50 protein-coding genes and 2 pseudogenes (2 of these 52 running past the window's edge) are annotated in these 57,671 nt (G+C 59.5%); 20 read left to right on the forward strand and 32 right to left on the reverse strand.

All coding sequences use genetic code 11. The features are described 5' to 3' along the window. A protein-coding gene (locus GR198_RS25835) for a phosphatidate cytidylyltransferase (RefSeq protein WP_012760084.1) crosses the window boundary here: on the forward strand, window positions 1-2 show a 2-nt sliver of it. 928 nt of this gene lie to the left of the window's left edge; a 2-nt sliver of its 930-nt coding sequence is all that appears in the window; the start codon falls outside the window, past its left edge; only part of the stop codon is in view: it crosses the left edge, with 2 bases visible at window positions 1-2. 16 nt (window positions 3-18) lie between these two features. Here the strand turns inward: GR198_RS25835 and GR198_RS25840 are convergent, their stop codons facing one another. From GR198_RS25840 to GR198_RS25850, 3 genes are all read right to left on the reverse strand, one after another. Further along, window positions 19-342 carry a chaperone modulator CbpM gene (locus GR198_RS25840; RefSeq protein ID WP_012760085.1) on the reverse strand — a complete coding sequence of 108 codons (324 nt, stop codon included), beginning with the start codon at window positions 340-342 and terminating at the stop codon, window positions 19-21. Window positions 343-344: 2 nt separating this feature from the next. Further along, a complete protein-coding gene (locus GR198_RS25845) occupies window positions 345-1,259 on the reverse strand; it encodes a DnaJ C-terminal domain-containing protein (RefSeq protein ID WP_029875373.1) in 915 nt (304 codons plus the stop codon). A 125-nt stretch (window positions 1,260-1,384) separates the two neighbouring features. Then, a complete protein-coding gene (locus tag GR198_RS25850; protein ID WP_029875374.1) occupies window positions 1,385-1,852 on the reverse strand; it encodes a universal stress protein in 468 nt (155 codons plus the stop codon). Between the two features lie 159 nt (window positions 1,853-2,011). Here GR198_RS25850 and GR198_RS25855 point away from each other — a divergent pair, with 159 nt between their 5' ends. Further along, window positions 2,012-2,911: an NAD(P)-dependent oxidoreductase gene (locus tag GR198_RS25855; RefSeq protein ID WP_029875375.1), complete on the forward strand. Its 900-nt coding sequence runs from the start codon at window positions 2,012-2,014 to the stop codon at window positions 2,909-2,911. A gap of 6 nt (window positions 2,912-2,917) precedes the next feature. Here GR198_RS25855 and GR198_RS25860 read toward each other — a convergent pair whose 3' ends face one another. Beyond that, window positions 2,918-3,166: a type II toxin-antitoxin system ParD family antitoxin gene (locus tag GR198_RS25860; protein ID WP_017997165.1), complete on the reverse strand. Its 249-nt coding sequence runs from the start codon at window positions 3,164-3,166 to the stop codon at window positions 2,918-2,920. Between the two features lie 217 nt (window positions 3,167-3,383). Here GR198_RS25860 and yghU point away from each other — a divergent pair, with 217 nt between their 5' ends. Beyond that, the gene (gene yghU, locus GR198_RS25865) at window positions 3,384-4,259 is read left to right on the forward strand and encodes a glutathione-dependent disulfide-bond oxidoreductase (RefSeq protein WP_029875376.1); all 876 of its coding nucleotides are present in this window, start codon (window positions 3,384-3,386) and stop codon (window positions 4,257-4,259) included. Window positions 4,260-4,343: 84 nt separating this feature from the next. On the opposite strand, the gene GR198_RS25870 is transcribed toward yghU, so the two are convergent. From GR198_RS25870 to GR198_RS25890, 5 genes are read right to left on the reverse strand one after another with little or no spacing between them, the layout of a single operon-like run. Beyond that, on the reverse strand, window positions 4,344-5,858 hold the full coding sequence (locus GR198_RS25870; RefSeq protein WP_018484126.1) for an ABC transporter substrate-binding protein: 1,515 nt from the start codon (window positions 5,856-5,858) through the stop codon (window positions 4,344-4,346). Window positions 5,859-5,877: 19 nt separating this feature from the next. Continuing rightward, entirely contained in the window at window positions 5,878-7,590 is a 1,713-nt protein-coding gene (locus tag GR198_RS25875) for a dipeptide ABC transporter ATP-binding protein (RefSeq protein ID WP_029875377.1), read from the reverse strand. After that, entirely contained in the window at window positions 7,587-8,438 is an 852-nt protein-coding gene (locus GR198_RS25880) for an ABC transporter permease (RefSeq protein WP_029875378.1), read from the reverse strand. Before GR198_RS25880 ends, GR198_RS25875 begins: the two co-directional genes overlap by 4 nt. Further along, window positions 8,435-9,373, reverse strand: coding sequence for an ABC transporter permease (locus tag GR198_RS25885; protein WP_029875379.1), 939 nt, complete (start codon window positions 9,371-9,373; stop codon window positions 8,435-8,437). The genes GR198_RS25880 and GR198_RS25885 overlap by 4 nt, the downstream gene beginning before the upstream one ends. Window positions 9,374-9,424: 51 nt before the next feature. Next, the gene (locus tag GR198_RS25890; RefSeq protein WP_029875380.1) at window positions 9,425-10,315 is read right to left on the reverse strand and encodes a proline iminopeptidase-family hydrolase; all 891 of its coding nucleotides are present in this window, start codon (window positions 10,313-10,315) and stop codon (window positions 9,425-9,427) included. A 130-nt stretch (window positions 10,316-10,445) separates the two neighbouring features. Between GR198_RS25890 and GR198_RS25895 the strand changes: the two genes are divergently transcribed. Together GR198_RS25895 and GR198_RS25900 are read left to right on the forward strand one after the other, a co-directional pair. Continuing rightward, window positions 10,446-11,258: a helix-turn-helix transcriptional regulator gene (locus GR198_RS25895; protein ID WP_204337228.1), complete on the forward strand. Its 813-nt coding sequence runs from the start codon at window positions 10,446-10,448 to the stop codon at window positions 11,256-11,258. Window positions 11,259-11,322: 64 nt separating this feature from the next. After that, window positions 11,323-12,225: a proline iminopeptidase-family hydrolase gene (locus GR198_RS25900; protein ID WP_029875382.1), complete on the forward strand. Its 903-nt coding sequence runs from the start codon at window positions 11,323-11,325 to the stop codon at window positions 12,223-12,225. Window positions 12,226-12,237: 12 nt separating this feature from the next. Here the strand turns inward: GR198_RS25900 and GR198_RS25905 are convergent, their stop codons facing one another. The 6 genes from GR198_RS25905 to GR198_RS25930 all read right to left on the reverse strand — a co-directional run bounded on the left by GR198_RS25905 (window position 12,238) and on the right by GR198_RS25930 (window position 19,825). Beyond that, the gene (locus GR198_RS25905) at window positions 12,238-13,149 is read right to left on the reverse strand and encodes an acetamidase/formamidase family protein (RefSeq protein WP_029875383.1); all 912 of its coding nucleotides are present in this window, start codon (window positions 13,147-13,149) and stop codon (window positions 12,238-12,240) included. Between the two features lie 249 nt (window positions 13,150-13,398). Beyond that, window positions 13,399-14,667, reverse strand: coding sequence for a serine hydroxymethyltransferase (gene glyA / locus GR198_RS25910; protein WP_029875384.1), 1,269 nt, complete (start codon window positions 14,665-14,667; stop codon window positions 13,399-13,401). A gap of 11 nt (window positions 14,668-14,678) precedes the next feature. Continuing rightward, on the reverse strand, window positions 14,679-15,239 hold the full coding sequence (soxG, locus tag GR198_RS25915) for a sarcosine oxidase subunit gamma family protein (RefSeq protein ID WP_029875385.1): 561 nt from the start codon (window positions 15,237-15,239) through the stop codon (window positions 14,679-14,681). A 13-nt stretch (window positions 15,240-15,252) separates the two neighbouring features. Continuing rightward, window positions 15,253-18,243: a sarcosine oxidase subunit alpha gene (locus GR198_RS25920; protein ID WP_029875386.1), complete on the reverse strand. Its 2,991-nt coding sequence runs from the start codon at window positions 18,241-18,243 to the stop codon at window positions 15,253-15,255. Next, window positions 18,240-18,560: a sarcosine oxidase subunit delta gene (locus tag GR198_RS25925; protein ID WP_029875387.1), complete on the reverse strand. Its 321-nt coding sequence runs from the start codon at window positions 18,558-18,560 to the stop codon at window positions 18,240-18,242. Before GR198_RS25925 ends, GR198_RS25920 begins: the two co-directional genes overlap by 4 nt. 11 nt (window positions 18,561-18,571) lie before the next feature. After that, window positions 18,572-19,825, reverse strand: a complete 1,254-nt coding sequence (locus GR198_RS25930; RefSeq protein WP_029875388.1) for a sarcosine oxidase subunit beta family protein — start codon at window positions 19,823-19,825, stop codon at window positions 18,572-18,574. A gap of 97 nt (window positions 19,826-19,922) precedes the next feature. On the opposite strand from GR198_RS25930, the gene GR198_RS25935 reads away from it, so the two are divergent. The 11 genes from GR198_RS25935 (at window position 19,923) to GR198_RS25985 (ending at window position 33,738) form a co-directional block, all read left to right on the forward strand. Then, window positions 19,923-20,954 carry a GlxA family transcriptional regulator gene (locus GR198_RS25935; RefSeq protein WP_029875389.1) on the forward strand — a complete coding sequence of 344 codons (1,032 nt, stop codon included), beginning with the start codon at window positions 19,923-19,925 and terminating at the stop codon, window positions 20,952-20,954. Window positions 20,955-21,254: 300 nt separating this feature from the next. Next, entirely contained in the window at window positions 21,255-21,965 is a 711-nt protein-coding gene (locus tag GR198_RS25940; protein ID WP_029875390.1) for a GntR family transcriptional regulator, read from the forward strand. Continuing rightward, entirely contained in the window at window positions 21,962-22,873 is a 912-nt protein-coding gene (locus tag GR198_RS25945; RefSeq protein WP_029875391.1) for a dihydrodipicolinate synthase family protein, read from the forward strand. The genes GR198_RS25940 and GR198_RS25945 overlap by 4 nt, the downstream gene beginning before the upstream one ends. Continuing rightward, window positions 22,866-24,383, forward strand: coding sequence for an aldehyde dehydrogenase (locus GR198_RS25950; RefSeq protein ID WP_164069759.1), 1,518 nt, complete (start codon window positions 22,866-22,868; stop codon window positions 24,381-24,383). The genes GR198_RS25945 and GR198_RS25950 overlap by 8 nt, the downstream gene beginning before the upstream one ends. After that, window positions 24,380-25,726, forward strand: coding sequence for an NAD(P)/FAD-dependent oxidoreductase (locus tag GR198_RS25955; protein WP_029875393.1), 1,347 nt, complete (start codon window positions 24,380-24,382; stop codon window positions 25,724-25,726). Before GR198_RS25950 ends, GR198_RS25955 begins: the two co-directional genes overlap by 4 nt. 80 nt (window positions 25,727-25,806) lie before the next feature. Next, entirely contained in the window at window positions 25,807-26,658 is an 852-nt protein-coding gene (locus tag GR198_RS25960) for a glycine betaine ABC transporter substrate-binding protein (RefSeq protein ID WP_029875394.1), read from the forward strand. A gap of 90 nt (window positions 26,659-26,748) precedes the next feature. Then, on the forward strand, window positions 26,749-27,837 hold the full coding sequence (locus GR198_RS25965; RefSeq protein ID WP_029875395.1) for a quaternary amine ABC transporter ATP-binding protein: 1,089 nt from the start codon (window positions 26,749-26,751) through the stop codon (window positions 27,835-27,837). A 12-nt stretch (window positions 27,838-27,849) separates the two neighbouring features. Further along, complete coding sequence (locus tag GR198_RS25970) at window positions 27,850-28,698, forward strand: ABC transporter permease (protein ID WP_029875396.1); 849 nt, start codon at window positions 27,850-27,852, stop codon at window positions 28,696-28,698. Then, window positions 28,695-29,543 (forward strand): ABC transporter permease, encoded by an 849-nt coding sequence (locus GR198_RS25975; protein ID WP_029875397.1) that lies wholly within the window; start codon window positions 28,695-28,697, stop codon window positions 29,541-29,543. The genes GR198_RS25970 and GR198_RS25975 overlap by 4 nt, the downstream gene beginning before the upstream one ends. A 23-nt stretch (window positions 29,544-29,566) precedes the next feature. Next, a complete protein-coding gene (locus GR198_RS25980; protein ID WP_029875398.1) occupies window positions 29,567-30,565 on the forward strand; it encodes a 4-hydroxyproline epimerase in 999 nt (332 codons plus the stop codon). Window positions 30,566-30,762: 197 nt separating this feature from the next. After that, complete coding sequence (locus GR198_RS25985) at window positions 30,763-33,738, forward strand: NAD(P)-dependent oxidoreductase (RefSeq protein ID WP_029875399.1); 2,976 nt, start codon at window positions 30,763-30,765, stop codon at window positions 33,736-33,738. Window positions 33,739-33,841: 103 nt separating this feature from the next. Here the strand turns inward: GR198_RS25985 and GR198_RS25990 are convergent, their stop codons facing one another. The 7 genes from GR198_RS25990 to GR198_RS26020 all read right to left on the reverse strand — a co-directional run bounded on the left by GR198_RS25990 (window position 33,842) and on the right by GR198_RS26020 (window position 42,850). Further along, window positions 33,842-34,624: a 3-hydroxybutyrate dehydrogenase gene (locus GR198_RS25990; protein ID WP_029875400.1), complete on the reverse strand. Its 783-nt coding sequence runs from the start codon at window positions 34,622-34,624 to the stop codon at window positions 33,842-33,844. A gap of 11 nt (window positions 34,625-34,635) precedes the next feature. Beyond that, window positions 34,636-35,376, reverse strand: coding sequence for an acetoacetate decarboxylase (locus GR198_RS25995; protein ID WP_011649696.1), 741 nt, complete (start codon window positions 35,374-35,376; stop codon window positions 34,636-34,638). Beyond that, entirely contained in the window at window positions 35,373-36,503 is a 1,131-nt protein-coding gene (locus GR198_RS26000) for a DUF3734 domain-containing protein (protein ID WP_029875401.1), read from the reverse strand. The genes GR198_RS25995 and GR198_RS26000 overlap by 4 nt, the downstream gene beginning before the upstream one ends. Before the next feature lie 435 nt (window positions 36,504-36,938). After that, window positions 36,939-38,417, reverse strand: coding sequence for a lipopolysaccharide biosynthesis protein (locus tag GR198_RS26005; RefSeq protein ID WP_029875827.1), 1,479 nt, complete (start codon window positions 38,415-38,417; stop codon window positions 36,939-36,941). 277 nt (window positions 38,418-38,694) lie between these two features. Then, window positions 38,695-39,723: a polysaccharide pyruvyl transferase family protein gene (locus GR198_RS26010; protein ID WP_029875828.1), complete on the reverse strand. Its 1,029-nt coding sequence runs from the start codon at window positions 39,721-39,723 to the stop codon at window positions 38,695-38,697. Window positions 39,724-40,004: 281 nt separating this feature from the next. Continuing rightward, window positions 40,005-40,751: a TylF/MycF/NovP-related O-methyltransferase gene (locus tag GR198_RS26015; RefSeq protein WP_080658258.1), complete on the reverse strand. Its 747-nt coding sequence runs from the start codon at window positions 40,749-40,751 to the stop codon at window positions 40,005-40,007. A 212-nt stretch (window positions 40,752-40,963) separates the two neighbouring features. Next, window positions 40,964-42,850, reverse strand: coding sequence for a N,N-dimethylformamidase beta subunit family domain-containing protein (locus GR198_RS26020; RefSeq protein ID WP_155248981.1), 1,887 nt, complete (start codon window positions 42,848-42,850; stop codon window positions 40,964-40,966). Window positions 42,851-43,216: 366 nt separating this feature from the next. Here GR198_RS26020 and GR198_RS26025 point away from each other — a divergent pair. The 3 genes and pseudogenes from GR198_RS26025 to GR198_RS26035 all read left to right on the forward strand — a co-directional run. Further along, window positions 43,217-43,354 (forward strand): annotated as a pseudogene (locus GR198_RS26025) (IS3-like element IS426 family transposase); the annotation flags it as partial. An 860-nt stretch (window positions 43,355-44,214) separates the two neighbouring features. Beyond that, window positions 44,215-45,528 carry a polysaccharide biosynthesis/export family protein gene (locus GR198_RS26030; RefSeq protein ID WP_029875042.1) on the forward strand — a complete coding sequence of 438 codons (1,314 nt, stop codon included), beginning with the start codon at window positions 44,215-44,217 and terminating at the stop codon, window positions 45,526-45,528. 70 nt (window positions 45,529-45,598) lie between these two features. Beyond that, window positions 45,599-45,993, forward strand: a pseudogene (locus tag GR198_RS26035) (O-antigen translocase); the annotation flags it as partial. 73 nt (window positions 45,994-46,066) lie between these two features. Here the strand turns inward: GR198_RS26035 and GR198_RS26040 are convergent. From GR198_RS26040 to GR198_RS26065, 6 genes are read right to left on the reverse strand one after another with little or no spacing between them, the layout of a single operon-like run. Beyond that, entirely contained in the window at window positions 46,067-47,281 is a 1,215-nt protein-coding gene (locus tag GR198_RS26040; RefSeq protein ID WP_029875039.1) for a DegT/DnrJ/EryC1/StrS family aminotransferase, read from the reverse strand. After that, on the reverse strand, window positions 47,278-48,252 hold the full coding sequence (locus tag GR198_RS26045) for an NAD-dependent epimerase/dehydratase family protein (RefSeq protein WP_029875038.1): 975 nt from the start codon (window positions 48,250-48,252) through the stop codon (window positions 47,278-47,280). The genes GR198_RS26040 and GR198_RS26045 overlap by 4 nt, the downstream gene beginning before the upstream one ends. Then, window positions 48,249-48,968 (reverse strand): acyltransferase, encoded by a 720-nt coding sequence (locus tag GR198_RS26050; protein ID WP_029875037.1) that lies wholly within the window; start codon window positions 48,966-48,968, stop codon window positions 48,249-48,251. Before GR198_RS26050 ends, GR198_RS26045 begins: the two co-directional genes overlap by 4 nt. Then, the gene (locus tag GR198_RS26055; RefSeq protein WP_029875036.1) at window positions 48,958-50,061 is read right to left on the reverse strand and encodes a DegT/DnrJ/EryC1/StrS family aminotransferase; all 1,104 of its coding nucleotides are present in this window, start codon (window positions 50,059-50,061) and stop codon (window positions 48,958-48,960) included. The genes GR198_RS26050 and GR198_RS26055 overlap by 11 nt, the downstream gene beginning before the upstream one ends. Continuing rightward, the gene (locus GR198_RS26060; RefSeq protein WP_017957535.1) at window positions 50,058-51,095 is read right to left on the reverse strand and encodes a Gfo/Idh/MocA family protein; all 1,038 of its coding nucleotides are present in this window, start codon (window positions 51,093-51,095) and stop codon (window positions 50,058-50,060) included. Before GR198_RS26060 ends, GR198_RS26055 begins: the two co-directional genes overlap by 4 nt. After that, complete coding sequence (locus GR198_RS26065) at window positions 51,095-51,598, reverse strand: acyltransferase (RefSeq protein WP_003549405.1); 504 nt, start codon at window positions 51,596-51,598, stop codon at window positions 51,095-51,097. The genes GR198_RS26060 and GR198_RS26065 overlap by 1 nt, the downstream gene beginning before the upstream one ends. A gap of 552 nt (window positions 51,599-52,150) precedes the next feature. Between GR198_RS26065 and GR198_RS26070 the strand changes: the two genes are divergently transcribed. Beyond that, the gene (locus GR198_RS26070) at window positions 52,151-52,927 is read left to right on the forward strand and encodes a response regulator transcription factor (protein WP_011649675.1); all 777 of its coding nucleotides are present in this window, start codon (window positions 52,151-52,153) and stop codon (window positions 52,925-52,927) included. Between the two features lie 281 nt (window positions 52,928-53,208). Here GR198_RS26070 and GR198_RS26075 read toward each other — a convergent pair whose 3' ends face one another. The 4 genes in view from GR198_RS26075 to GR198_RS26090 are tightly spaced (at most 45 nt apart) and all read right to left on the reverse strand, a layout consistent with a single transcriptional unit that may run on beyond the window. Then, entirely contained in the window at window positions 53,209-55,050 is a 1,842-nt protein-coding gene (locus GR198_RS26075) for a glycosyltransferase family protein (RefSeq protein ID WP_164069760.1), read from the reverse strand. Window positions 55,051-55,054: 4 nt separating this feature from the next. Further along, on the reverse strand, window positions 55,055-56,098 hold the full coding sequence (locus GR198_RS26080; protein ID WP_138390057.1) for a UDP-glucuronic acid decarboxylase family protein: 1,044 nt from the start codon (window positions 56,096-56,098) through the stop codon (window positions 55,055-55,057). A 45-nt stretch (window positions 56,099-56,143) separates the two neighbouring features. Further along, on the reverse strand, window positions 56,144-57,637 hold the full coding sequence (locus tag GR198_RS26085) for a sugar transferase (protein WP_029875033.1): 1,494 nt from the start codon (window positions 57,635-57,637) through the stop codon (window positions 56,144-56,146). A 7-nt stretch (window positions 57,638-57,644) separates the two neighbouring features. Beyond that, window positions 57,645-57,671 carry the 3' portion of a WecB/TagA/CpsF family glycosyltransferase gene (locus GR198_RS26090; protein ID WP_029875032.1) on the reverse strand. The gene runs 840 nt beyond the window's last position, so only the last 27 of its 867 coding nucleotides appear in the window; its start codon lies off the right edge, out of view; it ends in the stop codon at window positions 57,645-57,647.

A 57,671-nucleotide genomic window follows, 5' to 3' on the forward strand; every position in this document is an offset into this window, starting at 1 on the left:
GAGAATTCGGCCGATCGTTTAAAGCCGGTCGGCCTCCTCGAGGCTCTCGAACAGCCGGCGCTGAACATCCCGCTCCTGCTTGCCGATAGCGGTCATCAGCTTGCCCATCGTTCCCCGCAGGCCGTGCAACTCGTCGATCAGCTCCATGACGATATCGACGCCGGCTTCGTTGACACCCATGTTTCCCATGAGGTCCAGGATCAGCCGGGCGCGTGCGACGTCGGCGTCGCGAAATTGCCTCTGGCCGCCTGATGTCTCCGGGATCAGCCAACCCTGTTCGATCCAGAGGTCGAGCTGGACGATGTCAATTTTCAAGTAAAGACGGAATTCGAGATCATCCATGATCAAGCCTCCATGTTCTTTCTCGGATCGTAGGAGTTTGCGGTCGCCCATTCCTTCATCAAGGCCGTCAGCCGCTCATCCGGGGCGTCGGGCAGCACGATCTTCAGCGAGATGTAGACGTCGCCGTGTCCGCCGCCGCGTTTTGAAACACCTTTGCTCTTGAGACGCAGGACCTTGCCCGTGTTCGAATGAGGCGGCAGCGTCAGATTGACCGGTCCCGACGGCGTCGGCACGCGAACCTTGCCACCAAGCACGGCCTCACTGAGGGAGATCGGCAGTTCCAGGCGGATATCGTCGCCGTCTCGCGTAAAGAAGCGGTGCGGGCGCACACGGATTTCGATCAGGGCATCGCCCACCGGCCCACCGCCGGTGCCCGGCTCGCCCTTGCCGCGCAGCCGCAAGGTCTGGCCGTCGCGCGTCCCTGGCGGGATCTGTACGTCGAGCGCCGGACCATTCGGCATCTTGACCTCCGTCCTGGTGCCGTTGACGGCCTCGAGAAAGTCGACCTCCATGGAAAATTGCCGGTCACGGCCACGACCACGGGTCTGGCCGCCGCCGGCACGACGTGAAAAGAAACTGGCGAAGATATCGTCGGCATCGCTGAAATCGGCAAAGCCGGCGCTGTTGTGGTAGGGATCGCCAGGCCCGCTCTTCGACGCGTAGTCGCGGTAATAATTGCGCTGCGCCCGCTCGGCGCCCGTTATATCGATCTCGCCGCGGTCGAAGCGTCCGCGTTTTTGCTCGTCACTCAAGATCTCGTAGGCCGTTGAAATTTGCTTGAACCGTTCCTCAGCTTTTTTGTCGCCGGGGTTAAGGTCGGGGTGAAGTTTCTTGGCGAGCTTGCGGAACGCGCTTTGAATATCCTTTTGCGTCGCATCGCGTTTCACGCCCAGAAGCTCGTAGGGATCCTGGCTCATACATGTCTCCGGTCGGGCAGCGAATAATGCTGGTTGGCTTGGCAATGATATAGGTTGTCGGGCCGCCGCCGGGGAGGGGAGGGGAGGCCGGCCGCTCTGATCGACTTCATCAATCCGCAGCGGAACTAGAACAACGCTGCGTCTTCCACTTGAGGCGCCGAGCCTTCATGCGCGGGATCGGGTCGTCGATCGATCAGAACCGAGCACCCGGCATGGCGCACGACCTTGTCGACGATCGAGGAGAAGACGTAGTCGGTGATATCGGTCACATGGGATGAAACCAGGATAAGATCGGCCGATTTCTCCCTTGCGACGGAGACGAGCAGGGAGGCGGCAACGCCGATACGAACCTCGATCATCGCCGGAATTCCCAGCTCCTTGCAGAGCGATGCAAGTTTCTTTTCGGCGTCGACGATGGCGGTCGTTTCGAATTCCTCGGGAAGCTCCGTCAGGTGACGGCGGGGGATATGCTCGATGACGTGCATGACGACGATGCTTCCGCCTTCGTCCATCAGCGCAGCAGCCCGGCGCAGAAGGCGGCTTGCCGTTTGGCGGGGACCCATGCCGATGCCGCAGATGATCGTCCGATACATTTGAAATCCATATCCTCGAATGCGAATGATAGCACCGATCATACCGGTGTCGACCGTCCCGGCATTGACGAATATCAAGAAAAAGTGCCGCAACGGCAGCGCGCACGAAGCGGCCGGCTCTTCGGAAGGGGTTTCGGCTGAATCGTCGCAGTTGACGATATGGCCATCGGCAACAGTTCTAATCTGATGACGTCATTGATTGAGGTTCACATGCCGAATTTTGCGATTATCGGATCGGGCGCGATGGGAAGTGCCGTCGCCAAACGGCTGATCGACCACGGCGCCACGGTGCTCACCTATCTCGAAGGCAGGAGCGAGCAGACGATTGCGCGGGCAAAGGCAGCCGGCATGGTGCCGGTCGGCCGCCAGGAGCTGACGAAGGCCGAGCTGATCCTGTCGATCGTTCCGCCGGCGGAGGCGATCAAGGTCGCCGAACTCGTCGCGGACATATCGTCGGCGATGCAGGCGCCGCCGCCCTTCATCGACCTCAACGCGATTGCGCCGAAAACCATGCAGGCTTTGGCGGCACGCTTCGAAAGCAGCCGCGTCGAGGTGCTTGACGGTGCGATCATCGGCGGGCCGCCGAGCCCCGGCAAACCAGGTCCGACCATTTATATCAGCGGCGATATTGCGGAGCGAAGCAAGCTGCTCGAGGATTGCGGCCTGCGGATCCGCAGACTCGACGGACCGCTCGGCGCCGCCTCGGCACTGAAGATGTGTTATGCCGGCATCAACAAGGGATTTGTCGGCCTTGGCACCGCCATGCTGCTTGCCGCATCGCGTTCCGGTGCGGCCGAAAGCCTGAAAGCCGAGCTCTCCGAAAGCCTTCCCGACATCGATCGCAAGCTGTCGGGATCCATACCCGACATGTATCCGAAAGCCTATCGGTGGGTTGCCGAAATGCAGGAGATTGCCGATTTCCTTGGAGAAGATGATCCGGCCGCGACCATCTTCCGCGGCATGGCGGATGTCTTCTCCAGGATGGCGAGCGACGTCGAGGGCGATCGCGTGCTCGTGGGGCAGCTGGACGAGATCATCGCGCGGCGGGAGAAAATATGACGCCTGTCATTTCGCCTCGAACGCCGCCCGTTTGCGAGCGTTGAACGCATCGAAATCGAAGGGCGTGGCAGGGCCGGATTCTTCGCCTTCAATCAAGGCGTCCTGCAATGCCTTCACTTTGGCTTCGTGTTCTTCAAGTAGGCGAAGGCCCGCCCGGATAACGTCGCTGGCTGAACCATAGCGGCCAGCCTGAACCTGCGTATCAATGAAGCTGGTGAAATGGTCACTGAGCGATATGGACGTATTTCTAGCCATCCTGAATCTCCTTTAAGCCAATGTACCAATTTTTGGTACATAACAAAACCCAGTCTTCACAGCGTGAATCTGATCCCTGGCCAAGGCTCTGACGATTGCGTGAAACCGCGCCGACACCTGTGACAAAACCTTGTCGCCTCTGCTATGTCAGGAAAAATGCGGTGACCAAACCCATTGGCATCGCGATCCTATCTGACCAATGCCAGGAGTTTGAAAGATGAGCGGTTCTTCCGACTATACACCCCCGAAGGTCTGGACCTGGAACAAAGCGAATGGCGGCCAGTTCGCCAGCATCAATCGCCCGATCGCGGGACCGACGCATGACAAGGAGCTTCCGATCGGCCGCCATCCGCTGCAGCTCTATTCGCTCGGCACGCCGAACGGCCAAAAGGTCACCATCCTGCTCGAGGAACTGCTGGCCCTTGGCCATGAAGGTGCGGAGTATGACGCCTGGCTGATCAAGATCGGCGATGGCGATCAGTTCGGAAGCGGCTTCGTCGCGGTCAATCCCAATTCCAAGATCCCGGCTTTGATGGACCGCAGCGGGCCAAAGCCGATCCGCGTCTTCGAGTCAGGCGCGATCCTCACCTACCTCGCCGAAAAATTCGGCGCTTTCCTGCCGACCGAGCCGAGCGCGCGCGCCGAATGCCTGTCATGGCTGTTCTGGCAGATGGGAAGCGCGCCCTATCTCGGCGGCGGCTTCGGCCATTTCTACGCCTATGCACCGACGAAGATCGAATATGCGATCGACCGCTTCGCCATGGAAGTGAAGCGTCAGCTCGACGTGCTCGATCGTCGCCTGGCCGAAAGCGAGTATCTGGCAGGCAGCCAATATACGATCGCCGATATTGCCGTCTGGCCGTGGTATGGCGGGTTGGTGAAGGGCTGGACTTACGGTGCGGCCGAGTTTCTGCAGGTCGAGGACTATAAGAACGTGCTGCGCTGGGCCGACGCCATCCACAGCAGGCCGGCCGTGCAACGCGGCCGGATGGTCAACCGCCTCTCCGGCGAGCCATCGAGCCAGTTGCACGAGCGCCACGACGCCAGCGACTTCGACACCAGGACGCAGGACAAGCTCGCGGCCGCCGAGTAAGCAAACGGCCCCAGCCACGTGTCGCAGCAACAAATGATGCTCCGCCGCCTTTACGGCGACGGAGCATCTGCATACTGCCCGAACTCAGTTCTTGACCGTGTCTTCCAGGAAGAAGCGGCCGAGCGGGTTCTGGTAGAAGTTCTCGATATTCTTGCGCGAGACGTTGATATAGGGGCTGTAATAGAGGTCGATCCAGTTGACGTCGTCCTTGGCCATCTTCTGCAGATCGACATACATCTGTTCGCGCTTCTTCGGGTCGAGCTCGAGACGCGCCTTGGCGACCAGTTCCTTCACCGCCTCGTTCTTGTAATTGGTCGAGTAGTTGTTGTTGGAATCGTGGCCGAGGACGAAGGTGGTCTTCTGGTCCGGATCGAGAATGTCGTTGGTCCAGTAATTGACCGAGACGTCGTAGTCGCCGGCAACAATCATGTCCCATTCCTGGCTCGGGTCGACCTTCTGCAGATTGGCGGTGATGCCGGCCTTCTGCAGCTGCTGCTGGACCAGAACGGCCGTCTGTTCGTCGACTTCGTCGCCGGCACGGACCAGGTAATTCAGCGTCAGGTCCGAGGCGCCGGCGGCGGCCAGCAGCTCCTTTGCCTTTTCGGGATCATAAGGCCGCTGCAGATTGTCGGCATAATAATAGAGCGCGCCCTTCGGGATATAGGAATTGGCGACGGTGCCCTGGCCGAAGGTGACGGTATCGACGATCGCCTTCTTGTCGATCGCGAGATCAAGCGCCTGACGGACTTCCTTCTTGCCGAGCGCGCCATGCGCATGGTTGATCAGCAGATGGTCCTCACGGGTCGAAGCGTCGATATCGACATTGAGGTTCGGGTCCTTCTTCAGTTCCTCGACGCGAGAAAAGGGAACGAAGATCGCCGTATCCAGCTCGCCGGCCTGAACGTTCAGCATGCGGGTGTTGTCGTCAGGCACCGAGATCCACTCGACGCCGTCGAGCTTGACGCGGTCGGCCTGCCAGAAGTTCGGGTTCTTCTTCAAGATGACGCGGTCGCCGCGTCGCCATTCCTCGACCACGAAGGCGCCGGATGCGATCGGCTTTTCGCCATAGGCATCGGCGCCCAGCGATTCCATGCCCTTCTTGGAGATGACCGAGGCATTCGGCAGCGCCAGCGTCGAAAGGAACGGTGCGGACTGGTTCTTGAGCTTGATCGTCAGCGTGTGCGCGTCGGTCGCCACCGCCGTGTCGATCACCTTATAGGAATCGCTCCAGAGCGAGGCGGCGTCATCGCGGATGCGCAGCAGACTGTAGGCCGCGTCTTCCGCCGTCAGCGGCGAACCGTCCGAGAATTTTGCGTCGCGGATCTTGAACGTGTAGGTCAGCCCGTCATCCGAGGTGGTCCAGCTTTCGGCAAGGCCCGGCTCCAGTTTCGTGCCTGTCTTGTCGACGCGGATCAGCACGTCGTAGACGTTGGAGAACACCCAGTTGTCGATGTTCTGCGCGGTCTTGATCGGATCGAATGTCGTCGAATCCTCGCGGCGGCCGATGGTGAGCACGCCGGCGGCCTCGGCATAGCTTGCGCTGAGCGTCAGACCGGCGAGCAGGGCTGCAAGCCCGATTGATTTCCACCTGTTTGTCATGAGTTCGTTCCCTTCGTTGTTATGGCATGCGTTTGATTGATTGAATCGGCATCGAATGCGGATCGTCCTTGCTGTCGGCGCCTTGAAGCAGCCGCTTGTCAGGATCGATGTCGGGAATGGCGGCGATCAGCGCCGCCGTATAAGGATGCTTCGGCCGCGCGAAGACTTCTTCGGAGCGGCCTTCCTCGACGATCTCGCCGCGATACATCACGACGACGCGTTCGCAGAGATTGCGGACGATTGCGAGATCATGGGCGATGAAGATCAGCGTGAGGTTCATCTTCGCCGTGAGCTCGCGGAAGAGCTCGATGATCTGCGCCTGGATGGTGACGTCGAGAGCGGCCACACATTCGTCGGCGATGATCAGCTTCGGATCGACGGCGAGGGCTCGGGCGATGCCGGCGCGCTGGCACTGGCCGCCGCTCATGCTGCGCGGTTTGCGGCCGGCGAATTCACGTTCGAGGCCGACGAGATCGAGCAGTTCGCCGATTCGAACAGGGATATCGCTCCTGGCGACCTTGCCCTGCACTTTCAGCACCTCGGCCAGCATCTGCCCGATCGTCAGCCGCGGATTGAGCGCATTATAGGGGTCTTGGAAGACCATCGCCGTCTCGCGCCTGAGCTTTGCCAGGCCAGCGCTTTTCTGCAGCGCCAGATCGACGCCGTCGAAAGTGACGTGACCCGAGGAAAGCGGGGTGAGGCCGAGCACGGCGCGGGCAAGCGTGCTCTTGCCGCTGCCGGATTCGCCGACGATGCCGACCGTCTCGCCCGGCATGATCTGCAGGCTGACGCCGGCAACGGCGCTGACCGTCTTGGCACCGCCCCTGAGCAGGGCGCCGCCGGCTCTGAAGCGCACATGGAGATCATCGATTTCGAGCAATGGCCGCCTCGCCGGTTGGCTGGCCGCGGCAAGCTCGAGCAGCGGCGCGACCGTCTCGCCCGGGATGGAAGGGTGGCTGTTGATCAGGTTGATCGTATAGGGATGCTGCGGCCGCGCCAGGATCGTCCGCTTCGGCCCCTCTTCGAGCAGTTTGCCGCCGCGCAGCACGGCAATACGGTCGCAAGTCTGGGCGACGATACCGAGATCGTGGGTGATCAGAATGATCGACAGGCCGCGCCGATCACGAATGTCAATCAACAGCCGCAGGATCTGCGCCTGGATGGTCACGTCGAGCGCCGTGGTCGGCTCGTCGGCGATCAGGATCTTCGGATTGCAGGACAGCGCCACGCCGATCATCGCCCGCTGCCGCATGCCACCGGAAAATTCGTGCGGATAGCTATCGTACTGGCGCTTCGGATCGGGGAAGCCGACTTGCGCCAGGATTTCCGTCGCCGCGGCGCGAGCCTCGCGGGCGCCGAGGCCCTGGTGATAACGGATGCCCTCAGCGATCTGATCGCCGATCCGCATCACCGGGTCGAGATGGCTGGTCGGGTTCTGGAAGATCATGCCGATCTCGCCGCCGCGCACTTTCAGCATCTCGCCATCGTCGATCCGCATGAGGTCGCGCCCTTCGAGCAGCACGCTACCGCTTTCGATCTTCAGCAGCGAGGAGGGCAGCAGGCGCACCAGGGAACGGCAGAACAGGCTCTTGCCCGAGCCGCTCTCGCCGACGAGACCGAGAATCTCACCCTTGCCGAGATCGAGCGAGACCGCATCGAGCAGCGTGCGCGGGCCGGAATCGACATATGCCCTGACGGTGAGATCACGGACGGACAGCACGGAGCCGCTCATTCATGCACCCCCAGCAATTCGCCGAGCGCGTCGCCCAGCATGCTGAAACCGAAGGCGAGGCAGACGATGGAGAGGCCGGGAAACAGCGTGATCCACCATGCCGTGGTGATGAAGCTCTGTCCTTCCGCGACCATGACGCCCCATTCGGCAATCGGCGGCTGGACGCCGAGGCCGAGATAGCTGACGGCAGCGCCGCTGAGCAGCACCAGCGTCGCATCGGACATCGAAAAGACGATCGAGCCGGCGATCGCGTTCGGCAGCAGGTGGCGGAACATGATGCGCGGGCGGCTGAAGCCGAGGCTGACGGCGGCAACGGCATAATCGCTGCCTTTCAGCACCAACATCTGCACCCGGATCAGCCGTGCATAGGAAACCCAGCCGACCAGCGCCATGGCGATGTAGAAGCTGCCGAGGCCCGGGCCGAGGATCGCGATGATCGACAGCATCAGCACGAGGAAGGGGAAGGCGAGGATGATATCGACAAGACGCATGAACAGCGCATCGACGATCCCGCCGAAAAAGCCGGCGATCGTGCCGACCGTCGTGCCGATCAGGAAGGGGAAGATGACGCCGATCAGCGCCATCTGCAGGTCGAGGCGCGCGCCCCAGATAACGCGGGAGAGGATATCGCGGCCGAAATTGTCGGTGCCGAAGGGATGCAGCAATGAAGGCCCCTGCAGGCGCACCTCGGCATTCTGCATGATCGGGTCGTAAGGCGCGACGATGGGCGCGCCGATCGCCACCAGCACGAAGAACAGCAGCAGGCCGGCACTGAGCACAAGCATCGGCCGCCGGCCGAAGAACCGGCGCCAGCCGGGGGATGCGGGGGCGATCGCCTCGATGCTCATAGCTTCACCCTCGGATCGACGGCGACAGTGACGATGTCGGCGATGAAGTTGATAAGCACGGTGGCGCAGGCAAAGACCATGGCGACGCCCTGAACCACCATGTAGTCGCGTGAGAAGATCGCCCTGACCAGCAGCTGTCCCATGCCGGGCAGCGCAAAGACACTCTCGACCACCACCGTGCCGCCGATCAGCCAGCCGATATTGACGGCAAGCAGGTTGATGGTCGGCACCAGCGAATTCGGCAGCACATGCCGCCAGAAGACGATGCCTTCAGGCATGCCGCGGGCGCGCGCCGCCGTCGCGACATCCGATTTCAACTGCTCGATCATCGCCGCCCGCAGGCTGCGCGTCAGCACGGTCGAGAGCGACAGCGCGACCGTCAGGCTCGGCAGTACGAGATGCGACAGCTTGTCGCCGATCGTCGCACCATAGCCCGAGACCGGCAGCACGCCGAGTTCGACGCTGAACAGGATGATCAGCATCAGCCCCAGCCAGAAGGGCGGAAAACCGATGCCGAAGGTCGAGACGATGCGCACCGCATGATCCGGCGCCCGGCCGGCATTGCGTGCGGCGATCGCCGACATCGGCACCGCGATCAGGACCGAAAGCACGACGCTGGAGACGACGAGCGCAAGCGTCGGCTCGATGCGGGTGACGATCAGCTTCAGCACGTCGATCTTGTAGAGGATCGACTTGCCCATCTCGCCATTGGCGAGGTTCTTGAGGAAATAGACATATTGCAGCCACATCGGCTGATCGAGCCCGTACTGGGCGCGGATGCTGGCAAGTGCTGCCGGCGTCGCGCGCGTCCCGAGGATATTGCGTGCCGGATCGCCGGGGATCAGCCGGACCAGAATGAAAGTGATGACGCTGATGCCGAAGATGACGGGCAGGAACTGCAGCGGTCGCGTCAGAACGAATTTATAGCGATGCATGACGGCGATCGCCCCTTTGTCTTCGTCGGGTTCGGTCCGCTTCCTGTTGCATCAGCCTGCCTCGTGCCGGGTGAGAAAATCGAGAAGCGCCGGATAATAATCCTGCGGGTTCTCATAGAACGGCATGTGGCTGGCATTGGCAAATACCTTCAGCTCGGCATTCGGCAGCGCAAGCTTCATCCTGAGCGCACAGGCCGGCGTCAGCTCGTCATGCTCTCCGGTCGTGATGAGCACCGGCAGCGTCAGCCGCGGCAGGTCGGGGATGCGGTTCCAGTCCTTGAGGTTGCCGATATAGAGAAACTCGTTCGGCCCCTGCATCGTCTCATAGGGCGCCATGTTCCAATCGTCGAGCGAGCGGCGCACCGGCGCCGGCCATTCGGGCAGACGGCAGACATGGCGATAGTTGAGGATGGTGACGGCGGCGAGATATTCCGGATGATTGTAGGTGCCCTGCGCCTCGTGCTTCTGCATCATCGAGACAGTTTCGGGACCGAGTGCCGCGCGCAGCCGTTCCAGTTCCGAGATCAGATGCGGCATATCGGCGACGGTATCTTCGAGGATCAGCGTCTTGAGGTTTTCGGGATAGGTCAGCGCGTATTCGATCGCCAGCCAGCCGCCCCAGGAATGGCCGAGCATGTGGACCTTGCCGAGCCCCAGCGCCTTGCGCACCGTCTCCGTCTCTTCGACATAACGGCCGATCGTCCAGAGCGAGAGATCGTCCGGCCGGTCGGAAGCGCCGGTGCCGAGTTGGTCGAAGGCGACAACACGATAGCCCTTGTCGATGAGACAGGAATGCGCTTCGCGCAGGTAATCGCAGGGCAGACCCGGCCCGCCGTTCAGGCAGAAAACCGTCTCGCTGCCGGTCCCGAAACTATAGGCAACGACGCGATAGCCATCGACATCGATCTCGAATCGCTCGTCCGGCCGTATTTCACGCCACATTGATCGCTCCGGCAGAAGATTTCGCTTGCTCAATATTTGGGCACGGCTAAATTTTTACCTTAAACCGCATTCAGTGCCAGCTATAAGAAGTGATAGGGTGGGCCGCAATGCCGAACCCCGGGAGCAGCCCATGCTTGACGACCCCATTCTTGACGATATCGGAACGATCAGACGGCAGTTTACAGCGCACGAAACGCTTGATGGACGCATCGACCAGGCCTTCGAGGCGATGAAGCAGATCGGCTTCGAGGCGCTGATCTACGACTATACGCCGGTGCCTTACGATCTCGACGGCGCGATCATGATACCATCGCTGCTGAAGCTGCGGAATATCTCTGACGATATGCACGACTACTGGTTCAATCGCGGCTATTTCCGTATCGATCCGGTGCAGCAGGTGGCGCTGCGCACCTCCGCACCCTTTTTCTGGAACTACGACCTGGACGCCGACACGCTGATCAACCGTTTCATGACCGAAGACACCGCGCCGGTGACGCGCTATTTGAGCGAACGCGATATGTCGACCGGCGTCACCGTTCCGGTTCATATGCCACGCGGCGACTATGCGACCGTCACCGGCATCCGCTTCGGCCGGAACAAAGATTTCGAACGGCACGCACTGCGCTATATCGCCGACTTCAACCTGCTTGCCCATGTTTTCCATGAGACCGCCTATTTGCTTTTCGACACGCGGGCAAAGAGCGTCGGCACTGTCCGCCTGACCGAGCGGGAACGGGAATGTCTGCGCCATTCGGCGGAAGGTTATTCCGCCAAGGAAATTTCCCGCATCATCGACCGTTCCGTACCGACCGTCGTGATGCATCTGAATGCCGCGACAAAGAAACTCGGTGCCCGCAACCGCACCCAGGCCGTGGTTCGCGCCACCCATTACCGCCTGCTCGAAGACCGGCCTGCCCATAATTGGCCACCCTATAACTTGTGATAGCTGCCTTCACCGTTGCCGCCGCGTTATGCTTTTTCATCACTGCTAAGAGATGGAGACGCCAGTGGGCGAAGTCACGACCAACGAAGCCTATCTGCCCTTTCGCGACTATCGCACCTGGTATCGCGTCACCGGTTCGCTGGAGAGCGGCAAGCTGCCCCTCGTCGTCGCCCATGGCGGGCCTGGCTGCACCCATGATTATGTCGATTCCTTCAAGGATATCGCCGCGCTCGACGGCCGTCCGGTCATCCATTACGACCAACTCGGCAATGGCAATTCCACCCGACTTCCGGAAAAAGGCCCGGATTTCTGGACGGTCGGTCTGTTCCTCGAGGAGCTGGACGCACTACTTTCCCATCTCGGCATACAGCAGCACTATGCCTTCCTCGGCCAGTCCTGGGGCGGCATGCTCGGCGCCGAACATGCGGTGCGCCGACCGCAAGGCCTGAAGGCGCTTGTCATCGCCAACTCGCCGGCCAACATGCACACCTGGGTTTCGGAGGCGAACCGGCTGAGGCAGGAACTGCCGAAGGAGGTGCAGGACACGCTGCTGAAGCATGAGCTGGCGGGAAGCCTCACCGATCCGGAATATATCGCCGCCTCACGCGTCTTCTATGACCGCCATGTCTGCCGCGTGGTGCCGTGGCCGCCTGAAGTGGCGCGGACCTTTGCGATCATGGACGAGGAAAACACCGTCTACCGCAACATGAACGGCCCGACGGAATTTCACGTCATCGGTACGATGAAGGACTGGACGATCGAGAACAGGCTGGATCGCATCGAAGCCCCGACGCTGCTCATCTCGGGAAAATACGACGAGGCGACGCCCCTGGTGGTAAGACCCTATCTCGAACACGTTCCCGGCTGCGAATGGGTGCTCTTCGAAAATTCCAGCCACATGCCGCATGTCGAGGAAAAGCAGCTTTGCCTGGCGACCGTTTCCGGTTTCCTCTCCCGGCACGATTGAGGAAAGGGTCGCCTATCGGCGGGTCAGCCACTTCTTGGCAACACGGCAGGCGATCGTATAGGCCGGGTCGAAGACGTTGCCGACATCGTAACGCACCACCTGGCCGAGCAGATGGCTGGCCGCCGTCCTGTCCAGGCCGTAATCCGATGCCAGCCAATTCAACATTTCGCTGGTGGCGTGCTGGAGCGCCTGATCGAGCGGTCGGGCGTTGCCGATGGTGAAGATGTCTTCAGCCGTTTCCCCGCGCGGCCAGACCAGTCCGGCCTTCTTTTCCACCGTCAGCCGCACCGTGACTTCGAACGTCGTCTCGACGCCGGTTCCGACAATCTCGCCATCCCCTTGCACGGCATGGCAGTCGCCGAGAAAGAACAGGGCGCCGGGGGCCGCTACGGGCAAGCGGACCGTGGTGCCGGGGCCGAACAGCCGATAATCCATGTTGCCGCCATATTCGCCGCTGGTCGCAGTCGATATCGCCTGGCCGAGGCTCGGCGCCACGCCGAAACAGCCGATCATCGGGTCGAGAGGCAGAACGAAATTTTCAAGACCTGCAACCGGCTCGGAAAGCCGGACGGTCAGGGCTTCGCGGTCGATCGCCCAGATGGCGATATCGCGCGGCGGCAGGTCGCGAACCGCCTCGGGATCGACCACATTGGCGGCGACGACGCTGCCGGTAAAACCCGTGTCCCTGGTCGGGATCATGCTGATGATCTCGACCTTTAGCGCATCCCCGGGCTCGGCACCTTCCACGAAGATCGGGCCGTTCATCGGATTGGGGCCGGATGCCTGCTTGATGCCGTCCTTGTCATGCCCGGCGGCGTCGAGCATCTCGGTGACGACGGTATCGCCGTCGGCGATGTGCAGGGCCGGCGAAAGAGAGCCGATGACATTGTGAAAGCTCGTCGGAATGAAGCGGTGAGTCGTCATGAGAATATGGCTCTCGCTCGTTTCGAATGTCATGAGCCTGCGGCTGAACTGCCCGGCGGAGAAAGGGCGAGACTACTGCATAATTCCGTAAATCGGAATCGATTTACGGATAAAATTATGCAGCAATTCACAGTACTACAGCGTCCTTTGCGCGTCTTTTCAGACGCGTGGCGCTGCAGATCGGAGATTGCCGGCAATGCCAATATCCGCGGCACCACGCAATCCGATCTCGAAGATCGATCGGTTCATTTACGAACCGTAGATCGGAAAAGCCTCGCACAAAGCGCGGACTTGTGCGCGCACCTCCGCCTCGGACTCGGCGATGCCCTCCGGGGTCTGGGACAACGCATCGATAACAGTGAGGATCAGCACGCCGATCTTTTCGAACTCGGCTTCACCGAAGCCGCGCGTGGTTCCGGCCGAACTCCCCAAACGAATACCTGAGGTAACGAAGGGCTTTTCCGGATCGTTCGGGATTGCGTTCTTGTTGCAGGTCAGGCCCGCGCGTTCCAGCGCAATTTCAGCCACCTTGCCGGTTACGCCTTTCGGGCGCAGATCAACCAGCACCATGTGACTGTCCGTACCACCCGAAACGATCCCGAGGCCACCGTCCTTCAGGACTTTGGCCAGGGCCTGGGCATTGGAGATGACCTGGCCGGCGTAATCGGCAAATTCAGGCCGCAGCGCTTCGCCAAATGCCACGGCCTTGGCAGCAATGACGTGCATCAGAGGGCCGCCCTGATTGCCGGGGAAAACGGCGGAGTTCAGTTTCTTCGCCAGTTCGGCATCATTGGTCAGGATGACACCCCCGCGCGGCCCGCGCAGGGTCTTGTGGGTGGTCGAGGTGACGACATGGGCATGGGGCACCGGGTTCGGGTATTTGCCGCCTGCAATCAGACCGGCGTAGTGGGCCATGTCGACCATCAAATAGGCCCCGACCTCGTCGGCGATCTTGCGGAATCCGGCAAAGTCGATCTGGCGCGGATAGGCCGAGGCGCCTGCGACGATCAACTTTGGCTTCGTCTCCAGAGCCTTCTCGCGGACCTTTTCCATGTCGATGAGATGCGTGTCGGCATCGACTTCATAGGAGACCACATCGAACCATTTACCCGACATGGTCACCGGTGATCCGTGCGTGAGGTGCCCGCCATGGGCGAGCGACAGCCCCATGATCCGATCTCCAGGCTGCAGAAGCGCAAGGAAGACCGCTTGATTGGCCTGCGCGCCGGAATGTGGCTGCACATTGGCGTATTCTGCTCCGAAGAGCTGCTTCAGCCGGTCAATGGCCACCTGCTCGACCTTGTCGACGAATTCGCAGCCGCCGTAGTAGCGTTTTCCAGGGTAACCCTCGGCATATTTGTTCGTCAGCACCGATCCTTGCGCCGCCAGAACGTCGGGAGAAACGATATTCTCCGAAGCGATCAGCTCGATCTGGGTCTTCTGCCGCTCAAGTTCTTCGGCGATGGCGCTGGCAACCGCCACGTCGGAAACGGTGGTTTGTGACAAACGGTCAAACATTGGATTTCCTTTCAGGATAAGGCGATTTCTGCAGCCAGTTCCTTGCTGCCGATTTCAAAAAGATGGCCGAGGTGCGGTGCGAAACTATTCCAGATGTCCATACGGAAGCGGTCCTCGGAATCGCGCCACAAGATCACCGTCGTACCGTCGCAAACCGTCCTGCGACCCTCACCGACCGGGATGATCTCGACGTCGCGGGCGCAGCCAAGCGCCAGCAGCTCGGCTGCTTTCGGCCCCTCGATCTGCAGCGTGATCTCACGCCCCGAAATATCGACAAGGCTGTAGGGATGGTCGGCATAGATTGCGTCGCAAGCCGCAATAAGCCCAGTCACCTCACCGGCGGGGACGAGGATCGTCCATTCGTCGGGACCCAGCCGGATGACTTCGGTTTCGCCGGCAATGACGCGCCGGCCGATCCGATCCGGAAGCGTCAGACCGAGAGCCTTGTTCAGCGACGCAAGGTCGCCGCGGGAGCGCAGCGACAACCGTCCCCGCTCCGGCAAGACTGCGACCCTTACAGCGCCGGTTTCGACCAGGACGCTGGGTGTCAGAGAAGAAATCTGCGTGCTCATCTTCGTCTCCGGGTCAGATTTTCAGGCGGGTGTTTTCGGGATCGACAAACACGGTTCCGGCAATTTTCGCGGCAATGGTGCGGTCGGGCATCGGGATGTAGACTGTCTCTCCCATCCGGTCGTGGCCTCCCTCGACAAGCGCCAGCGCGATCGGCTGGCCGACTGCGTCCGAATGATAGGAAGAGGTCACATGTCCCACCATCGTCATCGGAATTGCCTGCTTCGGGTCGAAGACGATCTGCGCTCCTTCTTCCAGCTTCGAGCGATCCTCGGTCAGAAGGCCGACAAGCTGCCTGCGGCCTTTGGCCACCAAATCCGGGCGCGCCAGGCCACGCTTGCCGACAAAATCCGGCTTGTTCTTGCCCACGGCCCAGCCCATACCCGCATCATAGGGCGTGACGGTGCCGTCAGTATCCTGACCAACGATGATGTAGCCTTTTTCGGCTCGCAGAACGTGCATCGTTTCGGTGCCATAGGCGGTGATGCCATATGACTGGCCTGCCTCCCAGAGTATCTCCCATAGCCTGCGCCCGAGAGGCGCGGGCACGTTGACTTCGAAGCCGATCTCGCCGGTAAAGCTGACACGGAACAGTCGTGCAGGCATCCCCGCGACGGTGCATTCGACGCAGGACATATGCGGGAAGGCTTCCTCCGTCAGTTCGATCCCTTCGACCAGCGGCGCCAGCAGTTTCGCCGCATTCGGGCCGTTCAGCGCAACGGTGGACCATTGCTCGGTGGTCGAGGTCAGCCAGACGTTGAGGTCGGGCCATTCGGTTTGGAGGTAGTCTTCCATCATATTCATCACACGCGCCGCGCCGCCGGTGGTGGTTGTGACGTGGAAACGATCCTCGGTCATGCGGCCGATGACACCATCGTCACGGATAAAACCGTCATCGCCCAAAAGCAGACCGTAGCGGCATCGTCCCGGCGCAAGCTTCGACCAGGGATTGGTGTACATGCGGTTCATGAATTCGACCGCATCGGGACCTGCGACCTCGATCTTGCCGAGCGTCGATGCATCGAAGATGCCGAGGCTTTTGCGCACGGCCCGGCATTCGCGGCTCACGGCAGCGTCCATATCCTCGCCCGGCTTCGGAAAATACCAGGCGCGGCGCCATTGTCCGACCGGTTCGTAAACCGCGCCAGTCGCTTCGGCCCACGAGTCGATCTGCGTTTTGCGGGTGACCTCGAAATGAACGCCGCGATGATAACCTGCAAAAGCTCCGAAGGTCGTTGGCGTATAGGGCGGACGGAAGGTGGTCAGACCGACCTCGGGCTGGCGTCTGCCGAGCGCATCGGCAGCGATGTTCAGACCGTTGATATTCGACATTTTTCCCTGATCGGTCGCCATGCCGTTGGTCGTGTAGCGCTTGACATGCTCGATCGAGCGCATGCCCTCGCGGACGGCCAGACGCAGGTCCTTGGCGGTCACGTCGTTCTGGTAGTCGACGAAAGCCTTTGCCTTGCCCGGGTTGCGGTCGGTCGGCAGTTCCGTGTGCGACACGCCAGTGCCGGTCCGGTCATGATCTACGGCATAGCCGATCGACGCACCGGTTTTGCCGAGGGCGGCAGCGACCTCGCGACCGCGCTCGGCGCCATCTTCCAATGCCGCTTCGATGCCCCAGAGCCCTCGTCCGGCTCCAGCGATCACGCAATCCTCGCGGGTGAGCGCCGGCAGGAAGGTGGTGCGTTCGTCGTCCCAGGCGATCTTGCCCTGGGTGTGCGAAAAAAGATGCAAGGAAGGCGTCCAGCCGCCCGACATCAGCACGGCGTCGCATTTGATCCTCTGCCCCGAGTGGACCGTCTGGCCGTCGACCCGGCTGACGCCGACCGAGTTGACGCGCAGACGCCCCGAGGTCGACGTTACCGTATGGGACAGCTTGACCGGAATTCCCAAGGCGCGGGCCTCATTCACCAGCTCCTCCCGTACGGTGTTACGGGTATCCACGATCGCCTGGACGCGGGCGCCCGCGCCGTGAAGTTCGAAGGCTGCGTACCACGCGCTGTCATGGCTGGTGACGACGACAGGCATATTGCCGACCCTGACGCCGTAGCGGTTCAGATAGGTCTGGGCCGCACCGGCCAGCATCACACCCGGACGATCGTTGCCATGGAAGACCAGCGGCTTTTCGAGCGCACCCTGCGCCAGCACGACCTGGCGCGCCCGCACCCGCCACAAGCGTTCGCGCGGCGTATCTTTGGGCAGGGCCTCGAGGTGATCGGTCAAACGTTGGCACAAGCCGATCATGTTCTGGTGGTAATAGGCGATTGCTGTCGTCCGGGTCATGATTTTGACGCCCAGATCATCGAGAGCTTTCAACTCGGCAGCCAGCCAGTCCCATGCCGGGCGTCCGCCGATATGAGCCTGCGGCTCGGACAGAAGCGTGCCGCCGGCTTCACCATTCTCGTCCACGACGACGACCTTCAGGCCATCGACCGCCGCCGCGCGCGCTGCCGCCAGCCCGGCTGGTCCGGCGCCGACGATCAAGACGTCGCAATGCATGTTGCGCGACGCATAGGTGTCTGGATCCGTCTCCTTGGGAGACACGCCCAAACCGGCAGCCGCACGGATGAAGGGCTCATAGACCTTGTTCCAGAAACTCTTGGGCCACATGAACGTCTTGTAGTAGAAGCCCGCCGAAAACAGCATGTAGGCTGCGTCGTTGACCGCCCCCACGTCGAATTTCAAGCTGGGATACTTGTTCTGCGAGTTGGTTTCGAGCCCGTTCCAGATTTCCTGAACGGTCGCGCGGGTATTCGGCTCGAACCGGCCCGGGCCGCGCCGCGTGCCGATCAGCGCATTGGGCTCCTCCGAACCCGCGGCAATAGGGCCGCGTGGACGGTGATATTTGAACGACCGCCCCATCAGATGAACGCCGTTCGCCAGCAGCGCGGAGGCTACCGTGTCGCCCTTTGCGCCGTGATATGCCTTGCCGTCGAAGCTGAAGACAACAGGACGTCCGGTGTCTACCCGGCCGCGGCCGGAAACGCGATACGGGTTCATTTCAGCACCTCCGAACCGGCTGGCAGACCGGGCAATGTAGCAAGATCGGGGCGCTGCTCGCCCGCTGCATAGGTCGTCAGGAACCGATCGCTGACCGTGTCGCGCACCGCGTTGAAAAACCGGCCGCAACCATGCAGGTGCCGCCAGCGTTCGTAGTGCGGGCCTTTGACGTTGGCGCGGATAAACAGAAATTCCTCCCACTGCTCGTCGGTCTGTGACGAAGGATCGGACGCGCGAACGATGTGGGCCTGGCCGGCATAGGTGAACTCCGCCTCGGGCAGGGTTTCATTGCAGTAAGGGCAACGGATCAGCAGCATGGGTTATGTCCTCAATGTGCTACGGCGGCGGCGGCGGCTTCGTCGATCAGGCGGCCGGAACGGAAGCGTTCAAGCGTGAAGGGCGCGTTGATCGGATGAGGTTCGTTTTTGGCGATGGTCCAGGCGAAGGTGTGCGCCGCTCCCGGCGTGGCCTTGAAACCGCCGGTGCCCCAACCGCAATTGACGTACAGCCCGGGAACCGGTGTCTTGCCGAGGATAGCCGAGCGATCGGGTGTGACATCGACGATGCCGCCCCATTTTCGCAGCATCCGCATGCGGTTGAAGATGGGAAAAATCTCGACGATGGCGGCGATCGTATGCTCGATCAGCGGCAATCCTCCACGTTGCGAGTAGGACGTGTACTGATCGGTCCCTGATCCGATGACCAGTTCGCCTTTGTCCGACTGGCTGATGTAGGCGTGGACTGCATTCGACATCACCACGCAAGGGAAAATCGGCTTGATCGGCTCGGAAACCAATGCCTGCAGCGGATAGCTCTCCAGCGGCAACCGCACCCCAGCGGTTTCCATGACGACCGAGGTATGGCCGGCCGCCGAGACCGCAACCTTTTTTGCCTTGATGAACCCCTTGGCGGTTTCGACGCCGGCGACCGAACCGTCGGCGTTGCGGCGGATCCCCGTGACCGGGCAGTTCTCGATGATATCGACGCCTCTCGCCGCGGCACCGCGCGCATATCCCCAGGCGACGGCGTCGTGACGGGCTGTGCCGGCCCTCTCTTGAAGGGCGGCGCCCATCACCGGGTAGCGGGCGTTGGGTGACAGATCCAGGGGAGGGCAATATTCCTTGGCCTCCTCCTTGGTCAGCCATCGGTTGTCGACACCGTTCAGCCGATTTGCATGAATATGCCGCTTGAAGCTCTGAACGTCATGCACGGTATGAGCCAGCATGAGGCAGCCTCGACGCGAATACATGACGTTGTAGTTGAGCTCCTGGCTCAGCCCTTCCCAAAGATCGACCGCGTGATCGTAAAGGCGCGCACTCTCGTCATAAAGATAGTTGGAACGGATGATCGTCGTATTGCGACCCGTGTTGCCACCGCCAAGCCAGCCCTTGTCGATGACCGCGACGTTGGTAATGCCGTGCTGGCTGGCAAGGTAATAGGCGGCCCCCAGGCCGTGGCCGCCGGCGCCGACGATGATGACGTCATATTCGGCTTTTGGCTCTTTCTGCGGCCATTGCTCATCCCAGTGCTTATGCCCGGTCAGTGCATGCCGCAAGAGATTGAGTGCGTTGAAGCGCGTCATGGCGTGCCTGCTTGTTGGAGATATGGTGGTCCGGAACGTAGAGAGATTTCACGACGCAAGTCTGGACAATTGCGTCGCTTTGATTGAATATTTGCGCATGACCGCGCCTCGCACCAAAAAGCGCCTGAGTGTCGCCTTTCTTCTTGCCGACCGGTTCACGCTCTCGGCCTTCGCGAATTTTGTCGATGTGCTTCGCCTCGCTGCCGACGAGGCTGATCGCTCCCGGCCTATTCTATGCGAATGGACCGTTCTGTCGGACGACATGAACAGCGTGCAGTCGAGTTGCGGCGTCAGGGTGCAGCCGGATACGCGTCTTAAACATGCGGAACGATATGATTACATCGTCGTCGTGGGCGGGCTGATCGGCGACAAGAGCGCGCTCACACCCGAGGCGACCCGTTTTCTGAAGGGTTCCGCCGAAATCGGCGTCCCGATCATTGGGTTGTGCACGGGCGTCTTCATCCTGCATGAGGCAGGACTGCTCGACGGTTATCGATGCTGCGTCAGTTGGTTTCATCATCAGGATTTTCTTGACCGATTCAACGCGGAGCAATTGGTCGCCGACCAGATTTTCGTCATCGACCGCGATCGGCTGACATGTTCCGGAGGTCACGGGGCAGCCCATCTGGCGGCTTTCCTGGTTGAGCGGCACGTGGGTCAGTCTGCCGCCATTAAAAGCCTGAACATCATGATGATCGACAATGCGTTAAGCGGAGAAAAGCCGCAGCCGGGTCAACAGACAAGGCGAATAGCGAACGATCCGCTGGTGAAGAAAACGATCCTGCGCATGCAGCAAAATATCGAGGTACCGAAGACGGTCACCGACCTGGCCGACGAGCTTGGCGTCGGACGACGGGGGCTCGAGCGGCGGTTCCTGACGGATCTGAAGATCAGTCCGGCCAAGCTCTATCTCGAACTCCGGCTGGACAGGGTGCTGTCGCTTTTGCGCACGACGGACTGGACGATCACCCAGATTGCCATGGCCACAGGCTTCTGTGACGCGCCACACCTGTCCCGGGCCCTGAGTGCCGAGCATGGGTTCACGCCAGGGGAATATCGCAAGGCGCAAGGCGGGCGCTCGACCAGCGCCGAGGAATTCGCCGTCGGCGTTCTTCTCCCGAAATCCTGATCCGGAGACTTCGCTCCCGACCGTGGGAAAGCCAAAGCCAGCTATACCGTTCCATTCGGTCGCTGGCGAAAACAGCATGATCGCGTCAATGCACATCCCCGCATTCGCATGCAAGAAGCCGACGCCCACAGGGCATTTCGGTTGTTCCAACGCGGCGGCAAAGGAGTGTATTTCCTCATAACAATCACTGTATACTCAGTTTATACATTTTTATTGACTCGTGCCTCGACCCATGCAAACCTGACTTTATGGGCGCAGGTCATGTGATCTGCCCGACACGGCGATGTGCAGGAGGTTTACGTGAGGAGCGGCAAAAACGATCTATACGACGATCTCAAGCGGCAGATACTGACGATGGAGCTCGACCCCGATCAGGATCTGGACGAGGTAGGCTTGAGCGAACGGTACGGGCTTTCGCGCACGCCGGTTCGGGAAATCTTCCGACGTCTCGAAGGCGAGGGCTACATCGATATCCGGGCGAACCGCGGCGCGCGCGTCATCCCGATGAACCACCAGACGCTCAGGCACTTCTTTCTGGTCGCGCCGATGATCTACGCAGCGATCGGTCGCCTCGCCGTCCAGAACTTCAAGCCGAAGCAGCTCGGCGACCTTACGGACACCCAGGAACGCTTCCGCACGGCAAGTGTGTCCGGCGACGCTCTCGCGATGGTGCTGGAGAACAACCGGTTCCACGAGATCATCGGCGAGATGTCGGCCAACGCCTATCTGCAGCCTAGCCTCGGCCGCCTGCTCATCGACCACGCGCGGATCGGCCACACTTTCTTCCGGCCGCGCAACGACGACATGCGCCAGCGGCTGCAATTGGCGGTCGAGCATCACGACGGCTTCATCTCCGCCATCGGTGCTCACGACGAGGAAGCGGTCGTCGACCTGGTGTTCGAACACTGGGAATTGTCGCGGGAGAACATGGAGATGTTCATTGCGCCACAGGGAATGAAGGCTGACGCACTCGTCGAAGTGCCCGCCGCAGCGATGGAGAAATCGTCTTGAAATTCGAAGGTATCTACACTCCGGCAGTGACCCCGCTAGACCCTGACCGGCAAATAGACAGGCCAGCATTCGCCGCGGTCCTGGAATCGCTGATCGACGCGAAGGTCCATGGCATCATCGTTGGCGGTTCGACCGGCGAATATTATGCGCAGAGCGCCCAGGAACGTTTTGAGCTGGCCGCCTATGCCAAGGATGTGATCGGAACACGCCTGCCGCTCGTCATCGGAACGGGTGCGACGCGGACGGAAGACTCCGTCGAATACGCCAGGGCCGCGAAGGAAATCGGCGCCGATGCTATCCTGGTGTCGTCCCCTCCCTATGCGCTGCCCACAGAGCGCGAGAATGCCGTTCACGCGCTCACCATCGACCGCGCGGCCAACATGCCGATCATGCTCTACAACTATCCGGCCCGCATGGGCGTCGTGATGGGCGAAGAATATTTCGCCCGCGTCGGCAAATCGAAGAACGTCATCGCCATCAAGGAAAGCTCCGGCGACATGGCCAATCTCCATTTGCTGGCCCGCAAGTTCCCGCACATCTCGCTGTCCTGCGGCTGGGACGACCAGGCGCTCGAATTCTTCGCCTGGGGTGCAAAGAGCTGGGTCTGCGCCGGCTCGAATTTCCTTCCGCGTGAACACGTGGCTCTCTACGAAGCCTGCGTGAACGAGAAGAATTTCGACAAGGGCCGCGCCATCATGACCGCGATGCTGCCGCTGATGGATTTCCTCGAATGCGGGAAGTTCGTCCAGTCGATCAAGCACGGTTGCGAACTGATCGGTCTCAGCACGGGGCCGGTTCGCGCGCCGCTTCGCCCGCTCAATTCGGAAGAAAAAAGAACCCTCCAGACTGTCGTTACCACCTTGAAGCGCACGGTCGCCCAGATCACGTCGGGAGCAAATCATGCATGAACCTTTGACAGCCGCCGAATACAAGGCAATTGCCGCAAGCCTCCAACTGGCCACCAACGCCTTCATCGATGGCGCCTTCCGTCCGGCGAATTCGGGCAACACGTTCAAAACAACCAATCCCGCGACCGGCGACCTCCTGGCCGAGATCGCAGCCTGTGACGCAAGCGATGTGGATTATGCTGTCGCCAAGGCCAGGCAGTCCTTCGACGATGGCCGCTGGCACCTTCAGTCTCCCGGCGAGAGGAAAGCCGTTCTCCTCAGATTCGCCAAGCTCCTTGAAGAAAATCGCCATGAGCTCGCCGTCATGGAGAGCGTCGACAGCGGTAAGCCGGTTCGCGAATGCCAGACCGTCGACATTCCGGACACCATCCACACCATTCGTTGGCACGCCGAACTGATCGACAAGCTCTACGACAACACCAATCCTGTGGGACCAAATGCGTTGACCATGGTGGTGCGCGAGCCCATCGGCGTCGTCGGCTGCGTTCTACCCTGGAACTTTCCCCTGCTGATGCTGGCTTGGAAGATCGGTCCAGCGCTTGCAGCGGGCTGCTCGGTGATCATCAAGCCTGCCCAGGAAACCACGCTGACGACGCTTCGTGTCGCCGAGCTTGCCCATGAGGCGGGTATTCCGGCTGGCGTTCTCAACGTCGTCACGGGAAGCGGCAAGGATGTCGGCGAACCGCTCGGCATGCACATGGACGTCGATATGGTGGCCTTCACCGGATCGACGCCGACCGGCCGGCGGTTCCTGCGATATTCAGCAGACAGCAATCTTAAGAAAGTCGTCCTCGAATGCGGCGGTAAAAACCCGGCGGTCGTGCTGGAAGACGCCGAAGACCTGGATCTCGTTGCCGAACAGGTGGTCAACGGTGCCTTCTGGAACATGGGCGAGAATTGCTCGGCGACCTCGCGGCTTATCGTCCACTCCAAGATCAAGGACGAACTGCTCGAGCGCATCGGCGCCTATATGCGCGAATGGAGGACGGGCGACCCGCTCGACCCTGACAACCGCATCGGCGCACTGGTCAGCAAAAATCACTTCGAGAAGGTGAAGTCGTTCCTCGACGACGCAAAGACGGAAAAGCTGGCGATCGCTCATGGGGGAGAGACCCAGAAGGGTATCTTCATCGAGCCGACGGTGGTTGATGGCGTCACGCCGCAGAGCCGGCTTTTCAAGGAAGAGATTTTCGGCCCCATCCTGTCGGTCACGACCTTCAATTCCCTCGACGAGGCCGTGGCGCTCGCCAACGACACGAATTATGGCCTGACGGCATCGGTCTACACCGGCAGCCTGCGCAAGGCGATCAGGCTCTCGCGCGAAATCCGCGCTGGACTGGTCACCGTCAATTGCTTCGGCGAGGGTGACGCGACAACCCCGTTCGGCGGTTACAAGGAGTCGGGTTTCGGCGGACGCGACAAATCGATCTTTGCTCACGACAACTATTGCGAACTGAAGACGATCTGGATCGACATCTCGGAACGCTCGGTGGACGAGACGATCCGATGATCGCCAAGTCCGTCAAACGCTTGCCGGTCGAAAACGGTATCTCGGGTTGGGAAGCGATCAGTCGACGTTCGTTTCCGATCCGGAGCCTCGATGGCAACGTGACCGCGGACTGGCTGATCGTCGGCGCGGGCTTTGCGGGCCTTTCCGCCGCCCGCCGTCTGCTCGAACTGCGTCCGGACGACAAGATTGTCATTTTGGACGCGGGCGAACTGGGGAAGGGGACGTCGGGTCGCAATTCCGGCTTCATGATCGACGTCCCGCACACCCTTGCATCCAGTGAATATTCGAGCGGCGGTTTGGACGCCACGCGTTTGGAGATGAAGCAGAACCGTGCCGCGATCGCCTTCGCCAAACAGGCGGCGGAAGAATACGGAATGTCTCGCGAGACGTTTGATCCGGCCGGAAAGATCAACGCTGCGGCCACGGCGCGGGGCCTGAAGCTGAACCAGAGCTTCGGAGAATCGCTGACCGGTGCAGGCGAAAAGCACAGCTATCTCGACGCCGCGGATATGCGCGAGATCACCGGAACGGAATTCTATCGTGGTGGAATCTATACGCCGGGGGCGGTGCTGATCCAACCCGCCGATTACATCCGGAGCTTCGCCCAGGGGCTCTCCGGCAGGGTGGATATCTTCGAGCGCTCTGCCGTCACGTCGTTGAAGCGGGAAAACGGGACCTGGATTGCGACGTCGCCTCGCGGCAAGGTCGTCGCCCCGAAGGTTATCATGGGCGTCAACGGGCATATCGACGATTTCGGCCATTATCGCGGTCGTCTGATGCATATCTTTGCCTATGCCTCGATGACTGCCCCTTTCTCCGACGACGGCGTCGGCCGCAAGGCGTCAGGACGGGAGAGATGGGCATTGCTTCCGGCGGATGCGATGGGAGCTACGGTCCGTAAGATCACCTCCGCAGGCCAGTCCCGGATCGTGATCCGCACCAAGTATACTTACGAAACGACGGTGGCCGTGACCGAAGGACGGATGGCGAAGATGGCCAAGGCCCATCGGGCCTCGCTCGATGCGCGCTTTCCCGCGCTCGAGGGCATACCGTTCGAACATAGCTGGGCCGGGCGCCTTTGCCTGAGCTTGAACCACGTGCCCGCCTTCGGCGAGATCGAAGAAGGGCTTTACTCCGCCTGCTGCGAAAACGGGCTGGGTACCGTGAAGAGCACGCTCGCCGGCATGATGGCGGCGGAATTGGCGACCGGGACCACGTCCCGGCATCTCGAACAATACATGGATCACCCCGAGCCGTCCCGGCTCCCACCCGAGCCCATCGCATGGCTGGGCATCAATTCGGTGATCCGTTTGCAGGAATTGCGTGCAGGCCGCGAGGGATGATCCCTTGCCGCGCAATCTGAAGACTGAGGCGACCCGCCGGTTTTCAACGAGAATGGGAACGTAAGAAGAGGAAAATAACAATGAAGGCTTTGTGGAAAGCGCTCTGCGCTGCGGCAATGGTCGGGATGACCATGACGTCCGCTCAGGCGGAGGAAAAAAGCATCACGATCGGAACGATGTCGTGGGAGGATCTCACGCCGATCACCGGCATTACCAGGAAGGTTCTGGAAGACAAGGGCTACACCGTCAAGGTCGTGCCGTTCTCCGAGTGGGGCATCGCCTATGCTGCTCTGACCAAGGGCGACATCCAGATGCTCGCCTCGCAGACGGACTACGTCGCCCAGGATTACTGGGACAAGAACAAGAACCGCCTCGAGAAAATTTCCCCGGTTTCGCATGGTCTGTTCCAGGGCGTCGCCGTGCCGAAATACGTGCCGATCGACTCCATGGAGCAGCTCAACGAAAACGCCGACAAATTTGGCGGCAAGATCGTCGGCATCGAGCCGGGTTCCGGTTTGATGCGCGACACCAGCAACTCGGTCAAGGAATATGACCTCAAGCTCCAGCTGGTCGAAGGCAGCACGGCTGCCATGACTGCCGCCCTCAAGTCGGCGGTCGACCGCAAGGAATGGATCGCCGTCACCATCTGGGAACCGTCGTGGATGATGCAGAAATACGACGTCAAGTTCCTCCAGGACCCCAAGGGTGTCTTCCCGCCGCCGCAGAGCTACTACTGGATCGGCAAGAAAGGCTTCTCTGCCGACTATCCGCACGCGCGTGAAGTCATCGCCAGCATTTACGTGCCGCTTGCCGACATCACTGCCATGAACAGCGCAGTCAACGACGGCAAGACGATGGATGAGGCCATTGCAGCGTGGACCGAAAGCCACGCCGATCTCATCAAGCGCTGGGAAAACATCAAGAGCGAGTGACGCCAACCGCGGGTCGCCACGCTCGGCGGCCCGCATCCTCTACCATGGACGAGCAACAGGCCAGCATCAGACCGGCCCGCGGGGAACGAAATGAACACTGCGATGAATGACTCCAACGAAGTATTGGTCGACTGCCAGAACGTCTGGAAAATCTTCGGCGGCCGGGCGTCGGCAGCCGTCAAGGCCGTCTCCGATCGAGGATTGTCCAAGACTCAAGTCCTGCAAGAGTTCGACTGTGTGGTCGGGGTGTCCGGTGCCAGTTTGCAGGTCCGAAGTGGCGAAATCTTCTGCATCATGGGGCTCTCGGGCAGCGGCAAGTCGACGCTTATTCGCCTTCTCAACCGCCTTATCGAGCCGAGTCTCGGCAAGATCACGGTGAAAGGCAAGGAGATCGCCAAGCTCAATCCCGCCGAACTCCGTGACATGCGCGCGCGCAATATCGGTATGGTTTTCCAGAGCGTAGCACTCCTTCCCAATAGAACGGTCATCGAGAATGCGGCATTCGGCCTTGAGGTTCGCGGAGTTCCCAAAGTTGAGCGCGAGAAGACGGCACGGGCCGCACTCGACAAGGTAGGTCTTTCTGACTGGACCTCCCGGTATCCATCCGAGCTGTCGGGCGGTATGCAGCAACGTGTCGGTCTTGCGCGCGCGCTTGCTGCCGATCCTGAAATCATCTTGATGGACGAGCCCTTCAGCGCTCTCGACCCGCTCATCCGCCGGCAGCTCCAGGATGAATTCAGGCAGCTGACGAAGTCGCTCGGCAAGTCGGCAGTCTTCATCACCCACGACCTCGAAGAAGCCATTCGCATCGGTGACCGGATTGCAATCATGAAGGACGGCGTGATCGTGCAGGTCGGCACGGCCGAGGAAATTGTCACGAAACCTGCGGACGACTACGTTTCCGATTTCGTCGCGGGCATTTCCAGGATCCACCTGGTAAAGGCGCATTCGGTAATGTTTCCCGTCGCCGAGTTCAAAGCCGCACAGCCGCACTGCGACGTCGAAACGCTTCTCAGGACCTCGCCCGAGGCCGATATCGGCGAACTCATCGATCTCACGATGCAGTCCGACCGTGACGCCGTGGCAGTCGTCGAGAACGGAACCGTTATCGGTGTCGTCACCACCCGCGGCTTGCTCCGCGGCGTAGCCGGAGCGCCTCTCGCAGAGATGCCAGCTTAAGGGAGAAGGCGAATGGACACCTCGGTCATAACGGATACTTTCGATACCTGGACGGATGATGCTCTCAGCTGGATCAGCGACAACGGCGAGTGGCTTTTCGAGCTCCTGCGGTCGGTACTCGAAGGCACCTATGCAGGCATTCTCTGGCTGCTTCAACTGCCGCCTTTCTACGTTGTCGCGATCATCGTGGCGCTATTGAGCTGGCGGCTGATAAATTTGACATCCGGCATTCTCGCTGGCATCGCGATCATGGTCTGCGCGATCATGGGGCTGTGGACCGAAACCATGAGCACCCTGGCGCTCGTGGCAACAGCGACCATCCTCGCCCTTGTCGTGGGCATCCCCATCGGCATCGTCGCGGGCTTCGTCAAATCCTTCGACAGGTTCCTCGAGCCGATGCTCGATCTGATCCAGACCCTGCCGCCCTATATCTATCTGCTTCCCGCAATCGCGCTGCTGGGTTATGGCCCTGCGACGGCACTTGTGGCCACCGTCATCGTTGCGATGCCGCCGGCGATCCGCCTCACGTCGCTGGGTATCCGCATGACGCCGCGCGAGTTCATCGAGCTTGGACAGGCGAGCGGCCTGACGCCGTGGCAGATGTTTGCCAAGATCAGACTGCCATTCGCGATCCCGAGTGTGATGGCCGGCATAAATCAGAGCCTGATGATGGCCTTCGGCATGGTCGTGATCGCCGGCATAGTCGGCTCCGGCGGCTTGGGCGAGACGATCTACGGGGCGGTTCGCACGCTCGATATCGCTACCTCTATAAACGCTGCGATTGCCATCGTCATCCTGACCATGGTTCTCGACAGACTGACGCAAAGCGCTGCGCGTCATGCGAAGGCAGGTGTAAGATGAACGCTGATCTTTTCCGGTTCTCGCCGGGCGCCTATCTCGCTCCGGTGGTCGATTGGCTCAACACCAATTTTCACCCCTTCTTTGATGCCGTGACGAAGTTCATCGAGGCTGTGCTCGGCGGAATTGAAGCTGTCCTGCTCTATCCGCCGGCTTACGCGGTGATCGTCGTGGTCGTGCTTCTTGCAGCATTCCTCATCAACCTCAGGGTTTCGATCGTGGCGGCTGTCGCACTCATGTTCTGCTTCTTGACGGGGCTCTGGATTGCGTCGATGCAGACGCTGGCTCTGGTTACCGTCGCGGTCATCATTTCGGTGGCAATCGCCTTTCCGCTCGGCGTGATCGCGTCGCGTTACAGAAAATTCGAAGCCGCCATCCGTCCGGTGCTCGATATCATGCAAACCGTGCCGCCATGGGTCTATCTCATCCCCGCCGTCATGATCTTCAGTCTGGGCCGTGTCCCGGCGATCATCGCGACCATCGTCTATGGTGTTCCGCCAATGCTGCGTCTGACGACGCTGGCGTTCAAACAGGTTCCCAAGGATCTTCTCGAACTCGGCCAGGCCACTGGTGCTCCGCCCCGGGCGATCCTGTTCAAGATCGAAATCCCTTCCGCCACACCGACGCTTCTGGTCGGCCTCAACCAGTGCATCCTCCTCTCCCTTGCGATGGTCGTGCTGGCCGGACTTGTCGGAGCAGGGGGCCTCGGTGCCGAAGTCACCCGCGGACTGACGCGCATGGAAATGGGGTTGGGTCTGAGGGCAGGACTGGCCATCGTCGCGGTCGCTATCCTTCTCGACCGGCTGTCGAAGGGCGCTTTGCAGGGTCGCCGCAATCCTGGCGTGTAAGGCCTAAATCGAAAGGAAAACTCATGCGTCGCAGCTTCTTCTGTATCGACTCCCATACCTGCGGCAATCCCGTGCGGCTGGTCGCAGGCGGCGGCCCGATGCTGCCGCATCTCCCGATCGCCGAGCGCCGCGAGCTTTTCGTCCGCGACCATGATTGGGTTCGCCAGGCGCTGATGTTCGAGCCCCGCGGCCATGACATCATGTCGGGCGCAATCATCTATCCTGCGTACCGCGAGGATTGTGATTTCGCGGTGATCTTCATCGAGGTCAGCGGTTGCTTACCAATGTGCGGGGCGGGCACTATCGGACTTGTCACCGCCGCAATCGAGGAGGGGCTGGTGACGCCTCGCATCCCGGGTCGGCTGTCCATCGAGACGCCGGCCGGAAGGGTCGATATTTCCTACGACAAGCCTGGCGAATATGTCGAATCCGTCCGTATGTTCAACGTCGCGAGCTATCTGCATGCGGCGGATGTCGAAGTCGACGTCGCGGGTCTCGGAAAGCTGGTGGTCGACATTGCCTATGGCGGCAATTTTTATGCGGTCGTCGAGCCGCAGGATGCCTGGCGGGGCCTTGATGGCATGACGGCTGCAGACATCGTCGATCTCAGCCGTAAGCTGCGCGACGCGCTGGCCACGATCTGCGATCCGGTGCACCCCGAAGACGAAAGAATAGGCGGGCTCCATCATGCTCTTTGGTGCGACAATATGAGTGGGCCGGATGCCGACGGACGCGGCGCGGTCTTCTACGGCGACAAGGCGATCGACCGCTCGCCGGGCGGCACCGGAACATCGGCGCGCATGGCGCAGCTACACGGCAAAGGGCGGCTGCGTCCCGGAGACACGTTCCGCCAGCAGAGCCTGATCGGCACCGTGTTTGAAGGCCGCGTCGAGGCAGAGACCATGGTCGGTCCGTTCAAGGGCATCAAGCCAAGCGTCGGCGGATGGGCAAGAATCATTGGCCACAACACGATGTTCGTCGATGACCGCGATCCATTGGCGCATGGTTTCCAGATAGTTTGATTGGACGCAAGTATCGGGTGCGTTGGCATAATCGGTGATGCAGGGCTGGCCCGGATCTGCCGTAGCCAAAGCGCTGATCGGTCGCGCTATCCAGAACGTCGCGATTGGCGCCGGACGGGGCGCTTTGAGTTCTTCTTCCGGGCAAGGCCGCTCCTAAAATGCCTTGCCCACCTTCCTTTCAAACAGATAGGCAGATCATGACAAATATCGAGCAGATGCAGGAACAGCGACTTGAAGCGCTCCGACTGACGAAGTCGGGATCACCGAAGCTGCCGTCCAATCCGTTTTTCGGCGTCGGCCCGATCACCGATGCGACCACCGACGAGGTGGATAGCCGCCTGCGGCGCATCGCTTTCGATAGATGGATTGAGAAGACCTATCGCAAGTTCGACGACAAGGGCAACGATATCGGCGGCTTCACCACCGCCGAAATTTCCCGCAGCATGCACCGCGGCTACCCGGCGGATAAAATTCTGACTGACATGATGCGGGCGATCCACCGCTATTTCCACTTCCCGAAGACGAACCGAATGGCTGTGGGACTTGGCGGCGGTCACAGCGGCTATACCGTCTGCGTCCAGCACCTGATGAATGCCAACGACGCCTCCCAGCGCGTCTACGTCGATACGCCGCGCCCGGAAAGCGATCCGGCCCGCGCGGCAGGCTTCTTCCGTCAGTCCTGGGCCACGCAGCTGATCGAGATGCAGCGCTTCGCCGAAAAAGGCTGCGAGAGCCGCATTCATTTTGCCGCCTCCGAAGGTGTGATCCCGACGGCCGCCGAGCTTTCCGCTCTCGGCGTGTCGATCTTCGTCGGCGTCGGCCACGAGACGACCGGCGCCAATGCCTATACCAGCCGCGAGATCCACGAGCTGCTGAACTGGATCGATGGCGATCCGGCAAACCGCCATGCGGTGTTCGACGCGACGTCGATGCTGGGCGCCATGCCCTGGGAGCCCGAGCTGGTCGACGCCGTGATGGCGAAATGCTGCTTGTTCATGCCGTTCCAGAAGGCGATCGGCGGGGTATCGGGGTATTTCGTCGCCTCCTTCACGCCGCACGCTTTGGCGCTCGTTGAGAAAAACCAGCAGGATCCGTCCTGGGCGATCCCGCGCCAGCTCAAGATCGCGCCGCCGATCGATGCGCGGCAGCCGTTTTCCGCCAAGCGATCCGTGGATGCCGGGCCGTTTTACGATGCCGCGGAAGACCGCATGCTCGGCGGCGTCATCAATACCTACAGCGCGCTTGCCTTTGCCGAAACCACCTTCGGCCTCCTGCAGTCCGAGGCGCGGGTCGGCTCGGTGGTCGAGCTCAACAAACGGTCTGCGGCCAATCGGGCGGTGATCGACGGCTGGGTCGAGTCGCACCCGCTGTTTTCGCTCACCGTCACCGATGCCGAGCGGCGCGGCGCGGCTGTGACGCTGCTAAAGGTGGAGGACGCCGGCATCACCGATCCTGCGATCCATGCCCGCATTATCGCGCGTTCGAAGCAACTGCTCGGCTATGAGGGCTTTACCCATCCGAACGGCGCGTTCGAGCCCGGCCTCGACGCGGCGCGTTACGTCAACGCATTCCCGGGAACGCCCGGCGACTACCGCGCCTGGGTCGGCGGGATCCGCGAGCCGGCCGATATCGTCGCGCTGCTGGAGAACCTGCAATATGCCTATCTGCGCGCCAAGATCGTCGTGATCGAGGAGGAACTGGCGAAGCAAGGCGTCACGTTCGCGGCGCCTGCGAAGGCCGGCGCGATGGTCCGCAAGGATGATCCAGAACACGCCTATACGGTGCTGATCGCCGATCTGGTCGGCCTGCGCCTCGGCGCCGATGGGGAGCCCGACGACAGCGAGATCAGGACCTATGTCGAGGAAAAGGGCGGCGTCTTCCATGCCGGCCCGATCGGCGACAGGGCGGCGCTGGAAAAGGGCCGCATCCATTTCTTCTACCAGCCGAATCTCAGCACCGAGGCCGAAATCCTGCCGCAGACAGACAAGGGCCAGTATGACGCGCTGATCGCGGCGGCGACCTTCATCCCGAAGGCTTCAGTCTTCCCGTTCGGCGGCGTGCGCATCGGCGCGGGTACCGGCAATATGAGCTCGGCCTCCTGGGGCGGCGGCAACGGCGAGGGCGGCGATGCGCCTTTGATGAACACGCCCGGCATCAACAGCCGGGCGACCGCCCAGATGGCGATGAAGGCGATCCTCAAGGTTGTTCCCGACCTGCCCGTCGACAGGCTGCACCGGATGGTCGCCAACGGCGACTTTGATACCGGGCGCCAGCTCAAGGATTTCCCGACCGCCAAGCTGGAGGGCCGGAAAATCGCCATTCTCGGCTACGGCAATATCGGCCGCGAAGTCGCCAAGCTCGCCAAGGCTTTCGGCATGAAGGTGGTGATCTACGCGCGCCAGCATCACCAAGGCTGGATCGAGTCGGAAGGCTTCGATTACGCCGCAAGTCCGGTTGAAGCGGCGACCGGCGCCGACGTGCTCTCCGTCCATATCGGTCTCGGCCGGCTGGATGCTGCGACCGGCGTTTACTCCAACGCAGGGGTGGTCGACACGCAGGTTCTCGGCGCGATGAACGATGGTGCGGTGCTGGTTAATTACGACCGGGGCGAGGTCGTCGATGCGGCGGCGCTCGACCGGGCGCTGTCATCAGGAAAGATTGCCCATGCGGCAATCGACGCCGATCTCTTCAAGGATGCAGTAACCGGCAAGCTCAGCGGGCCGATGGTTCCCTATCTGCCGCTCGAAGAGCGCCATAAGGGCAAGCTGGAACTGCTGCCGCACGCCGCCGCCGATACCGACCATCCTTCTCGGGTGACCGGCGCCAAGCAGGCGGTCGACCAGATCTTCGATGTCATCCGCTTCAAGTCGGTCACCAATCTGAAGGGTGATCTGCCGGAAGGGTATGTCTCGGCAGGCGGCCGCACACCGGCCGGAATCGGCAGGGTGACGAAGCGGGTGGTCAGCGAGATCAGCGGCAATTCCGAACTGCTGGACGAATTGCGGCGGACCTCGGAAAAGGTCGCGGCGATCGTCGGCGCGCTCTCCGTTGTCTCCGATCCGAGCCACCGCGACCGGATCATCGATCGCTATACTGGTCTGCTGGCCGAAAATGCCGGCCGGCAGCGGGCGCTTCTCGAACAGCTTGGCCTCTACGGACCGGCGGCGGAGTAGGCCGCAGTCGAAGGTCTTCCCATATGGAGGCAACGCGGCATCGACGGCACATTCAACAGCGTTGAGCCTTGACGGACCCAGATGCGATGCCTCAGCGAGACCGTTACTGCATGTACCAGCCATGGCTGACAACCAGTGACTGGCCGGTGAGAGCATTGGTCTCGAAACCGGCAAACAGCAGCGCCACTTCGGCGACATCGTCAACCGTGGTAAACTGTGCATCCACAGTGCCGCCGAGCATTACCTTCTTGATGACCTCGTCTTCGGAAATTCCGAGTTCCTTTGCCTGTTCCGGAATTTGCTTGTCGACGAGCGGCGTCCGGACGAAGCCGGGGCAGATGACGTTGGCACGCACGCCATCCGGTCCGCCTTCCTTGGCGACCACGCGAGCAAGGCCGAGCAAGCCGTGCTTGGCGGTGACGTAGGCCGATTTCAGCGGCGAAGCCTCATGCGAATGCACCGAGCCCATATAGATGATCGCGCCGCCTTTCTGCGCCTTCATATGTGGAACGCAAGCCTTGGTGGTGAGGAACGCGCCATCGAGATGGATGGCGAGCATCTTCTTCCAGTCGGAAAAGGCGTAGTCCTCGATCTTGTTGACGATCTGGATGCCGGCATTGGAGACGAGCACGTCCACCCGGCCCCACTTGGTTACGACCGCGGCGACGCCGGCATTCACGGCTTCCTCGCTGGTGACGTCCATCGCAAGACCGATCGCCTCGCCCGGGCCCGCAGCCGTCAGGTCCTTGGCCGCCGCTTCCGCCGCCTCGAGCTTCAGGTCGGCGATGACGACCTTGGCACCTTCCGAAACGTATTTTTTGGCGATCGCCAGCCCGATACCGCTGGCCGAGCCGGTGACGATGCAGACCTTGTCCCTGAGCTTCATGGTTCGACTCCTTATTTTGCAAGATAATCATGGACCACTTCGCCGAGGCCCAGCGTCAGGTCCGAGAGAATATGGACGGCGGATTTGACCTCAAGCACCGGCAGGTCGGCGACCGGCGCCAGCGCGTGCGGAAACAGCGCCAGGGCGCCCGGTCCTTCCCACGCGCCCTTCACCGTCAGATCCTCCAGATAGTAGCGCACCAGTTCGCAGATGCGCGGTGTGCAATCGACATGTGGAATAATCTTCAGCATGAAATTCGGCTGCTTCAGGCTTTCGAGGATTTTCGCCTCGTCGAGTGACCGATGCTTGAAGCCCATTGTTGCGGTGGCGACGCGCTGACCGCCATAGTCGAGCGTGCCGACCAGCGCATCCTTGACGGATGTCAGCGATGGCTCGGCCAGTTTCTTCGGAAAGCCCCAGATTTCGCGTCCGCCGGCGATCGGCGCGTCGTCGTTGAGATACATGGAATGCACGTAACCGCCATGTACCCCTTGATAGGTCACCGGGATGACCTGGCCGGATTCGGTATAGTCGCCAAAGCCGGTCGAGTCCGGCATGCGGATGAATTCATATTTCACCAGCGGCTCATCGAACTGCAGCGGTTCGGGCACGACCCGGCGCAGGGCCTCCGGATCGGTGCGATAGGTGATGATCATATATTCGCGATTGACGAACCGGTAAGGCCCTGGCGGGTAGGATGGACTGGTCAGCGGCATGGCAAAGGCATTGCGAACGACATCTTCAATTTTCATGGTTTTTTCCCACGCAGGCGTTGCTCGGCAAGGTCGAAAATCCGTATCCCATTGGTCGGACGCGTTCGGTCGAGCCAATCTGGATGGTTCAGCGTCTCGACCACATCGTCATGGCCGGCCTTCCAGTGTTCCTCCACGGAGAGCCGCGAAAACTCATAGTCCTTAGATCCGGTTTCATAGGCGGCATGCCGATAGATCAGGTGCACCATGGTCACGGCGCAATCATTGCCGATCTTTTCAAGGAGCCTCGCATCGGGATCGTCCTTCAGCTCAGGCGGCAGCTTTTCAGTCAGCCTCTTGGCCGCCATGCGCACCGACTGAAGCTTGCGGAACTGGTCGGTGTTGAGCCGCGTGCGGCTGGAAAAGCGGATTTCCTTCTCGCGGGCATCGACGTCAAAGACATCCTTCGGCAGCACGCCCTTGGCGCTGAACAAATCGACCTGGAAGATGCAGAGATCTGTCTCCAACTCGCTACCACCGAGAATGCGCTGCAGCGGAGTGTTGGAAACGATACCTCCATCCCAATAATAGCGCCCGTCGATCTCGACGGGCGCAAAACCCGGCGGCAACGCCCCGGAGGCGGCCACGTGTTTGGGCGAAAAAGCACAATCGCGGTTGTCGAAATAATTGAAGTTGCCGCTGACAACATCGACAGCGCCGAGGCTGAGACGGATGGCACCGGAATTGATCAGGTCGAAATCGACGAGACCGGCGAGGGTCTCCTGCAACGGCGCGGTGTCGTAAAGGCTGATCGCGGCCATCGGATCGCCCGGGATGTTCCATGGCGCAAAGACGCGCGGCGTGAAAAAGCCGGGAACGCCGGTCAAAGACCCCAGAAAAGCGGAGGATTCGTTGAACCATTTGCGCATCGCATTGCCATTGCCGAGAAAATGGCCGGGCAATCCGGACGAGACCCGATGCCAGAAGGTCCTTAGGTTATCGACACGCTGATCGACGGGGCTTCCGGCAATGATGGCTGAGTTGATCGAACCGATAGATATCCCGGCCAGCCAGTCGGGGCGGATGCCAGCCTCATGCAAAGCTTCGTAAGCGCCGGCCTGGTAGGCACCCAGAGCACCCCCGCCCTGAAACACCAGCACGGTTTTCTCTGTCGGAATAGTACTCACGGGACGCTTTTCCTCAAATGCTGCAGCTGCTAACAAATAACACAGAGAAGGGCATCGAGCTGCACAGGGCAGATTAAGTTTCAGTAATGCGGGAAGGCTTCTGAGTAATCGTATACCAAGTCATTTCAGAGGCTTGCCAGTCAAAGCGGCGCATTCTTCGCAACCATCGAGGCCTTAGTTAGTCCTGCCGAGGGCATCTTGCAATGCAACAAAATGTGACAACGCTGGCCATGCGGCTATGTAGACTGCGAATTCACCCACGCCAGGCCAATCCTTCATTTCAGCTTGCTACGCCGTTCGACCAGCGTCATCAGCTGGTTCAATCAACGAAGTCTCGCTTCGAGACAGGAGCACTCTTATGTTCCATAATATCCGTTACGCCGCAAATTTGTTGTAGGGGGTGGGTTCAAGGATGAAGTGCGACTTGCAGCCGGATTACGCGGGCGTTCGAAATTCTCCGCGGCGAACGAACTGGAGCAAATCCAACGCTTCGCGTTCGGGGCCTGCGGGCTTGCCGCTTGCCAGCCAAAGTACGAAGCTTGCCCCGAAATAGCCGATCCCGCCGATTGGTATCATGATCGCCAGTTGCAGGGACTCTGACCTGTCGGTGATCATGAGGCCGACGCCCCAGACACAGCCAGCCATAACCAGCGCGGCGACGATCGAACGCCAGCAGGCGAGAAGCTGAGCCCTCACTGACACGCCGGTGAGACGCCTCGCCAGGAAGACATACATCAGGATGCCGATCGCGGCGCTGATGCATCGCGCGAACAGAAGACCAACCAGCCCACCCCAGACCAGGCCGGCGAAAATCAGGGGAAAGCGGACGAAGATGAAAGCGAGGTCAAGCTGAAACAGCGACCGCGTGCAGCCGAGGCCCATTGCCAAGGGAGTCACCGGCATTTTAAAGGCGATGATGGCGAAGACCGCGCCTAACACCTGAGCCACCAGCGCGGCCGAGGACCACGCCGGACCAAGGACCATGCTGACGAAGGGCTCGGCAACCAGCGCGAACCCAATGCCAACCGGCAGCGCCGCCGCAACAAGCAGGCCTTGGGATCGAAGGAATGCATGCCGCAGGCGTTCAGGATCGTCCTGAAGCCGTGCAAAGACTGGGAAGAGCAAGCTTGCGATCGGCGCCGTCGTTTCACGCACTGGCAGTGAGGCAAGCTTGTCGCCTACGGTGTACTGGCCGAGAGGGGCGGCGCCCAGCATGGCGCCAAGCGCAAGCTGGTCGGCGCGCCAGTTGAGCTCATTGAGGCCGGAGCTGAGCGCCACCCACCCGGAGAACGAGAACAGATTTCTCCAGTGAGCAAACGAAATGCGCGGCAAATAAGGAAGCAGGACGTACGACATGATCACACCGACCACCTGCGAGGCGAGCGTGCCGATCACGAGCGCCCAGTAGCTGCGAAAAATCAGGGCGATGACGACGGCGACGACCACGCCAACCACCCTGTTGATCAGCTCGATGAATATCTCTTGGTGAAAGGAAAGGCGCCGCCGGAAGTCCACAAGCCGAGGGTTCACGAGGCCGCTGATCAGCGCGCCGCCTCCAAGCGCGAAGAATATGCCGATCAGACGGTCGTCCTGATAGGCCCATGCGACGGGATAACCTGCGCTAACCAGCAGGACGGCGATCGCCGCCGCGCGCAGCATGTTCAGTGTCCAGGCCGTATTGTAATGTTCTCGCTGCGGGCTCTTGTGCTGGATGAGGGCCGAACTGAGCGAAAGTTCGGTTATGGCCGCGATGATCGAAAGGACGATAGTCGCGAGGGTCACTAGGCCGAAATCGGCAGGTGATAGCAGTCGAGCCAGTGCCAGCATGCTAACCACGCCCAGAAGATTTGAGACGACGCGTCCGCCGGCGGTCCACATTGCCCCGACACTCAGCTGTTTGCGTACACCTTCCAACGTTGTTTCCTCGCTTACGCTTACAGTGCTAATGCGGTGCAGTTCTCGTGAGAAATATTCATCGGGCCGTGGTGTCCAGCTATGTCTTGCTGGTGGTATAAGACGATCGAAAGGTCAGGTACATCTCAACCCTGACGGCTGAGGCAGAAGAAACAGCGAAGCCAAAATCCCAGGGCCAGGCAAGTACTCACTGGATCGGTCGCAACCTCACTGAAGAGCTGAAAAATGTTGATCTGATTCATCGCAAGAGCATGTCAGTCGCTTTCTTCAACAGCCGCTAGACCGGGGTGCTCCGGGCGACGGTACGCGCAATCTCAAGGGCTTCCTCATATGTGTCGGCCCAGTGGACGGTGCTGTAGTTCCGACCTGTGTACTCGTACACAGCGCGGTTCTTGCCGAAGCGGTCGGGCAGCAGCACGCTGTGCTGCGAACGCAGGGCGCAGAGAATGTGTGGGTGCATGCGGTCAGTAACCAGCACCTTACCGGTATCCAGCCTGCGGTTGCCGCTCGCGAGCACGTAGCGCGCAAAGCGATCGTAGCTGCCGGCAATCTGCTTATTGACGATCGAACGTAGCGTTGGCGCCAGTTGGCGGACGCGGGAGAAGAAGCGCCCTGGAAACAGGATCCGCATGCCCGCGGGATCATGGTGCGTCCAGTCGAACACTTCGACGTCACTTGGCGCAAGGGATCCGACGCCCTCGATATCGTCGCGGGCGAGCCAGATGACATCGTGATCAGGCGTGACGTGCCTTGGCTGCGGCGGGAGGAGCAGCGCGGAATCGTGGACCGTCTCCACATGGACGTTGCCGGGGAATACGTTGCGCGCTGACTCAGCGCTGACCGGGTCCCTGGCTAAAAGTACAGCATTGCGATGATTTCCGAAGATCGTGCGCGCCTCGCGGCGGTCCTCGTCGTCGACGAACAGCATGGTCGACGGCAGCGACACGAGGCGATTATTGGGGCACGCCTCGGCGACGATGCGCTTGACCTCTGCGTGGCGCGGCCATAGGCGCGAGACCGTGACCCCGCCCGAGAAGAGTATCGTGCCGTCCCCGACAGCGCGAATCATTTGCTGAAGATCGAAGTTGTGCCCATGCGCCGTATAGGCGATGGGCGCATTACGTTGCTTCAAATAGTCCATGGCGGCCACCCACATCATGTGGTTGCCGACATTGAAGTCGAACGGGAACTGCAGAAGCGCTACAGGCTGGCATTCGGGGATGTAGCGGTCGAGACACTCGCGAATCGCTCGCGCCTGCTGCGCCTTTTGCGCCGCGTCTTTAGGCGAAAGTGCTGTACCGGTCATGTGCGCCTACCCTCGATCACGCACTGCCGCGATTGGCGAATGCTGGAACCTGTCTTTGCTAGCGCCGTACCAGGTGACAAACCGGCGCACGCCCTCTTGGACACTGTCATCCGCACCGCGCTGGAGGAGCGCTTACGGGCGCCCGAGCGAAGTGACGCCAATGATTGCTGGTCTCGCGAAATGGATCTTTGGCGCCACGGTAGGCATCGGTTCTCGAAGTCCTTGCTGTGTCTAGTGCAGGAAGTGCCGTCCCAAAAAATGTCTTCTCGGACGGAGAAGGTTCAGTGCGTTCGGGTCACAAGCATGTGTCCAGCCGAGAGGTCAAAGTCCAGTCCCTCCCGTCCTGCGCGAGAGAAGTAATCGTCTGCCGCCTTTCGGCACCCAGACCAATCCGAATAGGCGTGAAGTGCGACAGCGCCGCCGACGATGAGATGAGGCATAACCCGCTCTAGACAGGCGCCGACAGGCTCGTACCAATCAACATCGATATGAGCCAAAGCGACCGGCTCGGCGACTGTAAGCGTGTCTTGCACCTTACCCTTTATCAATTGGACGTTGTTGGACTCGACGGGATAACCAAACCTAGCGAAGTTGTTCGTCACCGTCGCCATCAGGTCATCATCATAGAGATAGTATTGCTCGCCTCCAAGGCCTACGGCTTCGCCGGCATTGATTTCAGCGTACCGAGCTTTCATGTCGTCGCCATCGTGCTCCGAAGGCGGAGGGAGCATCTCGAACAGGTCGTACACGCGCATAGCGCGCTGAGGCGACTTGGCGGAACACATGAGAATTGCTGAACCGCCGCGCGCGCAACCTGCCTCAATGATCAACGCTCCGCTCGGGGCGGTACGACGCACGACCTCAAGCAATTGATGAAGTTGAGGATCAGTCGTGTAAGAAAGGTATTCGGTGCGAACCCTTGACCAAGCGTGTCGAACGTCCCCTGGGTAGGCGGTCCGACGGGCGCGTTCCAAAAGCGCGTTGAGGCGCCAACGCGCCCCACGCGCAACTCTATCTACTGCGTTCATAACGCCCCATCTCCCCGCAACAGCGTCCGCCTCGGCGAAGCCTTACTGAACTCCCTAAGACTCCCCTTGGCGGAGGAGGCCCGCTAGCATCGTGCCTTGCCCTTCTCATCGACGTACGCGTCGTTGGCACAGCTGATCTGTCTTCATGATACCATTATCTCTGGTCCTCACTCACATACCTTCAAAGCGTTGACGGATAACTTAGCGGTTCATCAGGACAAAGTAAGCCAAGAGGAGGGGGTCTGCGGTCTTACATCCATTTCGGAAAAAAGATTGACCGTCATCTGCTGCGCGCGGCTATCTACGCATGGCATATTCCTTAGCGGAACAGTGACGACTAGAGACACCAAACCCTTTATCCAGTTCTTTATTCTTCTCCGCCAACTTCTCGTGAGCTGAGGCGGTTGGAAAGCCCAACTGTTGTCTAAGCCCCATACCCATTGAATTGATCCAGTCGAAAACACTCGCGCTCCACTCACTGCTCTGTAATAGACAGCATGAGAGATATTTGGACGTGTGCCCCCTGGCAGTGGCGGTAGAATTTCGTTGGCACGTGTAGAGGATTTCGAAAGAATGACGAGTCCGTCGGGAGATTCTTCGTTGTCTAGAACCGCATCCCATTCGTACCCGACCAGTCCCTTCAGCCTATCGCCGTTTCTTAAACCTGTGTGCGCGTAGATAGGGTCAGTAGCGTTAGAAACGATGAAATCAAAACCCTCATAGATGCTACCATGATCGGATACATAGCCCACCCCTATCAGTGCATTCTCCGGTCTATTGACCTCCTTAGAGCGAAACACTGAAGTTGACGCAGGAGGATCTAGCTGAGCCACCGGATCGAGAGACAGGCCGGCGCCAATACCCGATGAATCCTTGTATATGGTAACAACGCGGTTCGACTGGCCCCGGCTTGAGCAGTCGAACCGAACCTGCCAATAAGCAGTATTAGCAGAGTAAAAGGCGAGATTAATACCATTATCGCGTGCCAACTCAACTCTATCACGCTGCTCCATCGACCAATACTCATCATGACCTACCGAAAGAAATATTCTGTGCGAAAGAATTTGTAAAGGGTTACTGTGAACATCCACATTGGCGTAATAGGATATGTCGTAACCCTGCGACTCCAACCAGCGGACCATGTTGTACTCCCAAGTGAGCATATTATTACAATTGAAGCCATCAGTATTGCTGAATCCAAGATGGGTGGAATCATAGGGGCGATCAAAGCTTACCTGGTATGCTCTTGTGTTACTGGTGCTATTAGCATCATATACACTGAAGCCGCCGAAAATGTTATACGCTTGAGCAGTCGTTACTGCATCCTGAAAGCCTATGTCGCTAGGGTGATTGTCTTTGCGCAGAACAAACGGGACAAGCGACTGTTTGCCGCTTCTGCAATCAGTTAACTTGATAACATAAAGTCCGCTTGTCCAAGCTGCAGATGTTTTCAGTTCATATGATACGTCCCACAGACATTCGATCAAACGCGTGTCAGGATTGGTCATGGTGGGGCTTGATTGAGTTAATCCGTCCAGACCGAGCGCGCTGGCTATAAGTCGACCGCCTGCACCGCCGTAGTAACCAAGGCGATAGACCTCAAGATTATATTGTCCAGCGGAAGACAAAGAAACCTTTAGGTTCAAGGAGTCTCCTGCATTTATACTTGTTGCATCCGCATAAGCCTCGATCTCGTGGTTCGTCGCCAAATTTGTAATCTTCCAATCAGTTGTGCCGGCATTTAGATTTTCGATTACAATTGAGTTTTGCGCGTCCACTCTGATGCCCTGACTGGTGAAGTTTTTAAGGCCTTCGGTCGTGGATAGGACTGCAAGAGCTCGGATTTGGCTGCCAAGAAGACCCGACGGTATTCTGATGCGAGCACTCGTCTCTCCGGCAATATTCGTCCATGCCCCGTCAACTTTTTGCTGCCAACCGTAAGCCGCCTCCTTCTCAGGACTTTGGCCGCATTCATTGAAAACATTTGCGGTCAGCGTATTTCCAACAGTGGCGCTCCCTCTAAGGAGAACATAATAGGTGTGTTCCTCGTTCGACGATGTGGGTATCTTTTGCGCGCCACTCTCGACACTGCCTTGCATGGGTCCCCCTGACCGTTATCCCACATTGGTGCGTAGTGATTTTTTATTCGCTGGGCGTGGCCGCGTTTCGGGAGCCTATAATTTCAGAGCCTTCCGATGACAGTACGAAACCAGCGTTCTGCAACGACCTATCGAGAAGTTTTATAGACCCTTAGTAGGTTTCCCTCAACGGCCAATTGGCCCGACTTAGACCGCTTTTCGGCTACGTAGCGGGGGCTATCACTGCCCGTTTGATTGCATCGGCGCGGCCATTCATCCTCCAATTGGGGGTCTGCTGATTCGCTCTTCCTGTGAACTGCCCCCATTTCGACCAGACAGTCGGCATAAGCAGAAAGGCTCAAGCACAGGCTTGAGGACAGGCTTATGTCCAACGAACCTGTCGTCGGCAATTCCGAGGTCAAGAAGCTCGAAGAGCGGGTGCGTGAGCTGGAACGCATGCTCGGCCGCAAGACGCTGGAGGCCGAGATCCTCCGCGAGGCCATTTCCAAAGCCCAGACAACAAAACAGATATCGCAGCCAATCTTGTTGCCGAAGGAGGTTCCCGATGAAGCCACTTCATGCGACGAGCTGCGGCCGGAGACCACATCGGCATAGTAGTTCGCTGAAATCATAGGTGCTGGTCGGAAAGAGACCTGTGGTGGCGGAACCGCCATACGCATAGACACCATTGCCGCGAGCCGCCGCACTCGATTGCCTTCCCTTTCCGCCGACGGTCAACCATCGGGGAACCAAGGAATCCACCAGGAGTGGGCGCGAAGTCCACCGACGAGCGTTGCGATACATGGCAGGCACCTCTCTCGCGAGATTGTCAGGGTCAAATGTATGAGGATCATGCGATACGCAACTGTGAAGTATAGTCGAAAATGGGAGAGTATATCCTACGAATTTCGCTCTGCAGGGCGGCATCCTTTGGGCAAACGGGCGTGTTGCATGGCCCAGGTGATGGCTGAGATGCGCGAGGTCGGCAAGATGCGCCGCATCCTTTACAAGGCTCGAAGCCGAAAGCGGTGGCTCTTTTCGACATCGCCGCATGGTGGTGCCAATGCTGGCCCCCCAAGCAGGAAGCCTCGCGCTGGACCGTTCGTGCAATGGCATAAGCCGCCGGGATCTCATGACCTATTGATTTTCCCGGGCGATGCCTCGGTGTCGCGCCGAAGATATGTGTTTCTGCTGGATTTAGGCTGAAGTACCCGCCCCACCTCATCAATAGTGATGAGGCAAAATAAACGATCTCCACCTTCCTCAAGGCGTCGCCAGACTGCACACTAGGGACGCGGCTTCGGACTTGTCGTCCGGCGTGCGAACAGAATCAAGGCAGTTGGACCAACATCCCTTTAAGGATGTTTTGCAGGCGAGATATATATATGAGTTCATCGCACCGCGCCCCCCACGTGTTCTTTCGCGCGACGTTTGTCATCGGTGCACTCGCCTTTCTTGCCGGAGCTGTGTCGCCAGCTCTCGCCGATAGCGCCCCCTTGACTCCGCAAACGAAAATCCGTCTGACGATTGTCCAATGGATGCAGTCCAAAGGCCAATATGAACGATGGGATGCGCTTGGCGGCGAATACACCGTCTCGGATGAAGGCGCTGTCTTTCTGCCCTTTCTTGGATCCCTTTCCGTCGGCAATCGCGATAACACCAGCCTCACCAACGAGATTGCCAAGCGCCTGCAGGAAAAAATCGGATTGGTTCAGGCACCTGCGGTCACCATCGAAATTCTCGAATATCCGCCAATCTACGTCGTCGGAGACGTAACCAAGCCCGGGGAATACAAATTCCGCCCTGGACTGACCGTCCTGCAATCACTGGCACTGAGCGGCGGCCCGTTGCGCGCCCCAAGTCTGCAGCAATCGCAGACGATCAAACTCGCAGGCGAATTGCGAGACGTCGACCACTCGCTGCTGCGCAGCACTGCCAAATTAGCACGGCTCCAAGCAGAGATGACCGGGGCGAAGGAGATAACGTTCGATCAGACGCTCGGCGTCGATCAGCAATACGCTGCGGGAATATACAACGAGGAACGGGTCATTTTTCAGGCTCGTGCAAATGCGCTGGACAGGCAGTCGAAGGCGCTCACGGAATTGCGTGATCTTTTGAACAGTGAAGTCGGCATGCTGGGCGAGAAGGTGCAAGGCTCGGAAGACAATATCAAATCGATCGAAGACCAGCTGACCAGCGTCAAAACGCTGGTCACGAAAGGCCTCACCGTTTCGTCGCGTCAATTGGATCTGGAACGGTTGCTCACCACCTACCGCTCCAATCGGCTCGACCTTGTCACCGCCATCATGCGGGGCCGTCAGGCGATCAGTGAGACAACGCGAAATCTCGAGGGGCTTTATGACACGCGGCGAAGCGAAGTCGCTTCCGAATTGCAGTCGGAACAGGCAAGTCTCGATCAGTTCAAATTGAAGCGCGAGATAACGCAAAAACTGCTTCTCGATGAGCTCGCGGCAGGGGGAAGCTCGAATACCAGCGGCGAGGAGCTCCCGCTGACCTTTACGGTGAGCCGGCGAAACGAAGCGCAAATCAAGCAGTTCCAGGCCTCCGAAACAACGGCGCTGATACCGGGTGATGTGGTGAGGATCGTCCGAACCCGCATTGCGGATGGCGTGGCTCGGGCCGCCCCTGCCGACCTGCCGCGTGAAACTGAGACACACGCCAGTCAGGCAAGCCAGTGACCCGCGAAAAGCACGTATTGCAGACGGAACCCCCAGTGGGCGATCGAGCAGCGCCAAGGCGCTCAGACCGAAGCGTGCACAAACCATTTTCTTCTGGACAGAGGTGGCGGCCACGCTCGTGCATGTAGTGCTGGCATGGCACTTCGTATCGAAGTTAGGGACGCCAGGAGCCGGCATGCCGTTTTTCGGCCTCTACGTCTGGCATAGCATCCTCATTTCCGTGATCGTGCGGTGGCTTACCGGCTTCCGCGGATCCGCAGCCAACCGCAGGCACGTGCTGCTTTTCCTACCTGCATCGGTGTTGGTATTCTCGGCGTTTTGGGTCTTGCCGCTATGGCCGGCGATCGGGATCGGCGCCTTGGCCGTAGCTCTGACCGGGATCTACTCGCTGCGCATGCTGATCCAGCTTCTTCCGCCCGAGGTGATGCCCCAGTGATCAGAGGATGGATCGCGAAATTCGCCTAACAAGAAATGCGCATCAAGGCGATGCGCATCAGGCCCTTCGGCACAACGAAGATTGCATCACGCAATCAGGAAATCATACAAGCGCGATGTCCCGATCGTGCTGTACGGCGGCGGGTAGGCTGGCGGCCTCAGCCAATGAGCTTCGAAGTGCTTCAACAACCCTGATGATGTCGAGATCCGTCATCTGGGCATAAAGCGGCAGGACTATCGTTTGCCGCTGCGCGGCCACGCTTCGCTTCAGGCTTGTCGCAGCACGATGAGAACTATGGTCGGAATAGGCACCTTCCAGATGAATGTTCATCACACCGCGTCGGGTCGAGATCCCTTGATCGAGCAGTGCCTGCATGACCGTTCGCTGGTCGACGGCATCAGGCAGTTTCACGCAAAAGCTCTGCCAGTTGCTACGAGCCCAATGCGGCTCGACCGGTGAGAGCCCAGGGATCGAAGACAGGCGCTCGCAATATTGCTCGGCGAGCCGCCTGCGCTGCGCAATCAGCCCCGGCAGCCGCCGCAACTGTTCCCTTCCGACGGCAGCCTGAAGGTCGGTCATACGGTAGTTGTAGCCCAATTCGTCATAGTCTTCGAAAATCACCTGTTTCGAGCCATGGCGAACAGCATCGGTAACGCTCATGCCATGCTGACGCCACAGCCGGAATTTTCGATCATATTCGGGATTGGCGGTGGTCAACATGCCACCATCACCTGTCGTGACGACCTTCCGGGGATGGAAGGAGAAACAGGCAATGTCGCCATGCGGCTTGCCGATCTTTTCCCAACGCCCGTCCCACAGGATTTCGCTTCCCGTCGCGCATGCCGCATCTTCGATGACCGGCAGCTGATGGCGCTTGCCGATCTCCACGATCGAGCGGAGATCGCAAGGCATGCCAAGCTGATGCACACATAGGATTGCCTTGGTGCGGGGCGTGATGGCTGCTTCGATCAGGCTGGGGTCGATATTGTAACCATCTGCTTCGATGTCGACGAAGACAGGCACCGCATTGCAGTATCGAACAGCGTTCGCGGTGGCGATGAACGAATGGCTGACCGTGATGACTTCATCGCCGGCACCGACATCGACCGCCATCAAGGCGAGATGCAGTGCGGTCGTGCAGTTTGAACCGGCACAGGCATGTGCAGCGCCGACAAAGGCGGCGAATTCGCCCTCGAAGGCCGCGACTTCCGGTCCCTGCGTCACCCATCCTGACATAATAACGCGGCGCGCGGCCTCAGCCTCCTCTTCTCCGAGGACGGGCTTGGCGACCGGAATCGTTGATAGAGACGGGCTCATGCAGCTTGCCCTCCTGCCGCAGCGGTCTTCATCTGCCACCAGGCGACAAGATCGCGAAGCCCTTGTTCCATCGATATTTCCGCTTTGAAGCCCAGGAGTTTCTCGGCCTTGCTGATATCGGCAAGACGACGGGTTACGCCGTTGACCGTGCGGGCTTCTTTGTGCTGCGGTTCGAGTGAGACGCCCATGATGCCGCTCAGCATCTGCGCAAGTTGCAGGAGGCTTATTTCCTCGCCGCTCGCGACATTGAACACTTCATCGGTGACATCGCTCTTCGCAGCCAGCAGGTTTGCCCGGGCGATGTCACGTGCATCGACGAAGTCCATCGTCTGGCTGCCGTCTCCATAGATGAGGGGTGGCATTCCGGTCGCCAGACGCTCCATCCAGCGGATCAACACTTCGGTATAGGCGCCGTAGACGTCCATCCGCGGCCCATATACGTTGAAATAGCGCAGCGCCACATAGCGCAGGCCGTACATCTCCGCAAAGCTGCGAAGCAGCCCCTCGTTAAACGTCTTGGCCGCGCCGTAGATCGTCCTGTTATTATAGGGATGATGCGCTTCGGTGGTCGGAAAGCTCTCGGCCAAACCCAGAACGGAGGCTGAAGAAGCAGCGACGACCTTCGACACGCCTGCCTTCACGGCAGCTTCGAGAACATTGAACGTACCTTCGGCCAGAACATCGAAAGCGAGCCGCGGGTCTTCCGCGCATTGCGTGATGCGGATCGCTGCCTGGTGAAAGACGATGTCGACGCCTTCGAAGGTTTTCGCCAGCAACGCTCTGTCACGGATATCTCCCTCGATGATGTTGACGGACCCGCCACCTATTGCCGTGCTGAGATTGTCCCGGCGTCCGCGCACGAAGTTGTCGAGGATGATAATCTCGCGCGGCTTCTCCAATGCGACGAGATCGGCGATATGCGACCCGATCAGGCCGGCTCCGCCGGTAATGAGTACCCGTTGATCTTTCACGATCTTCCTCCATGCGATATATCCAGCACAGCATCGGCTTCCGTGCGCCAGCGTATGAACTTCGCCGGCACGCCCGCCACGACTGAAAACGGTTCGACATCGGAAACAACGACTGCGCCCGCTCCGACGATCGCCCCCTTCCCGATGCTCACGCCGGGAAGAATTGTTGCGTTCGTTCCAATATCGGCCCATGCGCCGATGCGGACCGGCTTGATTTCGAGATCCGTGCGAATGATCGGCACATCCACCGGCAGTGCCGTATGGGTCGATCCAAGCACTTTGGCGCCAGGACCCCAGCCGACACAATCCTCGATAACCAGGTCGCGTGCGTCGAAATAGGCCATCGGGCCGATCCAGACATTGTCGCCGATCACGCAAGTGCCGTCGAAGCGTCCCTGGATATAGGCCTGAGCGCCGATGAACACGCCATTGCCGATTTCAAACGTTTCCGGATGTTTGAAACCGGCGCCGCCCGCAACCTGCAGTCCCGTGCCGCAGCTCCGCGCGATCGCTTGCCAAATGGCTTTCCGCATCAGGGTGTCGACGACCCCGTCGCCTGTGGCGAAACGACCATAGAGGTCTATCAGGCCAGCGCGCCCGTATGATTGCCTGAGCTCTTCGACCAACCCAGTTTGGTAGTCAGGATCTGCCGGCCTTTCATGGCGACCATGGACCGCCTGTACCAGTCGAGCCTCGCCGGCGCGGTTAACTGACATAGGCGTACTCCAGCGCGGCGGCCACCTGGTCGACGTGTCGTACAGGCATCTCTGGATAGATCGGCAGTGATAGGACCTCCCGTGCCGCGGCTTCCGAGACCGGGAAATCCCCGGCCTGGTAACCAAGGTCGGCATGGGCTTTCTGCAGATGAACAGGGATGGGATAATGGAGCCCGGACGGAATGCCTTCCGCACTGAGCAGGCGTTGAAGCCCATCGCGATCACGGCTTCTTATGGCATAGACATGATAGACGTGACGCCGGTCGGCTGCTTCGACAGGGATTGTCAAATCCGTCGATCCGGCAAGCAGCGAAGAATAGCGGCGCGCATGACTGCGACGCGCCTCGGTCCAGGCTTCAAGGTACCGGAGCTTGACACGCAGGATCGCGCCTTGAATGGCGTCCATGCGATAGTTAAAGCCCTTCAGCAGATGATGATAGCGTTGCTCCTGACCCCAGTCTCGCAGCATGCGCATCGTCTTGGCCTGATCATCGTCACTGGTAACGACCATACCCCCCTCGCCGCAGGCGCCGAGGTTTTTGCCCGGATAGAAGCTGAAGCAGCCGGATAGGCCGATACTGCCGGCGCGGTGGCCTTTGTATTGCGCGCCATGGGCCTGGCAGGCGTCTTCGATGACGGGTATCCCGTGGCGGTCGGCAATTGCCTTGATCGCGTCCATATCGGCCATTTGACCGTAGAGATGGACGGGAACAATGGCCTTGGTCCGGGGCGTAATCTTTGCCTCGACTTCAGCCGGATCCATCGTGAGTGTCACGGGCTCAACATCGACGAATACGGGTCGTGCGCCCGTGTAGCAGATCGCCGACACGGTTGCGACGAACGTGAATGGCACGGTAATGACCTCATCGCCAGGGCCAACGCCCGCCGCAAGCAGGGCAAGATGCAAGGCACTCGTTCCGGTGTTGACGGCTATCGCATGCTTGACGTTGCAATAGTCTGCGAATTCCTGCTCGAAATGCGCGACCTCGTCGCCCAATACGTACTGCCCCGAGGCGAGAACGCCGAGCACGGCGGCGTCGATCTCACCCTTGATTGACTGATATTGTGCCTTAATGTCCAGGAACGGGATCATGCGATGCGCCTTGCCTCTTCGAGCTCGATGATGCGACCGCGCTGGGCTAACGACCGGCTTGCTGCTTCCAGAATGCGAACGACGCGCAGGCCGGCATGGCCGTCCGTAATGGGCCGCGAATTCTGCTCGATGCACTCGACGAACTGATCCAGTTCGCGTTTCAGTGCTTCGGTCATATCGAGCTTGGGCGCCCACATGTCGCCGCTGCGGTAGCCGACCATCATCTGATGCACTTTCTCGCCATAAGCCTGAGAATTGGGGTTCAGCGTGATGCCCTTGTCGTAGACCTTGATTTTTTCGCTGGGCTCCAGATCGTCGTAGACGATCATCTTGTTGCTGCCGCCGATCAGCGTGCGGCGCACCTTGACCGGCGCCAGCCAATTGACGTGGATGTGTGCGATGAGCTTGCTTTCGAAGAAGAGCGTCAGATAGGCGATGTTTTCCGGCTCGCCGAGTACATGGCTCATGCCTGTCGCTGAAACAGCCACCGGCCTTTCCTGCACAACATGGTCCAGGATGGAGAGATCATGCACCGCGAGGTCCCAGATGACGCTGACATCATGCTGAAAGAGCCCCAAATTGACCCGAACCGAGTCATAATAATACATGTCGCCCAAGCCGTTCTCGACCAGTTCGCGCATCTTGCGGACGGCGCCGGTGTGGACGAAGGTATGATCCACCGCCAGCACGAGGCGTCGGCGTGTGGCCTCTTCGACCATCCGCGAGGCTTCCTCCGTCGTCGATGCCATCGGCTTTTCGACGAAGACATGCTTTCCGGCCATCATAGCCTGCATTGCGAGCTTGAAATGGGTGAAGACCGGCGTCGCGATAGCGATGGCATCCACTCTTGGATCACGCAGCACTTCCTCGAAATCATCGGTGATCGTCACTGCGGGGTAGCGGCTTTTGACAGCCGCCAACCGGTCAACATTGAGATCACAGACAGAAACGAGGTGCGCTCCGGCTGCCTCCGAGATGTTGCGAACCAGATTCGGCCCCCAATATCCATACCCAACAACAGCGATGCCAATCATCACATTCCCTCCAACGCGTGCATGTCGACTGGCCCGTCATTAACGCGACCGATCATCCTGGCCGGAACGCCAGCGACAATGGCGCCATCGGGCACATCCTTTGTTACAACCGCTCCAGCGCCGACCTGCGCAGCCTCTCCGATCGTGACGCCAGGAAGAATGGTGGCGTTGCTGCCGATCGACGCATGGCGCTTGACCAGGGTCGGGACGACAATCCAGTCGGCCTCCGTCTGAAGGCTGCTATCCGGATTGACGGCGCGCGGGTATATGTCATTCGTGAACATGACCCCGTGGCCTATGAAAACGCCGTCTTCCAGCGTCACGCCCTCACAGAGGAAGGAATGGCTGGAGATCTTGCAGCTTTTTCCGACTAGGACGTTTTTCTGAATCTCAACGAAGGTGCCGATGCGCGTTCCGGCACCGATCGTACAGCCGTAAAGATTCACGAGGTCCGGATGGTGGATAATGGTGCCGTCATCCAGCTTGACGTTTGATGCAATCATCCCTGCAAAACCCCTAACTCTTGAACAGGTCCAGACTTTCAGTTGAAACCAACAATCGCTTGATTGCACCCAAGGTTTCACACCGACAGGACTAATATTTTTCTACATCCCAAAGAGAATTGTTTTCTGCATCTGAGTAAAGAAACAAAACGTTTAAGGTTATTCACCTAAAGACGTATCTACTTATGATGACTTACGCCCATGTTCATACATCGACCAACGTTGGTGGCGGGCTCACCTACCGCATCCGTTGCCGGCCCTACGCCGGAGACTGCGATTGTTTCCATGCATTTAGTGGTCAGTCGCAAACCACGGTGTAACGATGAAGTTTATTCTTCAATCTATCTAGTAACACTCAAGACTACTTCCGATTTATCTTTCTATTTCCGACTTACAATGCAAGTTGCGCACTACTTAGCCTATATTAGCTACTGTAACGCTCCGCGAATTGTGGTATTCGATTCCTACTTTAGAGTTTCCTAAACCCCCGTATTGAGAGGGGTTGGTACTCGGGTCGTAGTTGAGCGTAACGTGTTAGGGGAGGGTGAAGCTGTGAATTCAGCACTTATACCGAATTTGGACCTCAGGCAGGAGAACGTAGCTCTTCCCCTCAGGATAGATAATCCGAACACATCTGCCGTGCCGGGAAGACACACGCATTCTCTTGTCATTCTCGATAATCGTGAGCTCGATCGTCAATGCCTGGCGCAATGCATGGCTGCCCAAAAAGCGGATTTGCAGATTTTGGCTTTTGGATCAATTGAGGAGTGGAAGCAGAAGCGCGACGAATATCCTCCGCTTTCGGCAATCCTCCTGAACGTCGGCGGCAAAAAGATCGATGAACCGACAGTTTCGGAGCAAATCCGGAAGCTTTCGTCGGAATTCGCATCAACGCCACTCATCGTATTGGCCGATAGCGACGATTTCGGTCAAATCGTTAGGGCGCTTGAGTACGGAGCCAAAGGGTTCATACCCGCCTCAGTCAGCGTCAGCGTCTGTATGGAGTTGATCGCGCTGTCGGTGGCAGGAGGAATTTTTGTGCCTGCAAGCGCCCTGTTCGCCATGCGTCACTTGCTGGACTCGAGCAATTCGACCGCCCGCCCCCTCTCCGGCATATTCACGGACCGTCAGGTCGAAGTCGTGGAGGCGCTCCGACGCGGAAAGGCAAACAAAATTATCGCTTATGAGCTCAACCTGCGAGAAAGCACGGTAAAGGTGCATGTTCGCAATATTATGAAAAAGGTCAAAGCGACGAACAGAACGGAAGTCGTATTCAAGCTCAACGATCTTTTTCTTTCGGGCAGTTCTGCGGCAAGCAGCCTGTGCTGATGCGGTCGGCCGATCAGATCTTGCATCGCATCACGAGCGCATTCTCGCGCTAAACATCCTCGGTGGCTGCGCGCCAAATACGCCACCGAGTCCGCGATTGCATCTTCAGCCTCACCTGGGAAGTTTGTCATGTACGCCTCTCCAGGTGAGGCTGTCTGCATCTGCGATTTTCCCAGCTAAAGCGCATCGCATTGAATTTGATTCAAGCGATGCGCTTTAGCTGTTTGTTTTCATGCATATCGATATCCCCGAACCGCTGCACACTTCGGGGCGACATGCAATTAATTGCCGGTGCCCACAGGAAGCCTGGAAAGCGCTGTTCGGATCCTGCGCAACGGGCCTCTCTGCGAATGGGGGACCAGACGCCGCGCAAGATGCCAGAAATATCGGAACTCAGGCAGCGGCGGTACATTCGGCCGCAGGCCATTCAGGCGCAGTCTGACCATCAGGCCATCGACGCCTGAATATAGTCGCAGACGCCAACCAGCATCACGTTTGAAGTGTAGAAATGTTACTTTCTCGCCGGCGCTGCTTCCGCCGACGGGAGCGTGACGAAGAACATTTGCAAGATCTGGCTGCTGACAGCGCTCAAGAATATCGGAGAACCATGCAAGCCAATCGGAATCGCTCCGATCGGGAATCTGATGAATGCTTTTTCGATCCCTGCCATACCGTCCCGACACGACCCCATCGCCTGAGCGACCGAGTTGCGCGATGACGAGGCGCGCGCGCGTGAATTCGTCGTGGGATAGAGATGGATAGAAATCTTGCAGCCTCCGCGCCCGCTCAAACTGGCCTCTGCAGATCAAAGCGAGAAGGAAGTACGCCCACTCGACCGGATCCGGGGTGAGTGCCCCATATTCGCTCATGGTCACCTTGACCAGATCCACCAGAAGGTCATAGGCGCGATCGGCGTCGCCCTCGTGCAATGCACAGACGGCAAGGCGGAATTTGGCTTCGGGGAGGTAGGATACATAGTCCAGGCAGCGCGCGTAGCACTGCTTGGCTTCCTTCACCCTGCCCTGCTCGAGAAGCAGGTCGCCCTGCTTCAGCAAAGCGCGATCGCTCGCTTCCCCCACGACATGGACGCTCTCTTGCTTGGAGATCCGCTGGACCTTTGCAAGATCGCCGAAGGGGCCGGACTGGATGATCTTTTCGCCGAACTGCAGGCCCTTGTTCAGCATGAACCACTGATATATTTGCGGCCTGTGGCTCAGTGTATGACACGAATGGATCAAACTGTAACCGGCTGTCGTGATACGCCGTATTTCGTCGGGATGGGCAAAAAGGTAATCTAGTCGCTCGACCACGTTGTGGCCGTCAACAAAGACACAGTTCTCCATATCGACAAAGCCGGCTGCCTCTACTGCTGCCGTGCGTTCGGTCACGAGACAGGCATTTGCCCCGGGAATCTCGAAGTGCTTGCGTACCACCTCGCCGCCCATAGTGCCGCATGTGGGGACGACGAGGCTCGCGTTGAGCGCGCGCGCATAAGCCTCTCCAGACAGGAGCTGGGAAGCTAGCTTGCTCTCATAGGCGTGTTGCGGCGAGACCAGGCAGGGGTAACGGTCGCGGATTATCGGAAAGACCGTCTGTCGCCAGGGATAAAGGCCGTAGGCCTGACCTGTGAGCATGGCCGGGATGACCTTTTGCTGGCCATAGTCGTGGTAGACGTCGGGATCGATGAAATTTGGCCAGACGAACAGATTCTCCTTCACCGCCGGCATATATTCCGGAGTCATCGTTGCGATCGCGAAATACGCCTCGATGCCCCACTGCTCCATATCGGAAAGGAAGCCCGCGCGTCGATCGCACCATGCGTCGGCGTTATGAAGGCCAAGCTTCGGAACGGCGATATGGGTATTGGTGTTAGTGATTTTTATCCGACGCGAGCCATGCGACCGATAACCGCTTTCAAACAGCGTCAGCTCCGGCTCGTACCTGTCGCATATCTCTGCATAATCGCAGTCGCGGTTAATGACGACGACATCGAAATGTGTTGCGAGGCATTTGACCTGCTGCTGCATGTGCAGCAGCAGGTAACCGGCCGCGCTCGCATTGGGCTGATGGTCCCATTGAAAAAAAACGAGCCGCGGTTTTCGATCGTTAACGTTGCTATTCATGTCCCTATCGAATGGCTTCAGGAGCAGTGAGTTCGACATTGGCAGACGCCAGATGCGGATAAGCCTCTTGCGAGGACTTGGCGCTGGGCCAGTTCCTTGCGCCGCCGGAAAGCTTCCACTCGAAATAAGCGATCGTTCTCTCAAGCCCCTCACGAAGGTTCACCTTCGGCTGCCAGCCCAGTTGTTGCGTTGCTCGGCTGATATCGGGCTTGCGCTGTGTCGGATCGTCAACTGGCAGATCCTTGAAGACGATGCCGGACTTCGATCCGGTCATTTCGACCACCATTTCTGCCAATTCACGGACCTGGAATTCTCCGGGGTTGCCGAGATTGATGGGGCCCGTGACCCCAGCGGGCGCGCCCATCAGACGAATAAATCCGTCGATCAGGTCGTCTACATAGCAGAACGATCGTGTTTGTCTGCCGTTGCCAAAGATGGTGATCGGCTCGTTTCGAAGCGCCTGAACGATGAAATTGGAGACGACACGGCCGTCATTGGTCTGCATGCGCGGACCGTAGGTATTGAAGATCCGCGCGACCCGGATTTCCACGCCATATTGACGATGATAGTCGAAGAACAGCGTCTCGGCGCACCGCTTGCCTTCGTCATAGCATGCCCGCGGTCCTATCGGATTGACGCTGCCTCGATACTCCTCGGGTTGAGGGTGGACTGCCGGATCGCCATAAACTTCGCTTGTGGATGCCTGGAAGATCTTCGCCTTGGTGCGTTTTGCCAAGCCGAGCATATTGATGGCCCCGTGCACATTGGTCTTCACGGTCTGCACGGGGTCGTGCTGATAGTGGACCGGAGATGCTGGACAGGCGAGGTTGTAAATCTCGTCGACCTCCACATAGAGCGGGAAGGTAATGTCATGGCGGAGCACCTCGAAGCGAGGATCGTCAAGAAGATGCAGCACATTGTCGCGCGAACCGGTGTAGTAATTGTCCACGCAGAGGACGTCATTGCCCTCTCGCAAAAGCCTTTCGCACAGGAATGATCCCAGAAACCCGGTGCCGCCGGTTACCATAATTCGCTTTTGTCCGTGCATTGGTATGCTCCGTTGTTGATGGTTGCCTCGCGGAAGCGAGGATGGTCAGTAGGCTCCCCTGCGTTTGAAGACCGCAGGGATTGTGCTGAGAATAATTTGGCAGTCGAACCACAGAGACCGGTTGTCGATGTAGAACTCATCGAGTTGCTGCTGCAGTTCGATATCCGCATTGCTTCGTTCGGATATCTGCCAGAGGCCCGTCAGCCCCGGTGTTACCGAACGCCGCTTGTCACGAAATTCGCTATCCATCGCTGAGAGGTGATATTCTGGAAACGGACGCGGTCCGACGAAGGCCATATCCCCTGCAATGATGTTCACCAGTTGCGGGAGCTCGTCGATGCTCGAAGCGCGCAGCATATGTCCTATAACCGGAAGGATGCGCGGATCGTCCTTGAGCTTGAAGTGGCTCAACCACTCGGCGCACATGTTAGGGTCGTCTCGGAATAGTGCTTCAAGGCGCTGTTCTGCATCTTGGTACATCGTCCTCAATTTCAGGACGTGCACCGGCTTACCGGACAGCCCTTCCCTGGTATGCCGGAAGAAGACCGGGCCCGGATCGATGGCATAGATTGCGGCCGCTGCAATCGCGATGAATGGCGCGACCACGATTGTTGCAGGGATGGCGATTGCGAGATCGAGGATCCGGCGAACCAGATCCGAGTTGACCGAACTCCCACAAGTGGTGAGGCGAATACCGATCTCTCCGCCAACATCCGCAGGCTGCAATCCGCTTACCTTGAGGCTCGGCGTATCGGACAGCAAAATGACTTCGGCGAACTTCCGACGCATCGCCGCCAAGTCGGGTGCAAGCGCGCCTGTGCCGCCCGCAATCACGGCAATGGATGGCCCGCCGTCGGGCAATGCCTCCAAGCTATCGGGGGAAATGGCCTCCGGCCTGACGCCATACTGCCAGTGGTTCTTGAAATGCGCCACGAGAGCGGGAGTAAGGTTGCACCCTCCTATGACAATCGCGCACTCCCCCCAGACTCCAAGTTTCCAGCACAGGCCCCGTGCAAGCCAATGCACAAATGGCTGAACAATCAGCCCGAGAGCGAGGAACCCAATGACGGCAAGCAGCAGCCGTTCCCCCTCCGGCAGGATAATTGCTCCAAACGCCGCCAGGACAGCCACCTTGACGCCAGCGACAGTGCGCCGCCGCAGATGTTCGTGGTCATGCAAGCGATATCCAGGATAGAGGCCGGCCGATGCGTAAAGAATAATCGCGGCGAGTGCTGCGATCGTGAAAGTACGCTCCCCCAGCGTGCCCTCCAAACCACTGGGGAAAAAGGACAGGACAACAAAATAGGCAACCAAATAGCTTGCAATGTCGCCGGCGACCAGCAAGGACGAGGTTGCAAGCCGAGGAAGCCGGCGCCGTAGTGCGGTGGGCATATTCAGCCCTGCCCGGTCAAAGGGATCGGCGGTCTTAGCTGCTATGGGCGGCACGGAACCTGCCGCAATCGCCCGCGACGTCATGTCATTTGATGTGGATGCCTTCGACGGACCCGGTGTCATTGCTGGCGACGCAAATAAGGACATGATGGCTTTACACCTTTACAGCTGCTGCTTTTGG

The sequence above is a fragment of the Rhizobium leguminosarum genome, from assembly GCF_010668065.1.
Classification (GTDB): domain Bacteria; phylum Pseudomonadota; class Alphaproteobacteria; order Rhizobiales; family Rhizobiaceae; genus Rhizobium; species Rhizobium leguminosarum_S.

What these genes read in the sequence shown, in the direction of transcription:
- GR198_RS25840 (WP_012760085.1), bottom strand. Translation starts at nt 342, where the DNA reads ATGGATGATCTCGAATTCCGTCTTTACTTGAAAATTGACATCGTCCAG.
- GR198_RS25845 (WP_029875373.1), bottom strand. Translation starts at nt 1,259, where the DNA reads ATGAGCCAGGATCCCTACGAGCTTCTGGGCGTGAAACGCGATGCGACG.
- GR198_RS25850 (WP_029875374.1), bottom strand. Translation starts at nt 1,852, where the DNA reads ATGTATCGGACGATCATCTGCGGCATCGGCATGGGTCCCCGCCAAACG.
- GR198_RS25855 (WP_029875375.1), top strand. Translation starts at nt 2,012, where the DNA reads ATGGCCATCGGCAACAGTTCTAATCTGATGACGTCATTGATTGAGGTT.
- GR198_RS25860 (WP_017997165.1), bottom strand. Translation starts at nt 3,166, where the DNA reads ATGGCTAGAAATACGTCCATATCGCTCAGTGACCATTTCACCAGCTTC.
- yghU (WP_029875376.1), top strand. Translation starts at nt 3,384, where the DNA reads ATGAGCGGTTCTTCCGACTATACACCCCCGAAGGTCTGGACCTGGAAC.
- GR198_RS25870 (WP_018484126.1), bottom strand. Translation starts at nt 5,858, where the DNA reads ATGACAAACAGGTGGAAATCAATCGGGCTTGCAGCCCTGCTCGCCGGT.
- GR198_RS25875 (WP_029875377.1), bottom strand. Translation starts at nt 7,590, where the DNA reads ATGAGCGGCTCCGTGCTGTCCGTCCGTGATCTCACCGTCAGGGCATAT.
- GR198_RS25880 (WP_029875378.1), bottom strand. Translation starts at nt 8,438, where the DNA reads ATGAGCATCGAGGCGATCGCCCCCGCATCCCCCGGCTGGCGCCGGTTC.
- GR198_RS25885 (WP_029875379.1), bottom strand. Translation starts at nt 9,373, where the DNA reads ATGCATCGCTATAAATTCGTTCTGACGCGACCGCTGCAGTTCCTGCCC.
- GR198_RS25890 (WP_029875380.1), bottom strand. Translation starts at nt 10,315, where the DNA reads ATGTGGCGTGAAATACGGCCGGACGAGCGATTCGAGATCGATGTCGAT.
- GR198_RS25895 (WP_204337228.1), top strand. Translation starts at nt 10,446, where the DNA reads ATGCTTGACGACCCCATTCTTGACGATATCGGAACGATCAGACGGCAG.
- GR198_RS25905 (WP_029875383.1), bottom strand. Translation starts at nt 13,149, where the DNA reads ATGACGACTCACCGCTTCATTCCGACGAGCTTTCACAATGTCATCGGC.
- glyA (WP_029875384.1), bottom strand. Translation starts at nt 14,667, where the DNA reads ATGTTTGACCGTTTGTCACAAACCACCGTTTCCGACGTGGCGGTTGCC.
- soxG (WP_029875385.1), bottom strand. Translation starts at nt 15,239, where the DNA reads ATGAGCACGCAGATTTCTTCTCTGACACCCAGCGTCCTGGTCGAAACC.
- GR198_RS25920 (WP_029875386.1), bottom strand. Translation starts at nt 18,243, where the DNA reads ATGAACCCGTATCGCGTTTCCGGCCGCGGCCGGGTAGACACCGGACGT.
- GR198_RS25925 (WP_029875387.1), bottom strand. Translation starts at nt 18,560, where the DNA reads ATGCTGCTGATCCGTTGCCCTTACTGCAATGAAACCCTGCCCGAGGCG.
- GR198_RS25930 (WP_029875388.1), bottom strand. Translation starts at nt 19,825, where the DNA reads ATGACGCGCTTCAACGCACTCAATCTCTTGCGGCATGCACTGACCGGG.
- GR198_RS25935 (WP_029875389.1), top strand. Translation starts at nt 19,923, where the DNA reads ATGACCGCGCCTCGCACCAAAAAGCGCCTGAGTGTCGCCTTTCTTCTT.
- GR198_RS25950 (WP_164069759.1), top strand. Translation starts at nt 22,866, where the DNA reads ATGCATGAACCTTTGACAGCCGCCGAATACAAGGCAATTGCCGCAAGC.
- GR198_RS25955 (WP_029875393.1), top strand. Translation starts at nt 24,380, where the DNA reads ATGATCGCCAAGTCCGTCAAACGCTTGCCGGTCGAAAACGGTATCTCG.
- GR198_RS25960 (WP_029875394.1), top strand. Translation starts at nt 25,807, where the DNA reads ATGAAGGCTTTGTGGAAAGCGCTCTGCGCTGCGGCAATGGTCGGGATG.
- GR198_RS25965 (WP_029875395.1), top strand. Translation starts at nt 26,749, where the DNA reads ATGAACACTGCGATGAATGACTCCAACGAAGTATTGGTCGACTGCCAG.
- GR198_RS25970 (WP_029875396.1), top strand. Translation starts at nt 27,850, where the DNA reads ATGGACACCTCGGTCATAACGGATACTTTCGATACCTGGACGGATGAT.
- GR198_RS25975 (WP_029875397.1), top strand. Translation starts at nt 28,695, where the DNA reads ATGAACGCTGATCTTTTCCGGTTCTCGCCGGGCGCCTATCTCGCTCCG.
- GR198_RS25980 (WP_029875398.1), top strand. Translation starts at nt 29,567, where the DNA reads ATGCGTCGCAGCTTCTTCTGTATCGACTCCCATACCTGCGGCAATCCC.
- GR198_RS25985 (WP_029875399.1), top strand. Translation starts at nt 30,763, where the DNA reads ATGACAAATATCGAGCAGATGCAGGAACAGCGACTTGAAGCGCTCCGA.
- GR198_RS25990 (WP_029875400.1), bottom strand. Translation starts at nt 34,624, where the DNA reads ATGAAGCTCAGGGACAAGGTCTGCATCGTCACCGGCTCGGCCAGCGGT.
- GR198_RS25995 (WP_011649696.1), bottom strand. Translation starts at nt 35,376, where the DNA reads ATGAAAATTGAAGATGTCGTTCGCAATGCCTTTGCCATGCCGCTGACC.
- GR198_RS26010 (WP_029875828.1), bottom strand. Translation starts at nt 39,723, where the DNA reads ATGACCGGTACAGCACTTTCGCCTAAAGACGCGGCGCAAAAGGCGCAG.
- GR198_RS26015 (WP_080658258.1), bottom strand. Translation starts at nt 40,751, where the DNA reads ATGAACGCAGTAGATAGAGTTGCGCGTGGGGCGCGTTGGCGCCTCAAC.
- GR198_RS26020 (WP_155248981.1), bottom strand. Translation starts at nt 42,850, where the DNA reads ATGCAAGGCAGTGTCGAGAGTGGCGCGCAAAAGATACCCACATCGTCG.
- GR198_RS26030 (WP_029875042.1), top strand. Translation starts at nt 44,215, where the DNA reads ATGAGTTCATCGCACCGCGCCCCCCACGTGTTCTTTCGCGCGACGTTT.
- GR198_RS26040 (WP_029875039.1), bottom strand. Translation starts at nt 47,281, where the DNA reads ATGAGCCCGTCTCTATCAACGATTCCGGTCGCCAAGCCCGTCCTCGGA.
- GR198_RS26050 (WP_029875037.1), bottom strand. Translation starts at nt 48,968, where the DNA reads ATGTCAGTTAACCGCGCCGGCGAGGCTCGACTGGTACAGGCGGTCCAT.
- GR198_RS26055 (WP_029875036.1), bottom strand. Translation starts at nt 50,061, where the DNA reads ATGATCCCGTTCCTGGACATTAAGGCACAATATCAGTCAATCAAGGGT.
- GR198_RS26060 (WP_017957535.1), bottom strand. Translation starts at nt 51,095, where the DNA reads ATGATTGGCATCGCTGTTGTTGGGTATGGATATTGGGGGCCGAATCTG.
- GR198_RS26065 (WP_003549405.1), bottom strand. Translation starts at nt 51,598, where the DNA reads ATGATTGCATCAAACGTCAAGCTGGATGACGGCACCATTATCCACCAT.
- GR198_RS26075 (WP_164069760.1), bottom strand. Translation starts at nt 55,050, where the DNA reads ATGAATAGCAACGTTAACGATCGAAAACCGCGGCTCGTTTTTTTTCAA.
- GR198_RS26080 (WP_138390057.1), bottom strand. Translation starts at nt 56,098, where the DNA reads ATGCACGGACAAAAGCGAATTATGGTAACCGGCGGCACCGGGTTTCTG.
- GR198_RS26085 (WP_029875033.1), bottom strand. Translation starts at nt 57,637, where the DNA reads ATGTCCTTATTTGCGTCGCCAGCAATGACACCGGGTCCGTCGAAGGCA.